This is a genomic window from Flavobacterium sp. LC2016-13, assembly GCF_009707955.1.
GTDB lineage: Bacteria > Bacteroidota > Bacteroidia > Flavobacteriales > Flavobacteriaceae > Flavobacterium.
In genome coordinates this window covers 230,686-288,356 of sequence record NZ_WMDQ01000005.1, presented here as the reverse complement: position 1 = coordinate 288,356, position 57,671 = coordinate 230,686, and the positions used below count along the sequence as shown (strand labels likewise).

The 57,671-nt window shown below is 32.4% G+C and carries 56 protein-coding genes (2 of these 56 only partly in view); 27 read left to right on the top strand and 29 right to left on the bottom strand.

The features are described 5' to 3' along the window. Window positions 1-893, bottom strand: partial view of a ferredoxin--NADP reductase gene (locus tag GKZ86_RS12940; RefSeq protein WP_154783526.1) — the 5' portion only. It extends 160 nt beyond the left edge of the window; the window shows 893 of its 1,053 coding nt (coding positions 1-893); the start codon lies at window positions 891-893; its stop codon lies off the left edge, out of view. A 128-nt stretch (window positions 894-1,021) separates the two neighbouring features. On the opposite strand from GKZ86_RS12940, the gene GKZ86_RS12935 reads away from it, so the two are divergent. From GKZ86_RS12935 to GKZ86_RS12820, 24 genes are all read left to right on the top strand, one after another. After that, window positions 1,022-2,482, top strand: coding sequence for a DUF5687 family protein (locus tag GKZ86_RS12935; protein WP_154783525.1), 1,461 nt, complete (start codon window positions 1,022-1,024; stop codon window positions 2,480-2,482). Between the two features lie 56 nt (window positions 2,483-2,538). Beyond that, window positions 2,539-3,234 carry an ABC transporter ATP-binding protein gene (locus GKZ86_RS12930; RefSeq protein ID WP_154783524.1) on the top strand — a complete coding sequence of 232 codons (696 nt, stop codon included), beginning with the start codon at window positions 2,539-2,541 and terminating at the stop codon, window positions 3,232-3,234. A 90-nt stretch (window positions 3,235-3,324) separates the two neighbouring features. Then, entirely contained in the window at window positions 3,325-5,940 is a 2,616-nt protein-coding gene (locus GKZ86_RS12925) for a tetratricopeptide repeat protein (RefSeq protein ID WP_154783523.1), read from the top strand. A gap of 4 nt (window positions 5,941-5,944) precedes the next feature. Further along, entirely contained in the window at window positions 5,945-6,358 is a 414-nt protein-coding gene (locus GKZ86_RS12920; protein WP_154783522.1) for a polymer-forming cytoskeletal protein, read from the top strand. After that, window positions 6,324-6,545: an AtpZ/AtpI family protein gene (locus GKZ86_RS12915; protein ID WP_154783521.1), complete on the top strand. Its 222-nt coding sequence runs from the start codon at window positions 6,324-6,326 to the stop codon at window positions 6,543-6,545. The genes GKZ86_RS12920 and GKZ86_RS12915 overlap by 35 nt, the downstream gene beginning before the upstream one ends. A gap of 516 nt (window positions 6,546-7,061) precedes the next feature. Further along, entirely contained in the window at window positions 7,062-8,234 is a 1,173-nt protein-coding gene (atpB, locus tag GKZ86_RS12910; RefSeq protein ID WP_154783520.1) for a F0F1 ATP synthase subunit A, read from the top strand. 40 nt (window positions 8,235-8,274) lie between these two features. Beyond that, complete coding sequence (gene atpE, locus GKZ86_RS12905; protein WP_026708812.1) at window positions 8,275-8,475, top strand: ATP synthase F0 subunit C; 201 nt, start codon at window positions 8,275-8,277, stop codon at window positions 8,473-8,475. Window positions 8,476-8,557: 82 nt separating this feature from the next. Next, window positions 8,558-9,049: a F0F1 ATP synthase subunit B gene (locus GKZ86_RS12900; protein WP_059115497.1), complete on the top strand. Its 492-nt coding sequence runs from the start codon at window positions 8,558-8,560 to the stop codon at window positions 9,047-9,049. A 4-nt stretch (window positions 9,050-9,053) separates the two neighbouring features. Beyond that, a complete protein-coding gene (gene atpH, locus GKZ86_RS12895) occupies window positions 9,054-9,587 on the top strand; it encodes an ATP synthase F1 subunit delta (RefSeq protein WP_154783519.1) in 534 nt (177 codons plus the stop codon). 39 nt (window positions 9,588-9,626) lie between these two features. Further along, a complete protein-coding gene (gene atpA, locus GKZ86_RS12890; RefSeq protein ID WP_154783518.1) occupies window positions 9,627-11,204 on the top strand; it encodes a F0F1 ATP synthase subunit alpha in 1,578 nt (525 codons plus the stop codon). A gap of 88 nt (window positions 11,205-11,292) precedes the next feature. Next, on the top strand, window positions 11,293-12,153 hold the full coding sequence (gene atpG, locus GKZ86_RS12885) for an ATP synthase F1 subunit gamma (RefSeq protein WP_154783517.1): 861 nt from the start codon (window positions 11,293-11,295) through the stop codon (window positions 12,151-12,153). Between the two features lie 1,217 nt (window positions 12,154-13,370). Next, window positions 13,371-13,817: a GNAT family N-acetyltransferase gene (locus GKZ86_RS12880; RefSeq protein WP_154783516.1), complete on the top strand. Its 447-nt coding sequence runs from the start codon at window positions 13,371-13,373 to the stop codon at window positions 13,815-13,817. Between the two features lie 129 nt (window positions 13,818-13,946). Next, window positions 13,947-14,624, top strand: a complete 678-nt coding sequence (locus GKZ86_RS12875) for a hypothetical protein (RefSeq protein WP_154783515.1) — start codon at window positions 13,947-13,949, stop codon at window positions 14,622-14,624. Between the two features lies 1 nt (window position 14,625). After that, on the top strand, window positions 14,626-15,747 hold the full coding sequence (locus tag GKZ86_RS12870; protein WP_154783514.1) for a hypothetical protein: 1,122 nt from the start codon (window positions 14,626-14,628) through the stop codon (window positions 15,745-15,747). Between the two features lie 27 nt (window positions 15,748-15,774). After that, on the top strand, window positions 15,775-17,589 hold the full coding sequence (locus GKZ86_RS12865; protein WP_154783513.1) for an OmpA family protein: 1,815 nt from the start codon (window positions 15,775-15,777) through the stop codon (window positions 17,587-17,589). Between the two features lie 49 nt (window positions 17,590-17,638). Next, a complete protein-coding gene (locus GKZ86_RS12860; protein ID WP_154783512.1) occupies window positions 17,639-18,409 on the top strand; it encodes an ABC transporter permease in 771 nt (256 codons plus the stop codon). Between the two features lie 2 nt (window positions 18,410-18,411). Beyond that, a complete protein-coding gene (locus GKZ86_RS12855; protein ID WP_154783511.1) occupies window positions 18,412-19,242 on the top strand; it encodes an ATP-binding cassette domain-containing protein in 831 nt (276 codons plus the stop codon). An 8-nt stretch (window positions 19,243-19,250) separates the two neighbouring features. Next, window positions 19,251-20,780, top strand: a complete 1,530-nt coding sequence (locus tag GKZ86_RS12850; protein ID WP_154783510.1) for an AAA family ATPase — start codon at window positions 19,251-19,253, stop codon at window positions 20,778-20,780. 92 nt (window positions 20,781-20,872) lie between these two features. Continuing rightward, window positions 20,873-22,333, top strand: coding sequence for a lipopolysaccharide biosynthesis protein (locus GKZ86_RS12845; RefSeq protein WP_154783509.1), 1,461 nt, complete (start codon window positions 20,873-20,875; stop codon window positions 22,331-22,333). Window positions 22,334-22,384: 51 nt separating this feature from the next. Next, window positions 22,385-22,819, top strand: coding sequence for a dUTP diphosphatase (gene dut / locus GKZ86_RS12840; RefSeq protein WP_154783508.1), 435 nt, complete (start codon window positions 22,385-22,387; stop codon window positions 22,817-22,819). Window positions 22,820-22,971: 152 nt separating this feature from the next. After that, window positions 22,972-23,988, top strand: a complete 1,017-nt coding sequence (locus GKZ86_RS12835) for a sugar phosphate nucleotidyltransferase (protein ID WP_154783507.1) — start codon at window positions 22,972-22,974, stop codon at window positions 23,986-23,988. Between the two features lie 21 nt (window positions 23,989-24,009). After that, on the top strand, window positions 24,010-25,359 hold the full coding sequence (locus tag GKZ86_RS12830; protein ID WP_154783594.1) for a lipopolysaccharide assembly protein LapB: 1,350 nt from the start codon (window positions 24,010-24,012) through the stop codon (window positions 25,357-25,359). 13 nt (window positions 25,360-25,372) lie between these two features. Then, entirely contained in the window at window positions 25,373-26,152 is a 780-nt protein-coding gene (locus GKZ86_RS12825; RefSeq protein WP_154783506.1) for a DUF4292 domain-containing protein, read from the top strand. Between the two features lie 24 nt (window positions 26,153-26,176). Continuing rightward, window positions 26,177-27,430: a murein hydrolase activator EnvC gene (locus GKZ86_RS12820; protein WP_154783505.1), complete on the top strand. Its 1,254-nt coding sequence runs from the start codon at window positions 26,177-26,179 to the stop codon at window positions 27,428-27,430. Window positions 27,431-27,476: 46 nt separating this feature from the next. Here GKZ86_RS12820 and GKZ86_RS12815 read toward each other — a convergent pair whose 3' ends face one another. Continuing rightward, entirely contained in the window at window positions 27,477-27,896 is a 420-nt protein-coding gene (locus GKZ86_RS12815; RefSeq protein WP_154783504.1) for a CBS domain-containing protein, read from the bottom strand. Between the two features lie 218 nt (window positions 27,897-28,114). Here GKZ86_RS12815 and rbfA point away from each other — a divergent pair, with 218 nt between their 5' ends. The 3 genes from rbfA (at window position 28,115) to GKZ86_RS12800 (ending at window position 31,303) form a co-directional block, all read left to right on the top strand. Beyond that, window positions 28,115-28,507 (top strand): 30S ribosome-binding factor RbfA, encoded by a 393-nt coding sequence (rbfA, locus tag GKZ86_RS12810; RefSeq protein WP_059115515.1) that lies wholly within the window; start codon window positions 28,115-28,117, stop codon window positions 28,505-28,507. Window position 28,508: 1 nt separating this feature from the next. Continuing rightward, window positions 28,509-29,708, top strand: a complete 1,200-nt coding sequence (locus GKZ86_RS12805) for an FtsX-like permease family protein (protein ID WP_154783503.1) — start codon at window positions 28,509-28,511, stop codon at window positions 29,706-29,708. A gap of 167 nt (window positions 29,709-29,875) precedes the next feature. Next, window positions 29,876-31,303: an MATE family efflux transporter gene (locus GKZ86_RS12800; protein ID WP_154783502.1), complete on the top strand. Its 1,428-nt coding sequence runs from the start codon at window positions 29,876-29,878 to the stop codon at window positions 31,301-31,303. Window positions 31,304-31,375: 72 nt separating this feature from the next. Here the strand turns inward: GKZ86_RS12800 and dusB are convergent, their stop codons facing one another. The 27 genes from dusB to GKZ86_RS12665 form a co-directional block, all read right to left on the bottom strand. After that, window positions 31,376-32,368, bottom strand: coding sequence for a tRNA dihydrouridine synthase DusB (gene dusB, locus GKZ86_RS12795; RefSeq protein ID WP_154783501.1), 993 nt, complete (start codon window positions 32,366-32,368; stop codon window positions 31,376-31,378). A gap of 152 nt (window positions 32,369-32,520) precedes the next feature. Beyond that, window positions 32,521-33,819 carry a phenylacetate--CoA ligase family protein gene (locus GKZ86_RS12790; protein ID WP_154783500.1) on the bottom strand — a complete coding sequence of 433 codons (1,299 nt, stop codon included), beginning with the start codon at window positions 33,817-33,819 and terminating at the stop codon, window positions 32,521-32,523. Beyond that, window positions 33,816-35,483, bottom strand: coding sequence for a C45 family peptidase (locus tag GKZ86_RS12785; RefSeq protein WP_154783499.1), 1,668 nt, complete (start codon window positions 35,481-35,483; stop codon window positions 33,816-33,818). Before GKZ86_RS12785 ends, GKZ86_RS12790 begins: the two co-directional genes overlap by 4 nt. An 8-nt stretch (window positions 35,484-35,491) precedes the next feature. Next, entirely contained in the window at window positions 35,492-37,009 is a 1,518-nt protein-coding gene (locus tag GKZ86_RS12780) for an NAD(P)/FAD-dependent oxidoreductase (protein ID WP_154783498.1), read from the bottom strand. Continuing rightward, window positions 37,010-40,690 (bottom strand): 1-acyl-sn-glycerol-3-phosphate acyltransferase, encoded by a 3,681-nt coding sequence (locus GKZ86_RS12775; RefSeq protein ID WP_154783497.1) that lies wholly within the window; start codon window positions 40,688-40,690, stop codon window positions 37,010-37,012. 159 nt (window positions 40,691-40,849) lie between these two features. Beyond that, window positions 40,850-42,037 carry a DUF2062 domain-containing protein gene (locus tag GKZ86_RS12770; RefSeq protein ID WP_154783496.1) on the bottom strand — a complete coding sequence of 396 codons (1,188 nt, stop codon included), beginning with the start codon at window positions 42,035-42,037 and terminating at the stop codon, window positions 40,850-40,852. Between the two features lie 19 nt (window positions 42,038-42,056). Next, window positions 42,057-42,542, bottom strand: a complete 486-nt coding sequence (locus tag GKZ86_RS12765; RefSeq protein WP_154783495.1) for a hypothetical protein — start codon at window positions 42,540-42,542, stop codon at window positions 42,057-42,059. A gap of 2 nt (window positions 42,543-42,544) precedes the next feature. Next, window positions 42,545-42,916 (bottom strand): 3-hydroxyacyl-ACP dehydratase, encoded by a 372-nt coding sequence (locus tag GKZ86_RS12760; RefSeq protein ID WP_154783494.1) that lies wholly within the window; start codon window positions 42,914-42,916, stop codon window positions 42,545-42,547. 6 nt (window positions 42,917-42,922) lie between these two features. Further along, window positions 42,923-43,534 (bottom strand): outer membrane beta-barrel protein, encoded by a 612-nt coding sequence (locus tag GKZ86_RS12755; protein ID WP_154783493.1) that lies wholly within the window; start codon window positions 43,532-43,534, stop codon window positions 42,923-42,925. Window positions 43,535-43,564: 30 nt separating this feature from the next. Next, complete coding sequence (locus tag GKZ86_RS12750) at window positions 43,565-44,200, bottom strand: hypothetical protein (RefSeq protein WP_154783492.1); 636 nt, start codon at window positions 44,198-44,200, stop codon at window positions 43,565-43,567. Then, window positions 44,166-44,801, bottom strand: a complete 636-nt coding sequence (locus GKZ86_RS12745) for an outer membrane lipoprotein carrier protein LolA (RefSeq protein WP_154783491.1) — start codon at window positions 44,799-44,801, stop codon at window positions 44,166-44,168. Before GKZ86_RS12745 ends, GKZ86_RS12750 begins: the two co-directional genes overlap by 35 nt. Next, window positions 44,791-45,495: a polysaccharide deacetylase family protein gene (locus GKZ86_RS12740; protein WP_228526524.1), complete on the bottom strand. Its 705-nt coding sequence runs from the start codon at window positions 45,493-45,495 to the stop codon at window positions 44,791-44,793. The genes GKZ86_RS12745 and GKZ86_RS12740 overlap by 11 nt, the downstream gene beginning before the upstream one ends. Window positions 45,496-45,563: 68 nt before the next feature. Further along, window positions 45,564-46,622: a beta-ketoacyl synthase N-terminal-like domain-containing protein gene (locus GKZ86_RS12735; protein ID WP_154783489.1), complete on the bottom strand. Its 1,059-nt coding sequence runs from the start codon at window positions 46,620-46,622 to the stop codon at window positions 45,564-45,566. After that, a complete protein-coding gene (locus tag GKZ86_RS12730; protein WP_154783488.1) occupies window positions 46,619-47,821 on the bottom strand; it encodes a beta-ketoacyl-[acyl-carrier-protein] synthase family protein in 1,203 nt (400 codons plus the stop codon). Before GKZ86_RS12730 ends, GKZ86_RS12735 begins: the two co-directional genes overlap by 4 nt. 104 nt (window positions 47,822-47,925) lie before the next feature. Next, window positions 47,926-48,183, bottom strand: a complete 258-nt coding sequence (locus GKZ86_RS12725) for a phosphopantetheine-binding protein (protein WP_059115533.1) — start codon at window positions 48,181-48,183, stop codon at window positions 47,926-47,928. 2 nt (window positions 48,184-48,185) lie between these two features. Beyond that, entirely contained in the window at window positions 48,186-48,803 is a 618-nt protein-coding gene (locus tag GKZ86_RS12720; RefSeq protein WP_154783487.1) for a 3-oxoacyl-ACP synthase, read from the bottom strand. 103 nt (window positions 48,804-48,906) lie between these two features. Beyond that, window positions 48,907-50,052 carry a beta-ketoacyl synthase gene (locus tag GKZ86_RS12715; RefSeq protein ID WP_154783486.1) on the bottom strand — a complete coding sequence of 382 codons (1,146 nt, stop codon included), beginning with the start codon at window positions 50,050-50,052 and terminating at the stop codon, window positions 48,907-48,909. Between the two features lie 114 nt (window positions 50,053-50,166). Continuing rightward, window positions 50,167-50,616, bottom strand: coding sequence for a thioesterase family protein (locus GKZ86_RS12710; RefSeq protein WP_154783485.1), 450 nt, complete (start codon window positions 50,614-50,616; stop codon window positions 50,167-50,169). Beyond that, window positions 50,591-51,874: an ABC transporter permease gene (locus GKZ86_RS12705; RefSeq protein WP_194632433.1), complete on the bottom strand. Its 1,284-nt coding sequence runs from the start codon at window positions 51,872-51,874 to the stop codon at window positions 50,591-50,593. Before GKZ86_RS12705 ends, GKZ86_RS12710 begins: the two co-directional genes overlap by 26 nt. Further along, window positions 51,864-52,562, bottom strand: a complete 699-nt coding sequence (locus tag GKZ86_RS12700; protein ID WP_194632441.1) for an ABC transporter ATP-binding protein — start codon at window positions 52,560-52,562, stop codon at window positions 51,864-51,866. Before GKZ86_RS12700 ends, GKZ86_RS12705 begins: the two co-directional genes overlap by 11 nt. A 62-nt stretch (window positions 52,563-52,624) precedes the next feature. Then, window positions 52,625-53,623 carry a BtrH N-terminal domain-containing protein gene (locus GKZ86_RS12695; RefSeq protein WP_154783483.1) on the bottom strand — a complete coding sequence of 333 codons (999 nt, stop codon included), beginning with the start codon at window positions 53,621-53,623 and terminating at the stop codon, window positions 52,625-52,627. Further along, complete coding sequence (locus tag GKZ86_RS12690; RefSeq protein WP_154783482.1) at window positions 53,623-54,027, bottom strand: hypothetical protein; 405 nt, start codon at window positions 54,025-54,027, stop codon at window positions 53,623-53,625. Before GKZ86_RS12690 ends, GKZ86_RS12695 begins: the two co-directional genes overlap by 1 nt. A gap of 24 nt (window positions 54,028-54,051) precedes the next feature. Then, window positions 54,052-54,516, bottom strand: coding sequence for an ABC transporter permease (locus GKZ86_RS12685; RefSeq protein ID WP_154783481.1), 465 nt, complete (start codon window positions 54,514-54,516; stop codon window positions 54,052-54,054). Between the two features lie 7 nt (window positions 54,517-54,523). Then, window positions 54,524-54,955 (bottom strand): hypothetical protein, encoded by a 432-nt coding sequence (locus GKZ86_RS12680; RefSeq protein ID WP_154783480.1) that lies wholly within the window; start codon window positions 54,953-54,955, stop codon window positions 54,524-54,526. Next, window positions 54,955-56,088 carry a beta-ketoacyl-ACP synthase III gene (locus tag GKZ86_RS12675; RefSeq protein WP_154783479.1) on the bottom strand — a complete coding sequence of 378 codons (1,134 nt, stop codon included), beginning with the start codon at window positions 56,086-56,088 and terminating at the stop codon, window positions 54,955-54,957. Before GKZ86_RS12675 ends, GKZ86_RS12680 begins: the two co-directional genes overlap by 1 nt. 18 nt (window positions 56,089-56,106) lie before the next feature. Then, the gene (locus tag GKZ86_RS12670) at window positions 56,107-57,009 is read right to left on the bottom strand and encodes a dialkylrecorsinol condensing enzyme DarA (RefSeq protein ID WP_154783478.1); all 903 of its coding nucleotides are present in this window, start codon (window positions 57,007-57,009) and stop codon (window positions 56,107-56,109) included. 48 nt (window positions 57,010-57,057) lie between these two features. Continuing rightward, on the bottom strand, window positions 57,058-57,671 hold the 3' portion of the coding sequence (locus GKZ86_RS12665) for an NAD(P)/FAD-dependent oxidoreductase (RefSeq protein ID WP_154783477.1). Its footprint extends 1,027 nt past the window's final position; the window shows 614 of its 1,641 coding nt (coding positions 1,028-1,641); its start codon lies beyond the right edge, outside the window — the gene reads right to left on this strand; its stop codon occupies window positions 57,058-57,060.

Below are 57,671 nucleotides of genomic sequence, written 5' to 3'. Positions count from 1 at the left end.
CCCTGACAAGAATACGGAGCGTCAATTCCTTGTTTTAGCGCTGCATCAAGAATAGTTTGTTTTTGAGACATTTCGAAAGAAACTTCATCATCATCAACCAAAACCGTGATTTTTGTATGTCCTTCTAGTGAAGTTTTAATTTCATGTTCCTGAGATGAAGAAGTAAAAAGCTCAAACTTAATAGCAGATTCTTTTACATTTTTCTCCTTCAAAATTCCGGAAACAGTATTGATCATTTCTTCCGGTCCGCACAAATAAAATTTATCAAACTGTAATTCTTTGTGTTTGTTATTCAACACAAAATTCACTGCTGATTTTTCGATTCTGCCAAACAAAGCATTTTCAGCTTTAGCCTGACTATATACATAATGCACGAAAAAACGACCTACATATTGCAATTGCAAATCGTGTAGTTCCTGATGAAAAATAGTTGCCTCAGGAGTTCTGTTTCCGTAAACCAATACAAATGAACTTTTTGGTTCCCCTTTTAAAACAGATTTTATAATAGAAAGAACAGGAGTAATCCCGCTTCCGGCAACAAAAGCAGCATAATTTCTTTGTCTTTCAGCCTCAGGCTCAAAAGTAAATTTCCCTTCCGGTTGTCCTACTTCAAGAACATCTCCCGCTTTTAATTTTGTATTAGCAAACTGAGAAAAAAGTCCGTTTTTTACCGCTTTTACCGCAATTCGTAATTCACCACTTTCCGGTGCTGAACAAATCGAATAGGCACGACGAATTTCTTGATTATCAAGTGTTAACTTTAAATTGATGTATTGTCCAGCTATAAATTTATAATCTGATTTTAGTTCTTCAGGAACATTAAAAAGAACAGAAACGGCATCGGCAGTTTCGCGTTTTACCTCTTTAATTATAAGTTTTAAAAATGAAGGCATGATTGTATATTTTATGCAAAAGTAGCAAACGGAGATTAAATGACAGGCACTAAAATATTATTTTTAACTTTTTTTGTAACGTTTTCTTACATTTGATCTCTTACTACAAAACTAAAAACCAAACAACCATGATTAAAAAGTTTATTTATCTTGAATGGAAAGCCTTTACCAGATCTGCATCATTTGGTGCAAATCTCGCTATGAAAATTTTAATAGGTTTTGTAATGATCTATTTTTCTGTACTTTTTATAGGAGCTGGAGTTGGCGCATTTTACATATTAAGAAAATTGAATCTTGAACCTTTAGTTACTATCAACAAATTTTTAATCTATTATTTTTTGTTTGATTTAGTTGTTCGATTATTGATGCAGGCAATTCCGGTACTAAATATTAAACCTTTATTGGTGCTTCCTTTTAAAAAACCAACCATAGTTCATTTCTCCTTAGGAAAAACCGCTTTATCCTTTTTCAATTGGGTTCATGCTCTTTTCTTTCTGCCTTTTTCGATTGTATTGGCAATAGAAGGATATGATATTGTGGGAATCATTTTTTGGCTTTTGGCAATTTTTTCAATAATCTACATCAACAATTTTTTAAATATTATTCTAAGTAATATCGACAAATTATTTGTTGCGTTTATTGTATTAGCGATTGCTTTGGGTGCAGCACAATATTACAAGGTATTTGATATTACAATTTATACAACTCCGTTTTTTCAGGGATTTTATGAGGCAAAAGGACTGTTTTTAATTCCCGTTTTGGTGTTATTGGGATTGTATCAATTTACATTTAAGTATTTCAAAAACAATCTTTTTTTAGATGCCGGACTTTCTAAAAAAGAAGATATTGCTACAACCGAAAATCTTTCCTGGCTGAATCAATTTGGAACTTTAGGAACCTTTCTTAAAAATGATATCAAACTAATCAGAAGAAACAAGAGATCGAAAACGACTATAGTTATGAGTGTTTTCTTTTTGTTTTACGGATTCATCTTTTTTGGAAATACAAGTCAACCTGCAGTAATGCATATTTTTGCGGGAATATTTGTTTCCGGCGGATTTCTATTTGTCTTTGGTCAGTTTGTACCAAGTTGGGATAGTTCATATTACCAATTAATGATGACACAAAATATTCCGTATCGAGGCTATATTACTTCAAAATGGTGGTTGATTGTTATTGCTACTATTATCTCAACAATAATTGCATCGTTTTATCTTTTTTTTGGATGGAAAATTTACCTAACCATTGTTGTTGGCGCAATTTATAATATTGGAGTAAACTCACACTTAGTACTTTTAGGCGGAGCATTTACAAAAACACCAATCGATTTAAGTTCTGCAAGCGGAGCTTTTGGAGACAAAAAAGCTTTTAATGTAAGCGCGATGTTATTAACGCTTCCAAAAATATTATTGCCACTGGCATTATACGGAATTGGACTTTATTTAGGAAATAAAACACTTGGATTACTTTTAGTCGCCGGAGCCGGAGTCTTGGGATTCATATTTAGAAATGCTGTTTTTTCATTAATTGAAAAAAGATATAAAGTCGAAAAATACAGTACAATAAGTGCTTACAAACAGAAAAATTAAACCACACAGAGAAACCAAATTAACGATTAACCAAATCAACAATTAAACGTATAAAAATGATACAAGTAAATCAGCTTTCAAAAATATATAACGGAACTACAGTTTTAAATATCAATACCCTTGAAATTCCAAAAGGGCAAAGTTTCGGATTGGTGGGGAATAACGGAGCAGGAAAAACAACTTTTTTCAGTTTGCTTTTAGATTTGATTCAGCCTTCGACAGGAAATATTACAAGCAATAATATTCAGGTAAACACAAATGAAAACTGGAAATCTTTTACAGGTTCTTTTTTAGATGAAAGTTTTCTGATTGGATATTTAACTCCGGAAGAATATTTTTATTTTATTGGAGATTTGCGCCATCAGAACAAAGCAGATATTGATGCTTTATTAGCACAACATGAAGAATTTTTTAATGGTGAAATTTTGAACAACAAAAAATATTTACGCGATTTATCTAAAGGAAATCAGAAGAAAGTGGGAATTATTGCCACACTTATCGGCAATCCGGAAGTGGTTATTTTAGATGAACCTTTTGCCAATTTAGATCCGACAACAGTTAGCCGATTAAAAAAAATCATAAAAGAGTTAGCCCAAAATCCAAATGTTACAGTACTGGTTTCCAGTCATGATTTGCAACATACTGTAGAAGTTTGCGATCGAATTGTAGCGCTTAATAAAGGTGAAATTGTAAAAGATATTGAAACATCAGAAGAAACCTTACAAGAACTTGAATCTTTTTTTGCGGTTTAAGTTTTAGTTATTACAAAAAAGAAGCGTATTTTTACGCGTCATTATACTAAAAATCATTTTTAGAAGTTAAATGATTTAAACTCTTTTCTATTGAAAAAGACTACAATTAAATATGGTTTTGCTCTGGTGTTTTTATTCCTTTTGATAGCTTGTTCTACCAAAAAAAACACTTTTTTATCGAGAAATTCTCATGCTTTAAGTACAAAATATAATATTTTGTACAACGGCGGCATTGGCTTAGATAAAGGTTTACAATCTATCAAAGCTAATGATCAGGACAATTTCTGGAAGCTGCTTCCTATTGAAAAAATGCAGTTTGATGAAAGTTTTCCTGACGATAATAAAACCAAAAATGCGGATTTTGAAAAAGCTGAAACGAAAGCAACAAAAGCGATTCAGAAGCACTCAATGAATATTGGCGGAAGAGAAAAAAACTACCAAATTGATGAAGCTTATTTAATGCTTGGAAAAGCCAGATACTACGATCAGCGATTTATTCCGGCATTAGAAGCATTCAATTATATTCTATATAAATACCCAAACAGCAGTAATATATACACCGCAAAAATCTGGCGCGAAAAAACAAATATGCGTTTAGGAAATGATGGTATTGTGGTTAAAAATATCAATTTACTTTTAAGGAAAACCGACTTAAATAAGCAAACATTTTCAAATGCTAATGCTTTGTTGGCTGAAGCTTTTTTAAATTTAGAGGAAAGAGACAGTGCAGTAGCAAAGCTTAGAATTGCTGAAGAATTTTCCAGAATAAATGAGGACAAAGCCCGATACCGTTTTATTCTTGGGCAGATGTATCAGGAAGTTGGAAAAAAAGACAGTGCAACCTATTTTTACGATGGTGTAATTCACATGAATCGTAAAGCTGACAGAAAATATATGATGCATGCTTATGCTAAAAAAGCACAAATGTATGATTATGAAAATGGAAATGACACTATATTTTTAAAGACGTATAATAAGCTAGTTAAAGACCGTGAAAACAGACCTTATTATGATGTTCTTTTATATGAAATAGGTGTTTTTTATGATAAAAAGAAACAACAGGATAATGCATTAACATTCTATAATAAATCATTAGCCAGAAAATCTAAAGACAATTATTTAGTAGCTTCTACCTATAGAAATATTGGTGACATGTATTTTAAAAATACAGATTATACAATGGCTGCAAAATATTACGATAGTACATTGGTAAAATTAGATCCAAAAACCAGAGAGTTTGCTCTTATCGAAAAAAACCGAAAAAATCTTGACGACGTTATAAAATACGAAGCAATTGCAAAACGTAATGATAGTATCATTAAAGTAAAAGGTTTACCAGATCCTGATAGAAAAACGTATTTTGAAACTTATATTGCAGAGCTGAAAAAGAAAGATGAAGCCAAACGTATTTTAGAAGAAAAGCAAAAGGAAAAACTGGCGAACATAGAACGCAATACAAATTCAGACAATGGTCCAACTGCTGTAAATCCTAATTCATTAGGAAAGCCAGGCGATCCGGTAGCAGGCGGAATTGTTCCTCCAAGCGGAAATAGTTCAGCAAGTACTTTTTATTTTTACAATCCAACAACAGTTGCTTACGGAAAACTGCAATTCAAAAAAATGTGGGGCAACAGAGCTTTAGTTGGAAACTGGAGATTGGCCGGAGTAAAATCTGCTAATAATGCCGCGTTAAATGATACCATAAATAATAATAAAGATGATGCCAATGTCTTAAAAGATTCTATTGTTGTAGAAAAATACACAACAGAATTTTACGAGAAACAACTTCCAACAACACAAGTTGCAATGGATAGTATTGGTAAAGAACGCAACTTTGCTTATTATCAATTAGGCTTAATTTATAAAGAAAAATTTAAAGAATACAATTTAGCAAGTGATAAGCTGGAACAGTTATTAAAAAACAATCCGGAAGAAAAATTCGTTTTACCGGCAATGTATAACTTGTATAAAATTTATCAAATTACAAATCCGGCTAAAGCCGAAGTTGTAAAAGCAAATATTCTGGGAACATATCCAAATTCAAGATATGCCCAAATATTAAATAATACGAATGAAGCTGATGTAGCATCACCGGACAAAGAATATCAAAAATGGTTTAAATTGTATCAGGAAGAACAATTTGATGTTGTCTTAAATAATATCGATAATTTGATCAACCAATATTCAGGAGAAGAAATTGTTTCTAAATATGAATTATTGAAAGCAAATACTTTAGGAAAAGTAGAAGGCTTGAGTGCCTATAAAAAAGGTCTTGAAGCAGTTGCAGATAATTATCCAAATACGGAAGAAGGAAAAAATGCACGTGAAATTCTGGAGAAACAAGTACCAGGTTTAGAAAAACTTGATTTTACAACAGTTGACAGTAAGAGCTGGAAAATTATTTACCCGATTCCTCATGACGATGCGAAATCAGCAAAGGTTATAGAAGAATCAATCAAGAAATTTTTAGCTGTAGAGAATTATCAAAGACTTAAAACTTCTTTAGACAAGTATAATAAAACCCAAAGTTTTGTTGTTATACATGGTGTACAATCAGAAGCTTATGCAAATGATGTTGCGGGTGTTTTAAAAGAGGATAAAAGATTTAAAATCTCACAACCTGCAATTATTATTTCAAGCGACAATTATAAAGTTGTTCAAATCAAAAAAAATCTTGAAGTTTACATAGCCCCCAAAACTCCATAATACCATGTTTGATAAAGTAAAAAAAAACGGAACAGAACTTTTAGGAAAAACCAATAGAATTGTAGAAGGAACCTCAATTATTGGCGATATAGTTTCTAAAGCAGATTTTAGATTAGATGGTGAATTAATAGGTAACTTTACTTCGCAAGGAAAATTAGTCATTGGAGCATCCGGTGTTATAAAAGGAGAAATTATTTGTAATAATGCTGATATTGAAGGAATTTTTCAAGGAAAAATAAAAGTACTGGAAGTCCTTAATATAAAAGCATCTGCTCATATTCATGGAGAAGTTGCCGTTGGAAAACTATCTATTGAACCGGGTGCCGAATTTACGGCTACTTGTACTATGTTAACAAATACTAATAATGAAGTAACAATAAAAGATGGAAAAGGAGCCGAACCAAAACTCAAAGAGTAAGTGGTTAGTTTTTATGAATATACCAATTCAAATGGGGATCATAATTTTTTTGTTCTCCTATTTGGGTGTATGGTTAGATGAGAAATATTCTAATGGAGGTTCACTCTGGACAATAATTCTATCTTTGTTCTCTGTTTTTTTAGCACTTTACAATGTTATTCGACAAGTTAAAAATTTAAATAAATAATGAATAGAGTTGTAGATTTTCTAAAGTATTTTGTCCCTTTTTCAGTTATATTATTTCTTGCACAATATTTCGCAATGCAATCCCTGTCAGGAAAATTTAATTTTCTTTATTCTGTTTGGAGTATTTATGCATTTAATATTATTGCTACTTTTCTGGTCTATCTTTTTTTAATTTTTGTAAACAATAATTTTTCGACCTATACAGGATTTGCCTTTCTTGGAGCAAGCCTTTTTAGGATGATGGCCGCTATCATTTTTTTAATTCCTTTAATAAAATCCGATGCTAAAGATCCGATAATAGATCTTAGTACGTTTTTTATCCCTTATTTTTTATTTTTGCTTTTCGAAGTTTATTTTACAATTCGACTACTTAACAAGCGATAATTATCTCATTATTAGTTAAATTGCTGTTTTAAAATAGAAACGCTAAAAATTATATCGATATATTTTCGATTTTCAATTTAATATGTACCTTTGCAAAAAATTTTTGGAACCTAAATTAGAAACAGTTTTAATAATGATAATTTCAAATAAACCAGTCCAGTACTTATTAGTTACTTTATTAGCACTTACTTCGTCGGTAAATTTCGCTTCAACTCCTGTTGACAGTATTTCTGTTAAACATGAAAATGTTGAATTAGCAGAAGGAAGTCATGCAGCAAGTGGTCATGGAGAAACTGTAGGTCACGAAATAGAAAAAGAGTTCAACGCTAGTGAATTGATAAATTCTCACATTGGCGATTCTCACGATTTTCATATTGCTGACTGGGATGGTCACCCTATTTCTTTTAGTCTTCCTATTATTTTATGGACAAACAACGGATTGGAAATTTTCTCTTCTGAAAAATTTCATCACGATAATACAGGTGAGCATGTAGTTGATGCTAACGGTCAAAAATTAGTTCGTTATAAAGAAATAATTTTTTACGCTGACAAATTTGAAGAAATGACAGCAGATCAAAGAGACAATGGAGCTTTTGCTTTTGATGCAAGACCTTTAGATTTCTCTATTACTAAAAATGTTTTTTCAATGTTAATGTCTGCGATCATTTTATTCTTCTTATTTTTTGCAGTAGCAAGATCATATAAGAAAAATGCAAATGCACCAAAAGGATTGGCTGGATTTTTAGAGCCACTTGTTACATTTGTTAGAGACGAAATCGCTGTTCCAAATATAGGTACAAAAAAGGCAGGTAAATATATGCCATACCTTTTGACAATATTTTTCTTCATCTGGATTAATAACCTTATCGGATTAATTCCATTCTTCCCATTCAGTTCAAACTTGACAGGAAATATCTACTTTACATTCGTAATGGCATTTATTACTTTCATCGTTACAACTTTAAGCGGAAACAAATCATACTGGGGACATATTTTTAATACACCGGGAGTTCCTGTGTGGTTAGCTCCAATTATGATTCCTGTAGAAATTATCGGAATGTTGACTAAACCATTTGCATTAATGATTCGTTTATTCGCAAACATTACTGCTGGTCACATTATCATTTTGAGTTTAGTTTCTTTAATTTTCATTTTCAAAAGTATTGCAGTTGGTCCTGTTGCAGGAGCATTTGTATTATTCATGAGTGTTTTAGAAATGTTGGTTGCTGCTTTGCAAGCGTATGTGTTTACTTTGCTATCGGCATTATTTATTGGTCAGGCTGTTGAAGAGCACGATCATCATTAATTAGAGTTTTATTAATTATTAACTATATAAATTTATTATTATGGTATTAGCTGGAATCGGAGCTGGATTAGCTGTAATTGGTGCAGGTCTTGGTATTGGAAAAATTGGTGGTTCTGCAATGGACGCTATTGCTCGTCAACCAGAAGCTGCTGGAAAAATCCAGACTGCTATGATTATTGCTGCTGCACTTATTGAAGGGGTTGCTCTTTTCGCAGTAGTTGTTGCGTTAATCGCACAATAATTAAAATCTAAAACTTCCTGCAGCGGTTGGCTTCAGGAAGTTTTTTAAAAAAACGATAAACAATTTTTAAATATATAATGTTATGCAATTAACTTCACCAGAAAGTTTAATTTTTTGGACAACAATTATCTTTATTGTTTTCTTCATTCTTTTGGCAAAATTTGCCTGGAAACCAATTTTGGGTGCTGTAAAAAGCCGTGAGGAATCTATTAACAATGCTTTGGCATCTGCAGAAGCAGCGCGTTTAGAAATGCAAAACTTAACTGCTGATAATGAGCGTATCCTTAAAGAAGCTCGTGCAGAACGTGATGCTATGTTGAAAGAAGCACGTGAAATGAAAGAGCAAATCATTGCTGATTCAAAACACGAAGCACAAGAGCAAGGTCAAAAATTAATTGAGCAAGCTAAAGCGGCAATCGAAAGTGAAAAAAATGCAGCTATGGCTGAATTGAAATTACAAGTTTCAACTTTATCATTGAGCATTGCTGAAAAATTATTGAAAGATGAATTATCTAACAAAGAATCTCAAACTAAATTAGTAGAGAAAATGTTAGGTGACGTAAAGTTAAACTAAGACTATGGCAAGTACAAGAGCAGCAATTCGTTATGCAAAAGCAATTCTGGACTTAGCAAACTCTAAAGGTGTTGCGGAGTCTGTCAATAATGACATGAAATTGATTGCTTCAACAATTGATACTAATGCAGAATTGAGTACCTTTATTCAGAACCAAACTACAAAAGTTGAGGTTAAGGAAAGTGCTCTTTTAGAAGTTTTTGCAAATGTAAATGGTGTAACTAAAGGTTTATTTCATTTATTATTTGAAAACAAAAGATTTGAAATTCTAGGTGCGATTGCAATAGGATACAATAAATTATTTGATGAAAGTAATGGCCTTGAAGTAGCAAAAGTTACTACTGCTATTCCTATGGATGCTGCATTAGAAGCTAAAGTTTTAGCTAAAATTGCAACTTTGTCAGATAAAAAAATAACAATAGAAAATATCGTAGATCCATCAATTATCGGAGGATTTATTTTAAGAATAGGTGATCAACAATACAATGCTTCTGTTGCAAACAGATTACAGGTATTAAAAAGAGAGTTAAGTAATTAGTTTTATTACACATAAAAGTGTCTAAATTATAAATTTAAGATGGCGGAAATCAAACCTGCTGAAATTTCAGCAATATTAAGAAAGCAAGTAGAAGGTTTTGAATCTGGTGCTACGCTAGAGGAAGTAGGAACAGTACTTCAAGTTGGAGATGGTATTGCTCGTGTTTACGGGCTATCTAATGTACAATACGGAGAGTTAGTAGAATTTGATAACGGTATGGAAGGTATCGTATTAAACCTTGAAGAGGATAATGTTGGTGTGGTACTTTTAGGACCATCTACAGGAATTCAGGAAGGATCTACTGCAAAAAGAACACAACGTATTGCTTCTCTTAAAGTAGGTGAGCAAATGGTAGGACGTGTAGTTAACACTCTTGGTTTTCCAATTGATGGAAAAGGACCAATTGGTGGAGAATTATATGAAATGCCTTTAGAAAGAAAAGCACCTGGTGTTATCTTCCGTCAACCAGTAACTGAACCATTACAAACAGGTATTAAAGCTGTTGATGCTATGATCCCAGTAGGTCGTGGACAACGTGAGCTTGTAATTGGTGACCGTCAAACTGGTAAATCAAGTGTTTGTATTGACACAATCTTAAATCAAAAAGAATTCTACGATGCAGGAAAACCTGTATTTTGTATATATGTTGCAATTGGGCAAAAAGCTTCAACTGTAGCAGGAATTGCTAAAATGTTAGAAGAAAAAGGCGCAATGGCTTATACAATTATTGTAGCAGCTAATGCTTCTGATCCAGCTCCAATGCAAGTTTATGCTCCTTTCGCAGGTGCTGCAATTGGAGAATATTTTAGAGATTCAGGTCGTCCTGCACTTATTGTGTATGATGATTTATCTAAACAAGCTGTTGCTTACCGTGAGGTTTCTCTTTTATTAAGAAGACCACCGGGACGTGAGGCATATCCTGGAGACGTTTTCTACTTACACTCTCGTTTATTAGAGCGTGCTTGTAAAGTAATTGCTGATAACGGAATTGCTAAAAACATGAACGATTTACCAGATTCTATCAAGTCTATCGTAAAAGGTGGTGGTTCATTAACTGCATTGCCAATTATCGAAACTCAGGCTGGTGACGTTTCTGCATATATTCCAACAAACGTAATTTCGATTACAGATGGTCAGATTTTCCTTGATGGAGATTTGTTCAACTCTGGAGTTCGTCCTGCTATTAACGTAGGTATCTCTGTATCTCGTGTTGGAGGTAATGCTCAGATTAAATCAATGAAAAAAGTTTCTGGAACTTTAAAATTAGACCAGGCTCAATTCCGTGAATTAGAAGCTTTCGCTAAATTTGGTTCTGACTTGGATTCAGTTACTTTAAACGTAATTGAAAAAGGAAAAAGAAACGTTGAGATCTTGAAACAAGGTTTGAATGATCCATATCCTGTTGAAAATCAAGTTGCTATTATTTACGCTGGTTCTAAAAACTTATTAAGAAACGTTCCTGTAAATAAAGTAAAAGAATTCGAAGCTGATTTCTTAGCTTACTTAAACAGCAAACATAAAGATACGCTTAATGCGTTGAAAGCTGGTAAGTTAGATGATAACATTACAGATGTTATTGAAAAAGCGGCAAAAGAAATTTCAGCAAAATATATCTAATAAAGTATTAAGTATTTGGTGTTAAGTAATAAGGTTTTATCTTAGACTTAATGCCAAATATTTAAATATTATATACTTACAAAAACAAATGGCAAATTTAAAGGAAATCCGTAATAGAATTACTTCCGTTTCATCGACGATGCAAATTACATCGGCTATGAAAATGGTTTCTGCTGCAAAGCTTAAGAAAGCACAAGATGCAATCACTGCAATGCGCCCTTATGCCGAGAAATTAACGGAGTTGCTACAAAATCTTTCTGCTACACTTGAAGGTGAAGTTGGAGGAGATTACACAACACAACGTGAAGTAAAAAAAGTATTACTTGTAGCTATAACTTCTAATAGAGGATTATGTGGTGCATTTAATTCAAATGTAATTAAAGAGATTAAAAACCGTACTGATTTTTATGCAGGTAAACAAGTTGACGTTTTTGCAATTGGTAAAAAAGGAAACGACGTTTTAAGTAAAACGCATAAAGTTCACGGTCATCATAATGCAATTTTTGATCATTTGACTTTTGATAATGTTGCAGGAATTGCAGATAATTTGATTGAAAAATTTCTTTCAGGAGAATATGACAGAATTGAATTGATTTATAATCAGTTTAAAAATGCTGCTACTCAAATTGTACAAACTGAGCAATTTTTACCATTAGCTCCAATTAAATCTGATGTACCGGTTTCTGGTGCAGATTATATTTTTGAGCCTTCAAAAGAAGAAATTGTTTTGACTTTGATTCCTAAGTCATTAAAAACACAATTATACAAAGGTATTCGTGATTCATTTGCTTCAGAACACGGAGCGCGTATGACAGCAATGCACAAAGCAACTGACAACGCAACTGAATTAAGAAACCAATTGAAATTGACTTATAATAAGGCACGTCAGGCAGCTATTACAAACGAGATCCTTGAGATCGTTGGTGGAGCAGAAGCTTTGAACGGATAATTTTTATAGTTAAAATATAAAAAAGAGCCAGCAATTATTTGCTGGCTCTTTTTGTATATATAGTATTTTCAGTTTTGTTTAAATAAAAAATTATAAAACGGTGATTCTCAATTAATCAAAAATGAGAATCAATACCATTTTATAAATCTATAGGCAGATTTACGTCTCCGCAATGCTTTGTCTTTCATGGGAACAAACTAGCTTTATCAGTCCCAATGCTCTGTTTTTTTAAGGGTTACATTTCAGCAGAATCAATCCCTTTGCTTTGTCTTTTATGGGAACAAACTAGCTTTATTAGTCCCAATGCTCTGTTTTTTTTAAGGGTTACAAATCAGCTGTTATCAAATCCCTACATAGCAAATCTACTACTACAATGGCTTCAAAATATTATATCATTTTTAAAATTTATTATACATTTTACACATAGAGTATTAAAAACTAATATTTAGTGATTTTTATTTATTAAAAAACAGAACAAAAAAAGAGCCAACAATAATTGCTGGCTCTTTATAGTATAATAGTATTTAGTTTTATTTTAAATGTGATGATTATAAAATGGTGATTCCCAATTTGATCATAAACCGAGAATCAGTTCCATTTTATAAATCTAAAGCAGATATTTCTCTGCAGTGCTTTGTCTTTCGTGGGAACAAACTAGCTTTATTAATCCCAATGCTCTGTTTTTTTGAGGGTTACATTTCAGCAGAATCACTCCCTTGCGCTTTGTCTTTTATGGGAACAAACTAGCTTTATCAGTCCCAATGCTCTGTTTTTTTGAGGGTTACATTTCAGCAGAATCACTCCCTTGTGCTTTGTCTTTTATGGGAACAAACAAGCTTTATTAATCCCAGTGCTTCCTTTTTTATAAGGGTTGTATTTAGCTTTCTCAATCCCTGTGAAGCAAATTTAAGAAGACACTGCTAAAAAAATGTTACATAATTTTCGGAAACAATTTATATATTTCACATGTTTTATATATTTCAACACTATTTAAATTGTAAAACTTCTTAAAATCAAAAGATTAACTCAAGTGATGTAGATAATCTGAGACTATAATGTGTATGTTTTAATCCATGAAAGAAATTAAGTAATATAATGTCATTGCGTTAGGAGAAATTTTAATAATATCAGTTTAAGGTTTATTTGATTTAACAACACTTTCTGTTCTCAATAAGTTGTTATTTTTTGATTAATTTTGATAACTATCTTACAATATCATGGAACTAGAAATACGAGAACTTACTACAATAAAAGAAATGTTGGTGCAAATTGAAACCATGAGATTTCTTTATCCGAACCTTTCTATTGAGAAATATGAAAATTATCTTTCTCAAATGGTACCACATAACTATATTCAGATTGGTGTTTTTGAAAATGATCTTTGTTTGGGAATTACCGGTTGTTGGTCAGCAACTAAACTATGGACGGGTAAATATCTTGAGATTGACAATTTTGTCGTTAACCCAGATGTGCGTTCTAAAGGAATTGGTAAATTACTAACAGATTATATCGAACAAAAAGCCATAGATGCGGATTGCAGCAGTATTGTTTTAGATGCTTTTACGGGAAATTTTGCTGCACATCGTTTTTATTATAATCAAGGTTACGGCCCAAAGGGATTTCATTTCGTTAAGATTTTAGACGAGAAGAAACTAACTTTATAATATAATGATTATCTGCTAATTATAAAAGGTTATATTTATATTTTTTAAAATTAGTAACTTTTTAACGTTTTGTGCGTATAATATTTAACAACCAAAAAGGTATTAAAAAAATCAGATCAACAAAAAGCAATGGCAAAAGAAAGTTTTAATTGGAAGAGTCTTTTTATAAATGAAGAGGCTAATAAACAAGAAAATACGGGTTCAGCTCAACAACCTTCGGCACCTGTTGTACCAACTCCTGACAACAAATTTCCTAATCAAGTTACAGAATCATTTCCAACTAATTCTTTGACAAACCCTTTTTTAAACGAAATTTTTGAAGTTTATGATAAAGGTTTTGAATCATTGAATGAATCAGGTTTTGATTTTTTTGAATTGTACAAGTCTGTTATAGCTGTTGGAGTTACAAATCCGCAGAGTTATCAGATGGCTTTTACAATGGGAAAATCAATAAAGTCTGATTTAACTAAAGAATTTCTTTTGCAAAAAGGAAGTTTTTATATCGCTGAAATCGAAAAAGTCTATGCTAAATACGATACTATTGGAAAAACTAAAAAAGCAGATTTAGACAATAGTATTACTAAGGAGAAATATAACTTGTCTAAAAGTATTTCTGATTTAGAAGCAAAAATTTTAGAACTTCAAAAAGAACTGGAATCTAAAAAAATCGAACTTCAGAAAATTGATCCTGTTAATATGGAACAGCTTTCAGAAATTCAATTAAAAATGGAAGCTAACAATTTAGCAAAACAAAAAATCTTAACCTCAATCAATACTGTAATAACAGGAATCAATCAATATTTGTAAAATGGATAAATTCGCACAAGAAAAAAGTACACTTTTAACATTACCAATTTTAAAACATTTTGACGAATCAAAAGGAGAAATTGCTTTAAAATCCGGCGCTCTTAAAAAAGGTGAAAAGTCTTTGTTTTTGGCTTTGGCACTTGGATTACTTGGAGTTGGAGGATATTTGATCTGGACTTATATAATCCCGCCATTATTTACAATGCTGGGTCAGGCAATAGCATTATCTGCGACAGGTGTCTTTTTGGTTTTTTTGGTTATGATGGCTCCCGTTATAATGAAAGCGCTTCGTTTTGCAACAAAAAATTTGCACAAAGCTTTAATTCAAAGCAATCCTTTTAATGAATTGGAAGAGCAAAAGCAAAAAATGATTAAAAACCGTGAAGTTTTTAAGAACACAAAAGCAAAGCTGAAAGGTCTTAAAAATGAAATGGAAATTGAAGCAAATAAATCTGAAAAAGAAGCAAAAGCTTTTCAGGAAGATGTTTTGAGCTTACAACGTCAGTCCGAAAAATTGAAATCGGCAATGGATGAAATGGTGAAGCAAAATGGAGTTGCAGCAAAAGATACAGATGAATATGTTGCCCTTCAAAGTGAATTAGCAAGAAAACTAAGTGACTCGCAAAGAGTTTCTACACAATACGAACAAAGCAAAAGTTTTATCCAAAAATATGGTGTTCGTGCCAATGTTTTAGGTAAAATGGATAGAAAATTAACTTTGGCAGGAACGGCAATCGATATTAAAATTGCTGATTTTGATGTAACGGTTAAGATGCTTCAAAAAGAATATGAATTTGCCAAAAATGCAAAAGAAGCAACAGAAAGTGCTAAAAGTGCCATGTTGTTTACAAAAGACTGGGAACTAGAATATGCTTTAGAAGTTGTAACATCTACAATTGCACAAGATATTGCTAAAACATCTGAAAACTTAATTGACATTGATGCCTTAACGTCTAAATATTCAGTAGACAACGACGAGCTTTATTCAAGATTAGATTCGTTGGCAGATGAAATTAAAACAGGTGATAATACAATTCCGGATTCAACGAAGTACACAAGTCCAAATTATAAAATGACCAAAGAAGATAAATTATCTGGCGGAGGTTTTGGAGATATTTTTTAATACAATCAATTAAATTTTAAAAATAAAATGGGAAAAATTTTAAGAACAGAAAAGTTAACAACGTTTTCTGAGTTAATAATTGTTATTGCAGCAATTGGAATAATTTTAGCTGGAGTTTATTATATTTCTCCGGGAATTAAAACCGCAGTTTCAAAACAATTAGACGGTATTGAGCTTAATCAAACAGATGTTAATAACGTTACCAATGCGGCAAAAATTCCACTTCCGTCAAAAGAAATATCTACTGAAGTAGCAAACAAACCATTAGTAAGAATTGGTGCTTATGCATGGAATGCGCAGTCTGGAATTATTGTTTCTAATGGTGGTCCAAAAACAACAAAAGGATCATTGATGGAAAAAAACGGAGTTAATCTTGAAATTATCCGTCAGGACTGGCTTTCAGAATTGCGTAACATGCAAATGAAATTTATCGAAGAATTTGATAAAGGCGAAGCTTTCCCATCTTCAAGCAAAAGTGTTTTTGCAGTTATTATTATGGGAGATGGCGCGCCATTTTACATTAGTTCTGTTCAAAAATCACTTGACGAAAAATACGGAAAAGATAAATACCACTTACAGGTAATGGGAGCAGTAGGTATGAGTTATGGTGAAGATAAATTAATCGGGCCACCAAGCTGGAAATCTGATCCAAAATCGATGAAAGGTTCTGTTATCTCTGCCGTTCTTGGAGATGGTGACTGGGTAACAACTGTAAACTATTGTTTTGCAAACGGATTAAAAGTAAATCCTGACCCAACAACGTATGATGCTGATGCAGTAAATATTTATCCATCTGAAAATGATGATTATATTAAATCAGCAGAAGAATTAATTAAATCTCAAACAACAGGATGGACTGTTACTTTGAAAGAAGTTGTAGACGGAAAATTAACTGGAAAATCTGTTAACAGAAAAATCGATGGTTGTGCAACCTGGACACCTGGTGATAAAACAGTTTTTGATAAATTGACAGGTTTTGTTGATATCGTTTCTACAAAAGAATTCAACAACCAAATGCCAACTACTATTATTGGAGTGAAAGAATGGGCAGTTAAAAATCCGGATATCGTTTCTAATATTTTGAAATCGGCATTGACGGCTTCAAACCAAATGAAAAATTACGAAGACTGGAAAGTAAGAGCTTCAGAAGCAGTTGCTGAAACATATAAACTAGAAACTCCTGAATATTGGTATAAAATGTTTAAAGGACAACAAGGAACAAAAGCAGGTTTAACTTATAACATGGGAGGTTCTAAAGTATTTAATTATGCTGATGCAATGCAATATTATGGTTTATCTGATGGAGTTAACAGATACAAATCAGTTTACAATCAGGTTTCTGGATATTTGACAGAGTTGAATCCGTTTGGATTTAATGAAAATGTTGGGGCAGTAGTTCCTTACGATCAGGCAGTAAACTTATACTTCCTGAAAAACATTAATGATATCGAATCGACTTCTGCAGATAAAGCAGATTATAGTAATGAGGCAAAAGAGGTTGTAGCTTCTGGAGAATGGAAAATTAACTTTAATACAGGAAGTGCTGATATTTCAAATTCATCAAGTAAAGAAGTTGAAAAAATTTATAACCTTTTAGTTCAGGCAGAAAATACAAAATTAACTGTTGTTGGACATACTGATAATGTTGGAAATCCAGATTCTAATTTAGCGTTGTCAAAAAGCAGAGCTCAGGCAGTTGTAAATTACCTGCAACAAAAAGGAATTCCTGCAAACCGTTTTCAATTGGTTGACGGAAAAGGTCAAAACAACCCAATTGCAGATAACAATACTGCTTCAGGAAAAGCACTGAACAGACGTGTTGTTATTACTTTCTTGAAATAATTCTTAAAATAATTAAGGGCTGTCTTTTGGATAGCCCTTTACTATAAATATGAAAAAATATTTTACGCCTTTTGAAAAAATATCGAAATCCCAAAAAACTATTATATTAATAAGTTGGTTGGTTCTTTTGATCATTATTTGGTTTGTAACCACATCTGGAGAAAAACATCTTTTCCCATCTCCAAATCAGGTTTTAACAGGTTTTAAAGAACTTTACAAAGAAGGTTTGGTAGTGCACATTTTCAATTCGTTGCAATTGTGTTTTATCTCGATCATTTTAGCAACAATAATTTCGTTGTTTTTTGCCTACGCCTGGTCAATTCCGGTATTAAAATCAATTTCAGAATTTGTAACTAAATTTCGATTTTTGCCTTTTACAGGTTTATCATTTTATATCACAATGGTCATTCACGAAGCAAGAACAATGCAGGTTTGGATTTTAGTTATTTTCTTAACCACATTCTTAACGACTTCATTAATAGCAGTGATTAAAGACATTCCGCAGGAAGAATTTGATCATGCTAAAATGCTGAAATGTAATAGATGGGAAGTGCTTTGGCAAGTAATAATTTTAGGAAGATTAGATTATGTAATTGATGTAATCAGACAAAATCTTGCTATAACCTGGATGATGCTCGTAACAGTAGAATCTATTGTGGTGGCTTCTGGAGGATTGGGGTTTTTGATCAAAAACTCAGATAAATTCATGAACACAGGACGAATTATTGCACTTCAAATAATCATTCTATTAATAGGGCTTGGTTTAGATGCAGGAATTAATTTCCTGAGAAAAGCAATATTCAGATATTCAAAAATATAATTATGGCACACGAATATAAAGAGACACTTTTATACGTAGAAAATCTTAGTGTTGCGTATGATGATACTGTTATTATAAAAGATATAAATCTTATAGAAAAAGATGTTGTTAGAGAAGGTGTAAATTGTACAGGACAAGTAGTGGCTTTTGTTGGAAGATCAGGAAGAGGAAAATCTACTTTTTTTAAAGCATTGACCGGATTAGTTCCTTCAAATTCTGGAAAGATTTTAATTAGAGATTTTCAAAATGCAGAACCAAACGCAGCAAAACCTGTAAACGAAGGCGACATTGGTTTCGTAGATCAAAAGTATACTTTGTTCAGACATAAAACCGTAACGCAGGCTTTGAAATTTTCTTTAAGAAAAACAAAACTTTCGAATACAGAAAAGGACGAGAAAATAAAAACATATCTGAAAGAATGGGGACTGGATAATTGTGCAGACAAATATCCTAACGAACTTTCCGGAGGACAAAGACAAAGAACAGCTATTATCGAACAATTGTTTTCATCTGATCAATTTATTGTTTTAGATGAGCCTTTTTCAGGATTGGATGTAGGAAATATTGAAGAAGTAAAAAAATCTTTTGAGTTGCTTGGTAATTCTTCAGAGTTTAATACGGTCATTTTTTCTACACATGATATTGAATTAGCGATTGAGTTAGCACAAACAATTTATGTTATTGGACACCCAACCGTTAACGGAAAAAAACAAAACTACGGAACAATTGTAGCGAAATACGATCTTAGAGAAATGGGATTATCGTGGAAAGATTATTGTGACGATCATCAAAAATTATCAAAAGAGATTATTCATCAAATGATGATTTCTTAAATAAAAATATGTCAAAAAAGAGCCATCCAATATCGCTTATAGAAGAATCTTTTTTGTCTCTGAAAAGATATTTAGAGACAAACATAAAAACTAATGAAGCCGTTTTTACGGCTTCATTTATTAAAGATCTGCAAAAAGAAACCACAAGTATTCTTGAAATTTGCAGTGCCTTAAACCAAGATTCAGATTTTATTCAAAAATTAAATGAAGGCGTTATTTCAACATCCTCAAAAGGATTGTTGTCTAAAGCCGAACATTTTTTTCTTTCAGATATTATTGATTTGTATGAAAGAGAAGCAGCGAATAAAAATGAAAAAGCACAATTTGTTCTGGCATATTATTATGATGCTTTGCGTAACGCACACTTTGCAAATGAAAACTCAGCAAGCGAATTAAACCAATTGGTTTTTACAGATGAATTTAAAAATCATCTTATAAAAATTCAAAAAGAAAACAAATTACAATCTTCAAATCAAAAGGCAAATAAGCATTTGTTGCCCCAATTATTGTTTGAACAAAAACATAATAAGCTTGAAGAAATTTTAAACAAATATCAAAATTTCATTCAATTTGCATTTGATAAAAAGTTTGAAAACACAAAAGTGCTTGCTAATTTTTTAGACTTGGATTTAAATAAATCAAACGATAAAAAAGAATTAGAGAATCTTCCGGAAGAAGATACGCTTGAAAAAGTTTTGGAAGAATTAAATCTTTTAGTAGGTCTTGCCGAAGTAAAAAGAGATGTTGCAGAACTTATTAATTTATTAGAGATACAAAAAAAGAGATCGAAACAAGGACTCAAAAATGTGGAGATTACATTACACACCGTTTTTCTTGGCGCCCCAGGAACCGGTAAAACATCAGTCGCCAGACTTTTAAGCAGGATTTTTAAACATTTAGGTTTTTTGTCTAAAGGCCAAATGTATGAAACAGATCGCGAAGGATTGGTTGCAGGTTATGTAGGACAAACAGCAACCAAAGTAAATACCGCAGTAGAATCTAGTATTGGCGGCGTTTTATTTATTGATGAAGCGTATGCACTTACACAAAACTTATCCGGAAATGATTATGGTGCCGAAGCCGTAAATACATTGCTGAAAAGAATGGAAGATCACCGTGATGATTTGGCTGTCGTAGTTGCCGGATATACAGAACCAATGAAAATGTTTATAGAATCAAACCCTGGATTGCGCTCTCGTTTTAATCGATTTTTTCATTTTAAACATTTTACGCCGACAGAATTATTTCAGATTTTCGAATCATTTTGCGCTAAATCTGATTTTATAGTTTCAGAAGAAGCAAAAGAAAAACTCGTTGATACTTTTGAATTATTGTATGCCGAAAAAGACGAAAGTTTTGGTAATGCGAGAGTTGTAAGAAACTTGTTTGAAAAATGCGTTCAGAATCAGGCAAACAGAATCGTGAAACTTAAAAAAATTAGCAATAAGGTTTTAAAAACATTCACCGAAGAAGATATTCCCGAACCAAAAGAAACACAAAAAAGTGTTAGTTTCACTGCGACAGACGAAAACGCATAAAGGTTATATTATACTTAATACGTAAACAAATTGCGTAATTATCTCAGAGAATTGGTTATTTTTGTTTTTACAAATTTTATTACATAATTATTTTGGGATTATATAAAAATCTATTCAAACAAACGGCTATTTACGGACTTGCTACGGTTTTACCGCGCATGTTGAGTTTTCTATTAGTACGATTGTATACCGGTATTTTACCAACTGCAGAATATGGCGAGGTTTCGATCGTTTTATCGTGGATGGTTTTCTTTAATGTTGTACTTTCTTACGGAATGGAAACGGCTTTTTTTAGATTTTACAGTGCCGAAGAAGACAAGAAAAATGTAATTGCAACATCTACAATTTCTATATTTTGGTCATCAATTGGGTTTTTATTTGCCGCGTTAATTTTTAGAAACACATTGGCGAATTGGGCAGAAGTTGATGCACAATATATCACCTATTCTGTTTGGATTTTAGTTTTAGATGCCCTGGTTTTAGTACCGTTTTCTAAACTTAGAGCAAACCAGAGACCAATGGTTTATGCAGCAATAAAAATTGGAAATGTGGTGATTAACATGTTACTGAATTTCTTCTTTTTAATATACTTACCAAAACTTGCAGCCGCAAATCCTAACTCTGTTTGGGACAATTTATACGTCGAAAATTTCCAGATTGCCTATATTTTCATTGCAAATCTGTTGGCGAGTTTAGCCACTTTTGTTGTGCTTTCGCCGAATTACCTTTCGCTTGGCAGAAAATTTGATCCTGTTCTTTGGAAAAAAATGATGAAATACGGTTTACCAATTTTGGTTGCCGGACTTGCATTTGCTGTTAACGAACATTTTGATAAAATTCTTTTAGGATATTTATTGCCAGAAAATTTAGCGAAGTCAGAAGTTGGAGCGTATTCAGCTTGTTATAAACTTGGCTTATTTATGGTTTTGTTCGCAACAGCTTTTAGATTAGGAATCGAGCCTTTCTTTTTTAGTCATGCCAATAACGAAAATGCCCCACAAACCTATGCCGTAATTACAAAATATTTTGTGATTTTTGGTTCGTTGATTTTATTGGGAGTAATTGTTTTTGCAGACTTTTTAAAATATCTTTTATTAGACAATAAATCATATTGGGAAGCGATGAAAGTGGTGCCGTTAATTATTCTGGCAAATTTCTTTTTAGGAATTTACAACAACCTATCAGTTTGGTATAAACTCACAGATAAAACAAAAATCGGAGCTTATATTTCTATTGTTGGAGCAATTGTAACTCTGGTTTTAAATTATTTTTTAATACCAAAATACAGTTATTACGGTTCAGCAATTGCGACTATTTCTGCCTACGGAAGTATGATGTTAATCTCTTATATTTTAGGAAATAAATATTACCCGATACCTTATGATATGAATAAAATTGGAGCTTATTTAGGAATTTCAATTCTGTTTTCGGCAATTTCTTTTTACGGATTCAGAGAGAAATATTATGTTGGAATTCCGTTACTTTTAATCTTCATTTATTTTATTTATCACAACGAAAAAAGCACCATCAAAGGAATTATAAATAGAAAGTAATATTAAGTTTTTCTACACTTCAACTATACTTTTTAATCTTTACAAATAATAATGAAAATACAAATAATCAATAAATCTCAACACGCATTACCTAATTACGAAACAATTGCTTCGGCAGGAATGGATTTACGTGCCAACTTAACAGAATCAATAACACTGAAACCATTAGAAAGAACGATTGTAAAAACCGGTCTTTTTATCGAATTACCAATTGGTTACGAAGCACAAGTAAGACCAAGAAGTGGTTTGGCAGCAAAAAAAGGAGTTACCGTTTTAAATTCACCGGGAACTGTTGATGCTGATTACAGAGGAGAAATTGGTGTAATTCTGGTAAATTTATCAAACGAAGAATTTGTTGTAGAAAATGGAGAAAGAATTGCACAATTGATTATTGCCAAACATGAAAGAGCTGAATGGATTGAAGTTGCAGAACTTTCTGAAACATCAAGAGGCGAAGGCGGTTTTGGAAGCACAGGAGTGAAATAGTTTTCAGTCTCACTTTAAAAATAAGTCAATTTTGAAAAGAAATTGGTGTGATCTTTGCGAATCCCGAAGCTTCAGGATTGCAAACGTTACACTATAATAATTTGAACTAACCAAACTGAAGATTTTAAATCTTCCCATAAAATTAATATATAATGAAAATAATCGTTCCAATGGCAGGTCGAGGATCAAGACTTAGACCACATACACTAACTGTTCCAAAACCATTAATTCCAGTTGCAGGAAAATCGATTGTACATCGTTTAGTTGAAGACATTGCCAAAATATTAAAAGAACCTATCGAAGAAGTTGCATTTATACTTGGAGACCCGGCTTTTTTTGGAGATGATCTTGTAGCAAGTTTAGAAGAATTAGCAAAAGGTTTAGGAGCAAAAGCATCTATTTATCGTCAGGATTTGCCTTTAGGAACCGGGCACGCCATCATGTGTGCAAAAGAATCTTTATCAGGTCCTGCAGTAATTGCTTATGCAGATACTTTAATCAGAGCAGATTTTGAATTAGATCCTGCTGCAGATGCCGTAATTTGGGTAAAACAAGTTGATCAGCCGGAAGCATTTGGTGTAGTAAAATTAAATGCTAATAATGAAATTACAGAATTGGTCGAAAAACCAAAAGAATTTGTAAGCGATTTAGCCGTTATCGGAATATACTATTTTAAGGAAGTTGGCGATTTGAAAAAAGAACTTCAAGGCGTTTTGGACAATAACATTCAAAACGGTGGAGAATATCAAATTAATGACGGAATTAAAGCAATGATGGCTAACGGTAAAGTTTTTAAAACCGGAAGCGTTGATGAATGGATGGATTGTGGTAACAAAGATGTGACCGTAGAAACAAATACTAGAATGCTTGGATTTTTGCATAATGATGGAGAACATTTAGTTGATTATGATGTAAAATTAGAAAACTCAACCATTATTCCACCTTGTTATATTGGCGAAAATGTAGTGTTGAAAAATGCAACCGTTGGTCCAAATGTTTCTTTAGGAAAAGGATGTCACGTTATCGACAGTTCAATCAAAAATAGTTTAGTTCAAACTTATTCTCAAATAAAAAACGCTAACTTAGACAATGCAATGATTGGAAACCACGTTAGTTATGACGGTAAGTTTACCAGTATTAGCATTGGTGATTATTCTGTTTTAGAATAATAAACAGAAATTGTGTAAATGATGAAAATAAAAGTTTTAGTAATTTTATTTATCGCTTTGCTTGGCAGCGTACATTCGATATCAGCTCAGACTGAACCCGAAGATATTGCTATGGCAACAGATGAATATCAAGACTCTTTTTACGAATCATTGAAACAAAAAGGAATTGAGAATTATGATAAGGCCATTGTATCTTTAGAAAAATGTATCAAACTAAAACCTAATGATGCCGTAGCTTATTTTGAGTTGGGAAAAAATTATTTGGCATTAAAAAAATATGCAGATGCTCAAAGTTCATTTGAAAAAGCAACACAATTAGATTCTAAAAATAAATGGTATTGGTTAGGGATTTACGATGTAAGTTACGAAACCAAAAATTATCCTTTGGCAATAGAAATCATCCAAAAAATTATTCCGTTTGATGAAGAATATAAAGATGATTTGATTTCGTTGTATATGATTACAAATCAATTCGACAAAGCGCTTTTGACCATTAATGAAATGAATGATAAATTTGGAAAATCTCAGGATCGAGAGCGATATAAACAACAAATTTTGTCTCAGGGAAATCATCAGAATACAGAAGTCGCGAATTTGATTGACCAGATTAAAAAGAATCCAAAAGTAGAATCTAATTATATAGATCTGATTTCATTATACACAAAAAATGACGAAACAGAAAAAGCTTTAGATGTTGCGAAACAATTAGCAAAAGAAGTTCCAACTTCTGAATGGGTTCAGGTAAGTTTGTTTAAAGGATATTTAGATGCAAATCAGGCAGACAAAGCCATTAGTTCGATGAATGTAATTTTGTCAAGTTCAAAAATTGATTCAAAAATAAAACATCGTACACTAAATGAATTCTTGATTTATGTGAATAAAAATCCGCAATACGCTCCGGATTTAGAAAAAGCGGTTGCTTATTTTGACAACGATACCAATGTGAATGTTGCCAAAGAAGTAGGGAAATTTTATCACAGTAAAAATCAATTTGAAAATGCAATTAAGTATTACGAAAAAGATTTAAAAACGAATTCAGATACAGATCGCGAAACCAATTTGCTTTTGCTTGAAGCTTATACACAAGTAAAACAATTTGAGCCAATGACAAAAAGAGCCTTAAATATGATTGAAGTTTATCCGAGTCAGCCGCAATTTTATTATTATGCAGGATTAGGAAGCAATCAATTACAACAATTTAAGAATGCAAAAACCGTTTTAGAAATGGGATTAGATTATGTAGTTGATGATGTAAAACTTGAAGCAAATTTTAATATTCAGTTAGGAGAAGCGTATAATGGGTTGGGAGATGCCAAGAAAAAAGAAGAATATTTTTTGAAGGCAAATGAATTATTAAAAAAGAAAAAGTAAAGAGAAAATTCAGATGAAAAAATATATAACAATACTATTAGTATCAGTATTTATGATTTCTTGTAAATCAAAAGCTGTTGCTGTACAAAACAACACTCCTGCGGAAGTCGTCGCTAAAAAAGACACCAAAGCTATAGACAAACATTACGATAACAAATTAGATTTTAAAACATTATATATAAAATCAAGTGCGAGATATGTTGATGAAAAACAAAGTCAGAATGTCTCAGCCGAAATTAAAATCGAAAAAGACAAACAGATTTTAATAAGCGTTCGTTTTATAGGAATTACAATGGCAAAAGCATTGATTACGCCAACAACAGTAAACTATTACGAAAAAATAAACAGCACTTATTACGAAGGCGATTTTACCAGTTTAAGCGAATGGCTTGGTACAGAACTTGATTACAGTAAAGTACAAAATTTATTGGTGGGAGAAGCTTTAGACGATTTAAGAAAAGGAAAATATACACAAACAATAGTTGAAAATCTTATTCGTCTGGAAGATCAAAAAGACACAAATTTGAAGAAATCCTTCTTTTTAGACGGTGAAAAATATTTGCTTCAAAAAGAGCAAATTACTCAGCCAGCAGAAAACATAATGTTGCAAATCAGCTATTCTGATAATAAGATTTTTGATCAGGGAACACTTCCAACAAGTATTGAAATCAATGCCATTCAACCAAAAGGAAAAACGGATATTAATTTGAATTACAATAATATTTCGTTTAATGAAGAACTTTCTTTTCCATATAGTGTACCAAGTGGTTATAAGAAAGTTATAATTAAGTAAATTTGCAAATAGAAAAATAGAAACATGCCGAAATTTCTCCTTAGCCTAATTTTTATATGTGCCACCACTTTTACATGGGCACAAGATTCGCAGCAAGAAAAACTTGAACAGCGAAAAGCTCAGATTCAGCAGGAAATTAGAGACAACGAAAAAATGTTGCAAACTGTAAAGAAAAAAGAAAAATCAGCAGTTAATGTGTTTTTAATTCAGGCCAATAAAATTAAGCTGAAAGAAAAGCTAATCAACACAACAGCAAAGCAGGAAAAAATCTTAAACAACGATATGTATATTAACCAACTTAAGGTTAATAAACTAAAAAGAGAATTAGCAGTTCTAAAAGAAGATTATGCTAAGATGATTTTAAAATCGTATAAAAGCCGTTCAGAGCAAAGCAGAGCAATGTTTATTTTGTCTTCTGAAAGCTTTTTGCAAGCTTATAAAAGAGCTCAATATTTAAAACAATATACGAATTTCAGAAAAAACCAAGGATTAGAAATTCAGGGTAAAACAACAGAACTCGTAGATTATAATGCAAAATTGGACGGCCAAAGAAAAGTTAAGAAGAAAATTATTGCCGAAAACGAAAAAGAAAAACAAAGCTTAGAAATTGAAAAGAAAGAACAACAAAAGCTTGTTAATGAGATTAAAAGAGATAAAAATAAAATTATTGCCGACACAAGAAGCAAGCAGCAGGAAGCAAAAAGAATTGACAGACAAATTGACCGTTTAATTCGTGAAGCAATTGCTGAAGCCAACAGAAAAGCAGCCGCAGAAAAAGCAAAAGAGAATCCGGGATCTACAGCATCGACTGCGCCGGTATCATCATCTAAAATTGCTTTAACACCGGAAGGTAAAGTTTTAGCTGCCGATTTTAAAGCCAACAGAGGAAAATTGCCTTGGCCGGTAGAAAAAGGATTTATTTCGTTAGGTTATGGAGATCAGCCGCACCCGCTTTACCCATCATTAACCGTGCACAATTCAGGAGTTGAAATTACTACGGAACAAGGAGCAACAGCACGCGCCGTATTTGAAGGAGAAGTTTCGAGTGTAATGGTTTTATCGCCAATCAACAGAGCCGTAATGATTCAGCATGGAGATTATTTTACCGTATATCAAAACCTAAGTCAGGTATTTGTAAGTAAAGGCGATAAAGTAAATATCAAACAAAGTATCGGAAAAGTAAGAACCAGCGGAGATACCGGAAAAACAATTATTAAGTTTTTGATTCTTCAAAATACATCAAACAATAATCCGGAAGGATGGTTGCAAAACAGATAAATAAAAAGGGAGCTAATTAGCTCCCTTTTTTTATGGTTTATTTTTGTTAATCGTATTGCTCTAAAAAATACTTTACAACATCTGTTGTTGTTACGATTCCCTTAAGAACACCATTATCAACGACAGGCAAAGCATGAAAGTCTTCTTTTACAAAAAGTTCAGCCAAATCTCTTATAATAGTTTCAGACGACACAGTTTTGGGTTTTGAGGTCATAACCTGCGAAATAGTAAGCATGTCCAGAATTGCTTCATCTGCACCTTCTTGTCCTTCAAACAAAGCTCCAAAAGTTAATCTGTTGATATCCGTTCTGCTTATGATACCAACAACTTCATTACTTTTCATAATAGGAATGTGTCGAATAGCATTTTTTTTCAACTTTTCTACTACATCTTTCAGGTTGTCATTATCATTTGCAGTAATTACACTTTTTGTCATTATATGACTGATTGGTTCTCGCTTTTTCATAATTGATATAGTTTTAAATTCATATCAAATATGTAAAATAAACCCTATAAAAATTATGATTTTAATCATGTTAAAAAACGATAGATAGTTGTATTTTTTTTAAATTTAATTAAAAAAAGAAATAAGATTTGAACCAGAAATAGACAAGAATTTAAAAATCATTCTATTGTTCATTTGAAATTGTATCGATTGAAATTTAAAAATAGTATTTTTGCACTATGGAAACAAATAGACAGAAAAAAATAGGCGGTGTCATCCAAAAAGATTTGGTTGATATTTTGCAAGGTGAAGTGAGAAAAAATGGAATTAATAATTTGGTAATTTCAGTATCCAAAGTTAGTGTCACATCAGATTTATCTGTGGCAACAGTATATTTAAGTATTTTTCCTCAGGATAAAGCCAAAGAAACCTTAGAAGGTATAAAATCTAATTCGACTTTAATTAAGCACGATTTATCGCAACGTGTGCGTTTGCAATTACGTCGCGTACCAAACCTGGTATTTTTTATTGATGACTCATTAGATTACATCGAAAAAATTGACAATGCTTTATCTAACAGAGAGAACCCAATCGAAAATCGTGATCTTTTAGAAAAAAGAAGAAAGTCATAAATTGAATTTCCCACTTTACATAGCCAAACGTTATATTTTTAGCAGAAGTAAAAACAATGCTATTAATATTATTAATTACATTGCCAGCATGGGAATCATTGTTGGTACAATGGCTTTGTTTGTGGTTTTATCTGTTTTTAGCGGATTAAAAGTATTCAGTCTTTCGTTTACAAATGAAATAGATCCTGATTTAAAAATTACAAATACATTAGGCAAATCATTTTTGATTACGCCAGATCAGGAAAATCAAATTAAACATATTGACGGCGTTGCTTCCTATACCAAAATTATTGAAGAGCGAGTTTTGTTTTTGTTTAAAGACAAACAACAAGTTACGTACTTAAAAGGTGTAGACAAAAATTATCCTGTTGTAAACAATATCAAAAAAAAACTATTTAACGGGCAATGGCTTAAACCGGATACGTATCAGGTAGTTATTGGTTACGGAATTTCGCAGGATTTCTCATTGGGAATTCTGGATTTCGAAAATCCGTTGCAAATATTTGCACCAAAACCGGGAAAAGGTGCTTTTGAAAATCCGGAAGAAGCATTCAATAAAACAGACGTTTTACCGGTTGGAATTTATTCAATCAGTGAAGATTTAGATTCTAAATATGTATTTGCTGATTTAGGTTTAGCACAAGAACTCTTGATGTATAAACCAAATCAGATTTCCGGAATTGAATTTCATTTAAAAGAAAATGCCGATGAAAATGCTATAAAATCGCAACTTCAAAGTATTTTCAAAAATAAAATTGCTTTAAAGAACAGAGCACAGCTTAACGAGTCTTTGTATAAAATGCTTAATACAGAGAATATCGTCGTTTACCTGATTTTTACTTTAGTAATAATCGTAGCCCTTTTTAATTTGGTCGGAGCCTTGATTATGATGATTTTAGAAAAGAAAGGAAACTTAAAAACCCTTTTTAATCTTGGAACAGAAATCAATACGATCCGAAAAATATTTTTGCTTCAAGGCACTTTATTAAGTCTTTTTGGAGGGATAATTGGTCTTATTCTGGGTATTATTTTAGTATTGCTTCAACAAAAATATGAACTCATAATGATAACGCCAACTTTGGCATATCCCGTTGTTTTTACAGCAGAAAACGTATTTATTGTTTTGGGAACGATTGTTACGCTTGGCTTTGTGGCGTCTCTAATTGCCAGCAGCCGAGTAAGTAAAAAGTTATTAGATTAATATTTTTCCGTCAAAAATATTACTTATATTTATCCTCTTAAAAATCTACAGCATATGATTGTTTCTGCCTAATCCTATTTTATTTTTTGAATAATTAGGATACCTACGTTTTTTTTGAGTTCAGAATTTGAATCTGGACTAATTTTATCATTTATCCTAAACATATCATGACAGAAACAACAATACAGAAAAGTTTATTTTCTAAAATTTATACCACATTAAAACAAGCCATCAAAGGAGATGAATCTTTTGATTATACAGCCGGAAGCATCAAAAAAGCAGTTATTCTATTAGCCATTCCGATGGTTTTAGAAATGATCATGGAATCTGTTTTTGCCTTGGTTGATTTATATTTCGTAGGACATTTGAAAGAAAGTAGTTTTGCCATTCAAACCGTTGGTTTAACCGAATCTGTGCTTACCATTATATATTCTTTAGCTATCGGAATGAGCATGGCGGCAACAGCCGTTGTGGCAAGACGTATTGGAGAAAAAGACCCAACTGCTGCTGCAAAAGCAGGAATGCAGGCTATTATTATTGCATTTGCCGTAAACAGCGTCATGAGCATTTTTGGAGTTATATATGCCAAAGATATTCTTTTGCTTATGGGAGCATCTGCAGACGCAGCGGAACATGGTTATCATTTTACTCAAATCATGATTGGCTCAAGTTTGTGTATCATGCTTTTATTTTTGATTAACGGAATATTTCGCGGAGCAGGAAACGCAGCGATAGCCATGAAAAGTCTTTGGCTGGCCAATATTTGTAATATTATTTTATGTCCAATTCTAATTAATGGTTTAGGACCAATTCCTGCTTTTGGATTAACAGGAGCCGCTTTAGCAACAACTTTAGGAAGAAGTTTTGGTGTGTTGTATCAAGTCTATCATTTGTTTGCAGGAAATGGAGCTTTGAAAATTAAGATAGCTTATTTTGCTCCTGATTTTGAACAAATAAAAGCATTAGTAAAAATTGCCGCTCCGGGAATTTTGCAATTTGTAATTGCATCCTGCAGCTGGATTTTTCTGGCGCAATTAGTAGCAACAACCGGAGGCGATCATGGTTCTGCGGGTTATCAGACTGCATTGAGAGTTATGATGTTTTTCATACTTCCAGCCTGGGGATTAAGTAATGCAGCCGCAACTTTAGTGGGTCAAAACTTAGGTGCAAAACAAATTGAGCGAGCAGAAAAATCAGTTTATACAACAGCAAAATATAATGTTATTTTCATGGCTTCGATCATGATTATTACGTTAGTTTTTGGAAAACCTATTATCTCATTTTTTATAGATGACAAAATAGTAATAGCAATTGCAGTTGAAGCTTTGCAGATTATGAGTGTCGGATTTATCTTTTACGGAATTGGAATGGTTTTAATAAATACATTCAATGGAGCAGGAGACACCTGGACACCAACCGGAATTAATTTCTTCGGATTTTGGCTGTTCCAAATTCCGTTAGCGTATGTATTGGCAAAACATTTTAATATGGGACCAAAAGGAGTTTTTATTGCAGTTCCGGTTGCTGAAACAGCGATAACTCTGGCGGGAATTTTCTTTTATAAAAGAGGAAAATGGAAACGTATTCAAGTATAATTTATAACGAAAAAGACCTTCAATTTTGAAGGTCTTTTTCGTTTTATAAAACTTTGAAAAAATCATGCTATTTTAAACAAATTCATATCCTGCATAAACCTGTTCGATTTCCTTCATAATAGCGAATAAATTTTCAGGTTCATCAGTTGTAACTAATTTTTGTTTGTATTCTTTAAAAGAATGAATTCCCTTGAAATAATTAGTATAATGACGACGCATTTCAACAATTCCTAAACGTTCGCCTTTCCATTCCATTGACCACATTAAATGATTTCTGGCAGCTTCTACACGATCAGTAACAGTTGGAGCAGGCAAATGCTCACCCGTTTTAAAATAATGCTTTATTTCGTTAAAAATCCACGGATAACCAATCGCGGCACGACCAATCATGATTCCGTCAATACCGTATTCGTTTTTATATTTTAATGCTTTTTCCGGACTGTCGATATCGCCATTTCCAAAAATAGGCATTGTAATTCTAGGGTTATTTTTTACACGTGCAATATGCGACCAATCAGCGTGGCCTTTATACATTTGCGCACGGGTTCTGGCGTGAATAGTTAAAGCCTGAACACCAATATCCTGAAGCCTTTCGGCAACTTCATCAATATTAATAGAACTTTCATCCCAGCCCAAACGAGTTTTTACCGTTACCGGTAAATCTGTACTTCTGATAACCGCTTTTGTCAAACGAACCATCAAATCAACATCTTTCAAAACTCCTGCACCGGCACCTTTACAAACTACTTTTTTAACCGGACATCCAAAATTAATGTCAACCAAATCAGGTTTTACTGTAGAAACAATTTTAGACGAAAGCGCCATTGCTTCTTCATCTCCACCAAAAATCTGAATTCCAACCGGACGTTCGTAATCAAAAATATCCAGCTTCATACGGCTTTTGATAGCATCACGAATTAATCCTTCCGAAGAAATAAATTCAGAATACATCATGTCAGCGCCATGCGTTTTGCATAATCTGCGAAACGGCGGATCGCTCACATCTTCCATCGGAGCAAGTAATAAAGGAAATTCGGGTAATTCTATGTTGCCAATCTTGACCATCTTCATAATTTTTTGCAAAATTACAACATTTAGTTTGATTTGCAGCAAAACATTCAAGAAGCTGAAAATAAACCATATAAGTTCATTTAAAAGATTTTGCCAAACAGCAATCTAATTAAATGAACTTATATTACTTATATGGTGAAAAAACTTTATACGGTAGTCTTTCGATAATCAAAAAACCGAATTGGTTTTCGGCTCATCGGATTAAAAACCAGAGGATTTAAAACTTCTTTTGGAGCAAATTCAATCTTTGGAGTAACTCTTAATTTGGCTCTAAAGTGGTCTTTTATTTCCTGCAAAAATTCAGGCGTTTGATTTTTTGCAGCAATTTTTATCAGGATTTCATCCGTTCCCAAATCGTTTGTAGAAATCTCAATAATATGATTTTCGATATTATCAAAATCAGTCAAAACATCATTCATCGCAGGCGGATAAAGTGTTGTTCCTTTATATTTAATCATTTGTTTTTTACGTCCAACAACCGGACCAACACGCACTGTATTTCTTCCGCAAGCACATGGCTCACTTTGCAATTGTACAATGTCGCCTGTTTTAAAACGTAATAAAGGCATGGCTTCAATACCTAAAGTAGTAAAAGTCAATTCGCCCGTTTCACCATTTTTAACCGGATTATTATTTTCATCTAAAACTTCAATAATAATCAATTCCGGATGATGATGACCACCAATTCCGTGTTCACATTCTGTAAAAGCAGTGCTCATTTCAGTAGAAGCATAAGTCGAAAACAACTTAATATTCCATTTTTCTGTGATTTTTTTAGATAAAGTATTCATCGAAAAATCCTGATTTCTCAAAGATTCTCCAATACAAATTGCACCTTTTATGCTTGAATTATTATAATCGATTCCGTGAATTTCGGCATATTCAATTAATTTCAATAAAAAAGAAGGAACCGTAATTACATAAGACGGCTGGTATTTTAAAATAGAATCCCATTGCAATTCCGGAATTCCGGCGCCAACACGAATAACACCAACTTTTAATTTTCTTAATCCCAGAAAATAAGCCAAACCAGCCATAAATTTTCTGTCAATTGTCGTCATTAATTGTACAACATCACCTTCTGCAATTCCGGCGCAGGCAAAAGAAATAGCTTCATTATAAGCCAGTCGGTCTAAATCAGAATCCGTTAAACCAAAAGTAACCGGATCACCCAAAGTTCCAGAAGTAGAAGCGTAGTCGATAATTTTATGTTGCGGAACACAAACAAAATCATCATTATATTGTTGTAAATCTTCCTTTGTAGTTACAGGTAAATGCTGTAAATCTTCCAGCGTTTTAATTTTAGAAATATCGATATTTTGTCCTGCAAAAAGTCTTTTATAAAAAGGAGAATTTTCGCTGATATAAGTTAAAAGCTCTGCTAATTTTTGCTCTTGAAAAATTTTAATTTCTTCTAAAGAATTTTTTTCTATTAATGGAATCATTTTAATTTTCTTTTGATTTTTTTTAAATATTTTTCAATTTGTGCTTTTTCAGGAGCCGTGGTAATTTCTTTGGTCAATGCTTTTTCAAAATTAACCTTTGCTGACTGCCAATTTTTTGTGCGATAAAAGTACAACCCTGCTTTGTAATACACAACCCAATAATTGGAGTTTAAAGACTGATATTGTGCAATAAATTCCGGGCTGATATTTTCTTCGTTTTTCAGATATGAATCTATTTTGCGATCTTCAATTCTGAATTTTTGATAATTACGATAAGCTTCAGTTTCTAAAAAAGAATCTTTAGCAATATTCAAATTTTCCTGTTCAAACGAAACGACAGCGCCAGGTTTTCTTTCTTTAAAAATAGAATCCAAATTATAACAAACAAATTCGCCCAATTGATAAGGATTTGCCGAAACCCAAACCAGCTTTTCTTTCGGTTTGAAAATCACGCCATGATGCGCCATTAATTGATTCAACGCTTTTTCGTTTCCATAACCTAGCGGATTATCATGTAAACCTTCTTTATTTCGAAGAATTTCTGAAGCAACTTTAGGGTTTATTTTCGGGCTTTCCGTAAAAAGTTCCTTCATTCTTTCAAAGCGATATTTAGAATGGCTATTGGCAATTTGAGACTGATTTCGGTCGTCATTTTTTAAACCTTCACTCTGAAAATGATTTGAACATATTAGTTGATTGGAATTTGGAACATCGTAAACGTCCATTTTTTTAGGCGAAACCTCAATCAAAACAGCTTTGTTATCATTGGCACTTCCCACCATAATCGATTCAGAAACGAAAACTTCATTTTTTCTTGCGATTGCAATGGCTTCATCAATATTTTTAGCATGTTGTAAAATATCCCGCGTTACAATCGAAATTGGTGCTTTTGCAATTAACGGAATTTTCGATTTTGATGCATTAATCGTTACCGTTAAACCTTGCTGATTCATTCCTGAAACAGCGCCAACCATTCCGGGCCAGCTAACCATCATAAACGGATAACCTTCTTTTGGATTTATAAAAGCAACTACTTTATTTTCTGCGAAAGCATCACTCACGTAAAAATCAAAATTTCGACCAAGAATTAAATTCCCGTCTTCAGATTTTTCGCCCCAGGCCGCAAAAGACGAACAGCCAACCAAAGCCAAATCCTGCAAAGCGTGACCAATATCATGTGCACCGTGTAAATATAAACTGCGTAAATATTGAGGCGCTATATTATTTAGATTATCTGAAGTGTATTTCGAAATGCCATAAATTTCTGCCTGATATTCGTTAGGAACATGCAAATACAATTTTCTATTGTACCATTTTAGAAAACTACGAAGTAATTGCTGTTCAAATTTTGAAGGAATAATATCTTCAATTCTGGAGAAAAATATTTTTTCCTGTTTCTTTAAAAGAGAATCGGATAATGCACCTGTATTTAAACCAATTTCAAACGGATCGCCCTCAACATATAATTCCCAAAGTCCTTGTTTGTTTTTTAAAAACGAATTTTTTCCTGAAGTAAAAACAGAATCAGATTGTTTTGTTACAACAGGTTTTGTAGTATTATAAGTTGAAATATCAGGTAAATGATGCATTGATTTTGAGGTTCCGCAGGAACTCAATACCAATAAAAAAACGATACAAAAAAGGCGTATACTTTGATTTCTCATAGCGTTACTTATTCAGCGGCTTCAATAATTTTATTTACTAAATAGTCTTTTCCAACAATTTCAGAACACGTTACAACAGCTCCAATAGTTACTCCCAAAACACCGTGCATATTAATACTTTGTCCCGTAAGATAAAGATTGTCTAATTTGGTTTTTGACGGAATAAATGTTTTCATTGGGTTTGTCGCATCTTTTACATAACCGTACATATTACCGTTTGTACCACCAATATAATCTCTGTAAGAAAGCGGTGTCGATGTATGAATCGATTTTATACAATCTTTGATTCCCGGAAATTTCAATTCGATTTCGTGTAAAAACTTTTCGACTTTTCTCGCCTTAAATTGTTCGTAGCTTTCTCCACGATCATTTTCTTCGGCGGTTGTGTTAAAAGTATTTACCCACGGCGCAACATCATCATAATTCATGTAAGTTATAAAAGTCATTCCTTCAGCCCATTCTTCCTGTTTTTTCGAAGCGTTCATCGAGGCCATAAATGCTTTTGGCCATGAATCTTCATCATATTCGTAACAAGTCCAGATCTCGGTACTTTTTTTGAAATGATAAAAATTATGGTTGATGTATTTAAATGTTTCCGGCTTAAAAACGATATATAAACTAAAGGCAGAAATAACACCTTCAAGACTTTGAATACGGCTAAAAAATGATTTTCTAAAGTGTTCTTCACCTACCATTTTCAAGGTAGTTTTCGGTTCAATATTAGAAACAAAATAAGAACCCGATACATGCGTTCCGTCTTTCATTTCTACCGAAGTTACTTTGTTGTCTTCGACATTAAATTTGGTAACTTCTTTATATTTATAAAACTCGCCACCGTGTTTTTTAAGCTGTTTTAAAAGCTGTTTTGTAATCTGGCTTCCGCCATTTATACAACGCCACGAACTTTGAATGTATGAATTGACAGAAAGTGCATGAACGTAAAAAGGCGATTTATCAGGAATTCCCGCATACAAAAAATTAGAACCGGCAAGAACCGCTTTTAGTTTATCATTTGTGGTAAAATTTTCGATTGTTTCTTTTGCGTTAAGAGAAAGAATTTCATGATCATATTGCCCATCTGCCTGCAAATTATAAAGCGGAAATGAGTCGCAGATTTCTCTGACTTTATCACAATAATTTTCGATATTTTCTTTTTCATCAGGAAAAAAATTTCCTAATTGTTTAACAAAATTATCGTAACCCTGCGCATGAGGATATTCGTTTTCATCATCTTCAAAAGTGATAATATCGAAACCATCTTCGTCCATTTTTTTTAAATTTAAATGATCGATAATCCCCAAATATTTAAAATATTTATACAGATTTTCTCCTTCACTTAAACCACCGATATAATGAATTCCCGTGTCAAAAATGGTTTTATCGCGCACAAAAGTTTGTAGGTTTCCACCGTATTGATTGTTTTTTTCGAGTACGCAAACGCTATATCCTTCTTTAGCCAGAATAATCGATGAGACTAATCCACCTAAACCGCTGCCCACAATCACTACATCATACTGCTCTTTCATTTAGTTTTTCTTTAATACAATTATGGAGTTTTCTTCCAAAATAGAATCAAAACCAAAGTTAATCAATGTGTCTTTTAAACCTGAATTATCGATTAAAATAATACAAGAAGTTAGAGAGACAACTTTCTCTAAATCATTTTTATAGTTTTCATCTGAAATTATAACAGCATCATATTGATTTTCCAATGCCGATTCAAAATTTTCAAGATAAGTAATTTTTCTTTTTCTAACGATATAATTCGTTTTCGCAACATCTAGCTGTTCTTTGTCTTTATTATAAGCATAGACTTTTCGTTGTGGTTCCTGCAAAGTTAACAACAAATCCAGTTGTCCGTAATCATTCGATAAATGCAATATTTTGGCTTTCGCCGAAAGATGCCTGTTAAGACGATGATACGTTTCCAGATTTTTTTCTAAATTACTTTTTACACTATGTATGATTTCAATTTCTTTATAATCATAACTATGAATAAGCATTTTTTTGAAGTAAGCCGGACCTTCAAATTCCTGACGAATTTTATCGAATTCCTGTTTAAAAAATGTGCTTAATTGTTTCGTTCTTTCGGTATAATTTTTTCCGAAAGAAAGATTATCAGGCGTAATTCTTTCTAAAATTGAAATAGTAACATGACTGTGATGAATGACAAAATCACCTTTTGGAATTGCTTCTGAAGCGCCATGAATTACAACCGGAACAATATCTAAATTAAATTCTTCGGCAAGATAAAAAGCACCTTTATGAAAACGTTTAATCTGATTACTTTCCGAGCGGGTTCCTTCAGGAAAAACCATCAACGAATATCCTTCTTCTACTTTTTTACGCAAATGTTCAACACCGCCTTCCAGTCCTTCAGAAACAGGATAAAAACCTGCTTTTCTTACTGTTCCGCCAAAAATAGGAGAATTATAAACCCAGTCGCTTACTAAAAAGATAATTTTCGGACTCAACATTCCCATTGCCAAAATATCAATAAACGAAGTATGGTTGGCAATAATAACGGCTGGTTTTTCGAAAGTTTCATGATGCTTATTAATAACTTTTTTATGCAAAAACGGATTTGAATATAGTACCGAATTCATAAATTTTGAAATCGCATAACGAAATGCTTTCATTTTCTTTTTCTCATTAATCGGAATAAGCGGCATAATCGTCATGCTGAAAAGCGACATTAAAATTCCACCAAATCCGTAATAGAAAAACGAAATTATACCGTGAATGAAGCTTCGTAAAGCAAATGGAGGATTTCCTTTTTTCGAACGGTTCGATATAAATAATTTAAAGAGAATCGGATAAAAAATAAACGTAATAATCAACGCTGCAAAAACTCCAATTAATGAAACCAATGAAATAGATCGCAAAGCAGGATGTTGCGCAAAAATCATTGCGCCAATTCCTAAAATAGTTGTAATTACTGCAAGGATAATCGAAGTTCTGTAAATCGCAATTTCGTTAACTCCTGTAGTATATTCTTTTTGAAGTGCACTCGTCATAAAAATACTAAAATCGACACCGTGACCAAAAATCAAAGTACAAACGATCATACTAAAAATATTCATCTGAATGCCGAAAATGCCCATGATTCCAGCCGTTACAATTCCGGTTAAGGCAATCGGAATACAACTTACAATAACCAATTCGATTCTTCTGAAAAAGAAAAACAGAATCAGAATAACAGCAATAAATGAATAATTTACAAGAGAATTAAAATCAGTTTTTAACGTGCTAAAAAACGTTTCATTCATTTGCTGACGATCAATCGCGATAAGATTATTTTTGGCTGCAGCCGATTTTACAAAAACATCACGCTGTTTAGGCGTCACTTTTACTAAAGTCGAAATCGTGAAAAAACCATTTTTTTGCGTTACAAATTCATGCAATTGCAAAGCCTGAATTTTTAAATAATCTTCTGCTGAAATTGGTTTAAAATTAAAATCTAAGTGATCAAAAAATAAAGAATAAGTTGATGGTTTAAAACCTAGTTTTGAACCTTCGGTAATTAATCCGGATTTTAAAAGTTGCTTTTTATTGGCATCCCAAAACGAATTCCATTTTGCAATTTTTTGTTCTTGTTCTTTTTGCGAAAGCATGATTCCGCCAACCGAACTAAAATTCACAATTTTATCCTGATCTTTTTCCTTCGATAAAGAAGCAAAAAGCTGGCTGTTGTTTTGCAAAACTTCCTCCATACTGTTTCCGTAGGAAGCAAGATAAATAGTTTTTGAAGTTAAACTTGTGCTTTCTTCCAGATCCTTTTCGGCAGCTTTGATATCTTTTGGAACAAAATTCAATTGCGACAAATCGTTATTAAAACCAACATTGTTATAAGTAAAACAACAAATAATGGTAATAAGAACACAAAAACCAATCAGGAATTTATTATTATGAAATGAAAAATGAGCCAGTTTATCTATGACATTTTTCTTGTGATCAAAATTATTTTCTGATGGTTTGTACAAATGCGGTACAATTAAAAGAGAGAAAAATGCAGAAGCCATAACAATTACTGCAGCAAAAATTCCAAGGTCATTTAAGGCATCCGATTTTACAAAAAGTAAACATAAAAAGGCAACGGCAGTAGTTGAACTACTCATAATTACCGGCATTGTAATATCTTTATACAACGTTTTTACATCGCTGTTATGTTTGTAATGCGTAAGAATGTGTATGGAATAATCGATTGTGATTCCTAATAAAATAGAACCAATTCCGAGTGAAATCGCTGATATTTGTTCTTTTACAAAATATAAAAAAGCAACGGCAAATAAAGCTCCGAAAACAGTTGGAAGAAAAATAATAAACGGAATTAATACTTTTCTGTAAAATAAAATCAAAATCAACATTAGCGTAATCATCGCTATCGTTGTTGTTAAAATAATATCACTTTTAATTTGCTTTGCATTGGCAACAGCAATTAATGCAGAACCAAAATAACTTACCGTAGTTTTGTTTTTAAACTGTTTGTTTAAATTATCCTGAATCGATTTTAGTTTATCTGCAAAAACGGTGTTTTTCTCGGTTTCACTCGACGGAAGATTTGAAGTAATAAAAAGCAATAATTTCTTCTTGTCTTTTGTCATTACAAAACCATTGTCGAGCGTAAAATCGTCGCCAATATTAAGTTGTTGTAATTTTTTTAAAGCAATAAAAGAAATCCCAAGCGGATCCTGCAAAATAAAATCCTTCGTTATAAATCCTGATGGAGAAATAATCGATTTATAATTGCCCTGAACGGTTGCCGCAATACTATCTTGTTGTAGTTTATTCTGAATTGCAGTATAATCTTTTTGCTCTAAAAAAAGAGGCAGATTATTGTATACAAAATCTATAGTTTCCTGAATATTTTCTTCGTCAACTTTTCCCTGAATTCCGGTAATATAAGGTTTGCATGATTTGGCAACGCTGTCTGAAAAAACGGTTGCCATTTGCTTTAAATCTTCATCAGTTCCGTTTTTATCGAGTTTAAAAATAACGGTAATTTTATCAGCAAAATTAAGCTGTTTAAGCACTTTTGCAGTAACATCAGACTTGTCGTTTGTTGGAATAAGTTTGGTAATATCTTCCTCAAATTTAATTTTAGAGGCAAAAAATCCAAAAGCGAAAAGCATCAGAATTGCCAAAAATACCGATAATGATTTCCTTCGATTTACAAATAAATGGATAGCGTAGAAATAGTGATGCATAATTATTTATTATTGTTTTTTGCTACAGATTAAAAAGGATTAAATTGATTTTAAAGTCTGTGTTAGTTCGCCACGAATTTCACGAATTTTCACGAATTAATTTGTGCTAATTTGTGGCAAAAAATCTGTTTAAATCATTTTATAATCTGTGGCTAAACTTTACTTAATATTTGTTTTGTTTTTAGCACTAAAAGCGGTTAAAAGTAAATAACTTAAAAGACCAAAAGTCAGCGCCGAAACGGTTGCTAAAGTAAGACTTCCAACGATATATTGTGTTGCATTTTTCTGAATATCGTCAAGTGTTATTGATTTATCTAAAAGCAACGGAACTTCATTCGAAACAAAAAAACTTCCCATCTTTAAAGAGCCGTAAATAACAAACGGAATAAACGGTGGAAAACTAACATTTGAAGCCATATAAGCAATGACTTTATTGAGTTTAAAAACGGTAGCAAAAAACAAAAGCAAAACGGTTTGAAATCCCCAAAAAGGAGAAATTCCGATAAAAATACCTAATGCAATCGCCGCTGATTTTTTGAAATTAGAGTCGCCGCTTTCTAAAATATCTTCTAAAAAGAATTTTTTAAAGCCTTTTTTTTTTGCTTTTCGAAAAAAGTCTCTGGGTTTAATATACAGTAATGTGTTCAGAACCAAAACAGTATTTAAGATGCTGATTCTGGTAAAATCCTTAAACGGACGAAAATGCGAAACACGTTCTGCAGGATCGTATAAAATTTGAATTGGAATATTTTTTACAATAATTCCTTTCCAGGCAGATCTTACAATTACTTCAATTTCGAATTCAAATTTATTGGTATAAAATTGTTTCGGAAGTAATTGTAACGGATAGGATCTAAAACCTGATTGTGTATCTTCGAGTTTAATTCCGGTTTCAAACCAAAACCAAAAATTAGAAAACTTATTCCCAAAACTGCTTTTCTTCGGCACATTTTCCGTAGTCATATTTCTACTTCCAATCAATAAAGAATTTGGTTCTTTTTGAATTTCAGCAATAAAATTCGGAATATCAGAAGCAAAATGCTGCCCATCTGAATCTATCGTAATAGCGTATTCGAAATTCATTTCGATTGCTTTTCGAAATCCGTTTCTTAGCGCCATTCCTTTTCCGGAATTTTTAGCATGATGAATCTGGGTTAACTGCGAATATTGTTTTAAAATTTCGCTCGTTTCATCAGTCGATCCATCATTAACAATAATAATATCTGACGTGAAATCTAAAATAGAATCCAGCACTTTTTTTAGCGTTTTGTGATTATTGTACGTGGGCACAATAACACAAAAATGCGTAGTTTTTAATAGCTCTTGCTGAGATAAAGTAGGTTTCATTAAGGGGTATTTTCTTTTCCTACTTCACAAATTGTTTCTCTTTATCAGGGAAACTTTTAGATTGCAAAACAAAGTCTTTAAGATACTCTTTTAAAGCTCCTGTTTGTTCTGCGTAATGTGTTGTAATGAATTTTTTATCTTCTTTAATATTTTTCTTGTAACCTGTAATTCCAGGAACATCTTCCTGAATACTCAATCGAATCATTCTGATTTCGATATTGTTTGGTTCACTTTTTAAAGTGGCTTCAAGAAGTTTTGCGCCTTCTTTAAAACGCGAAATTTTACTTCCTAAAATACTTTCAAACTTAGAATCTAATAAAATTGAAGCCGCTTTATAAGCCACTAAAATTTTCTCATCGTTGTTTGATACGCCTGAAAGTTTTTCTGTAAATTCTTTAGCATTTGTTTCTGATTTTGCAACATCAGTATACATTTTTCTAATGGTCGCCAAATCCGGAGTTCCGGCAAAATTAACCCATAATAGTAGTGTTAATAATAGTTTCATAATTATAGCTTTTTGTAAACATTGCTTAATTTTAAAGCAACCGTTTCGTTAAAATAAGTTGTGTTCTTCACTTTAACCAAATCGTCTTCTGTAGTTACAATATCTAATTCTAATCGTAATTCAGGAGTCGCTTCCGGATTAATAAGCGCCATAAATTTTACGTTTGTAAGAGTTTGAATCATTAACGTTGCCCCAGTAATTTTTTCACTAAGTTCTTTAATAATCTGTATCATGCAAACGCCGGGCATTATTGGATTTCCCGGAAAATGGCCTTTGAAAACGTCGTGTTTTTCATTGACCAAAATTGTAATAATATATTTAGTGTCGTTTATTTTTTCTTCCGACAGAATTTTATAAAAATCTTTTAAAACCATGTTTTTTTATTTACCAAAGGCATATGAAACACCCAATTGAAAACCAATATTTGTATTATAATCATCAAGCCAATAATCGTTACTGCCGTTATTTCCGTAATAGTCGCTATCAATAACATCGACGATGCCTTTTTTAACACGTGCTTCAATTGTTAATCCTGTTGATGGTATTTTATAACCAATACCGGCTACAAAAGCAAGATCAATATCAGACTTTTCAGAAAGTAAATTATCACTTGTTCTAAAATCTATAGTTGGACCAACCTGCACCTGAAAACCGCCCGGAAAAGTAAATTTATTGATGATCGCAATCGAAACATAATCAATTTTTAAATCTCTGTATCCAACAATCGTTTCACCGTTGTTTTCATCATAACCCATAAAAGTTTTAACATGATTAGAACCTTGTTTGGTATATGTAATTTCAGGTTGTAAGGTGTAAATCTTAGTTAATTTGATTTCACCGAAACCACCAATGTAAAAATCAGTTTTATAATCAGAACGTGTATTCGAGAATGTAAAAAAAGAAGCTCCGGCTCTTAAACCCGGTTTAAATGTTACCTGAGCATTCATTGAACTTATAAACAAAAGAAAAGCAATTGCAATTAGTTTTTTCATGTATTTGGTTTTTGATTAGTGTTGAATTTTCTATTCTGGTTTAAAATAATTTAACTCAATTTTTAATTTTATATTTTGATGAATAATCTCAATTTTTTCCGCAAAAATATTATTTTCTGAATGAAATGTCAGCGTAAATTTTTCTTTTGTTTTAGATGAATGAATGACTTTCTCTAATTTACGATCTTTTTTTGATATAAAAAGGTAATTAGCGAATTTTCCGTCTGCAGATTTGTAAATATTATCTGATTCATTTTCAAATTGCTCCTGAATCGCATAATCATTCTTAAGGAGTAAGCGAAAATCTTCTCGTAAAGTATTCACCAAAATTTTGCGATCTAACTCTGATACAATCGAATTTACTTTAAAATCTTTTTCAGAAATTTCAAAATCTAACAATTTGTTACCAAACTCAGTCGTAAAAACAACACGATGCGTAGTGTCATTAATTTTCTTGGCGATAAAAATTCCCGTAAGTTCATTTCCGTAAACCGAAATGTTGGTTTTATAAACATAATCAATCTTAGAATCCTTAAAATAAGGAACTTCTACAGTTGTTTTGTCTAATGTTTTAGGAGTATAATTTTTTGTGACCGAGCCACAAGAAACTAAAATAATTGCAAGAAAACAATTAATTAGTAAATACTGAATCGTCGATTTTTGCATTGATCACTTTGTTTTTAAGTACAATTCGGGTATAATCTTCAGATGATTCCAACAATTTTACTTGTTCAACCGTTGCTTCATCTTTATCAAAAGTCAATTCGATTTGTTTAATGTATTTTTTTAAAGTCGCATCTTTCGGAATAAACTTCGCAATATTCTGACCTTTCAATTTAAAATAAGTAATTGTAAATTCTTTATCGTCAAACATATTTCCGCTTACGCTGCTAACGATTAATTTATTGATGCGCCCAAAAATTTTGCTGTTTCCAATATCAACAGCGCTTTTTTTACCTTCATCATTAATCAGGATTTTTCCGTTTTTAAAAACAATACTATAATTGTATGGTTTTTTATATTGCCATTGCAATAGGTTCGGTTCTTTAAAAATCATTTTTCCCGAAGTTTCAATGTCTTTAGATAAAAAATCTAAATGTTTGTATTGAACAAAATCAGTACTTAAGGTTTTAATTTTTTTGGATACCACATTTACATCTTCCTTAAACGAAGCAATTTCTGCCGTCGTCATTTTTTGTTCTTGTGCAAACAAGTAAGAGTTACAAATGTTTAGTACTACAAGTAGAATATATATTTTAGTTTTCATAAGCTTTAAGATTCAAAAGTTCTTCTGTCGAAATCACGTTATAATTATTTTGCTGTAAAAATTGCAAAAACTGTTCCAATACCAAAACAGAGTGTGAAGCCGTATCGTGCAAAAGTACAATTCCGCCGGGAGAAACACGCTTAATAATTCTATTGAAAATTAAATTTTGATTTTTTGTTCCTCCGTCCAATGATCGAATATTCCATCCAATAACTTTATGTTTCGTTATTTTTAAGGCTCTTCGAATTGAAGGTGTTGTTACGCCATAAGGCGGTCTGAAGAAGTTTATTTTTTTTGAAGTATACTTTTCTAAAAGCGTATCGGTTTTTTGAATTTCTTCGGATATTTTTTTAGCATTATAAAAATCAAAAAAAGGAGAATGAGAGTACGAATGATTTCCAACCAAATGTCCTTCGTCTACAATTTGCTGCATGATTTCCGGATGTGCTTCAATGTTTTTTCCGATACAAAAAAAAGTTGCTTTTGTGTCGTATTTTTTAAGCAGCGCCAAAACTTCTAAAGTATAAATGCCTGGACCATCATCAAAAGTAATGGCTATTTTTTTTTCTGTTTCTGATGGATTACTACAGAAAGCTTTTACGTGATAATTTAGCGATATTAAGGACGAACCAACAAGATTAAACAAAAACCAAACGAAAACAATAAGAACAAACCACCAAAAATTTATTGCCATATTCAGCTTCAGAAGAAGCAGTAAAAGCAATAAAAAAATAAAAAATAGTGAGATGTTTTTGTGCGTTATCATTTTGAGATTAACGTAAAACTATGATTTTTTCCGTTTAACTGATTGTACAATAATATCGTTTTGTAAGCTGGCTTTTCAACCGAATTTACTTTTATAATTTCTGGAATTTCTTGTGTTTTTAATACTTTGGCAGCCATCCATAATGCAAAAGCTGATGCGGTATCATATTCACCACTTAAATGTTTATAATATAAAACAGGCGTTTGAGCAAAAGCTTTTTCGGCAAGATTTTTATAATAAACTTCAAAATCTACATTACCGTCAAATCCTAAAACCAAAGCATCAATATCTGAAACTTCTAATTGATTTGCTTTTAAAAACGATATTACTTCATTCTCAATTTCATTTTCTTGCAACGTATTTACAATTGCAATATCCAGAACTTCTGCATAAGTATTGTTTGTTCGTTTATTTTCTAAAACAAAAAAACTTGCTCCTTCACCATAAACGGCACCACTTGTAGCAGAATCTAAAAGATTATAAGGCTGTTGATTATCTGATTTTATACGACCAGACAATTTAAAAAGTGCAGTAGTATAATCACCATTTTCATCAACGCCACCAATTAATACTGATTGTGCTTCGCTTTCTTCAATTTGCATTTTAGCATCTAAAAGTGCAGACTCAAAAGAAACAGCTCCGTTTACATACGTAAAATTATAACCTTTGCATTGTTGTAACAAAGCAATTTGAGCACCAACTGTATTATGTGTTGATTGAATAAACGAAGTTGGCGTTAAAAACTGTTCATTGTTGTCCAAAATATTGGTCAGGAATTTTTCAGAATCTTCAATACATCCCAATCCCGTTCCTGTAATAATAGCATCAACAAGCTCAACTTGTGCATCTTTCATAGCAATTGCCGAAGCAACAATTCCGTTTTTTACACCTTTTGCCATTCTTCTGCTGGCAGCCGGCGAAATATAATCTTTGTAAACCGGAGATACTATTTTAAGAACATTCTCGTCGTGATTGTGTACAGCTTCTTCTAAAAAAACAGTATCAAATGTTTTTTGAGTCGAAATACAACCTATTCCATTTATATATGTTTTCATTCGCTTTTAGAAAATATAAGAGTTGAACAATTTCCTCCAAACCCAAAAGAGTTCGATAAAACGTGTTCAATATTTTTGTTTTTGATAGCAGTTTGTGGCGTCAAATTAAATTCTTCCATTGGCATTTCGAAATTCAAATTTGGGTAAACCACATTATTCTGAATTGCCAAAACACTGTAAACAGCTTCAATTGCCGCCGCCGCTGCTAAAGTGTGACCTGTATAAGGTTTAGTTGAACTAAAATCCGGAACTTTTTCGTTTTCATAAATGCGAAGTATAGCTCTTCCTTCAGATAAATCATTGTTTGGAGTTGCTGTTCCGTGCACGTTGATATAATCGATTTGAGAAGGTTTTATTTGCGCAACTTCAAAAGCTTTTTTCATAGCCAAATAAGCGCCATCGCCATTTTCTGATGATGCGGTTTGGTGAAAGGCATCATTTGCATTTCCATAACCAGAAACCCTCGCTAAAACTTTTTTGTTTTGTTTTTTTACAACTTCATCAGATTCTAAAACCAAATAAGCCGCAGCTTCACCTAAGTTTAATCCTTTACGGTTATTGTCAAAAGGTTTGTTGTATTCATCAGATAAAATCATCAAAGTCTTAAATCCGTTAATGGTGAATTTTGCCAAAGCATCAGTTCCGCCAACAATAACGCGATCTAGTTTTCCTGTTTTTATCAAACGTGCGCCCAACATAATTGAGTTTGCTGCAGATGAACAAGCCGTACTAATAGTAGTAACAAGACCTTTTAAACCTAATTCTTCGGCAATTTTATCAGCAACATCGCCGCCATCATGACAAGTAATGTATTTGACAAGTTCTGGATGTTTAAAATAATCGTAATAATGCTTCTCCGTCATATCCATTCCGCCCACGCTTGTGGCCGAAATAAGTCCGGTTCTGAATTCGTTTATCGAAGTTATCCCTGCATTTTTAACCGCTTGTTTGGCTGCAAAAGTACCAATCATAGCCGTTCTCGAAAAATTATTATCAGCAGGAAGTTCCAATTCGCTGATCAGATCATCATTGGTTTTTTTAATTTCTCCTACCTTATTAATATCTGCGTGAACAGTCGATAAATTTTCGACACGAGTTATAGCAACTTTATTTTCAATCAACGAAATATAATTTTCTTCGACTGAATTTCCAATCGCAGAGATAATTCCCATTCCGGTTATAGCAACACCTTTTGTCATTGTAGATTTTAGATTTTTAGATTTTTGGATTATTTAGATTGTCGGACTTTTTCTTCTTGTCTAAGAAGTCTAAAAATCTAACAATCTAAGTAGTCTAAAAAAATCTATTTCGTTCTATTAGCGCTAATGTAAGCAGCCATACTTTCGATAGATTGAAAAATGGTTTTTCCTTCTTTTGGATCAACCAATTTAATACCGTAATCTTTATCTAAAATCACGATCAATTCTAATGCATCAATTGAGTCTAAACCTAAACCGTCTCCAAATAAAGGATCAGTATCAGCAATATCATCAATTGCAATATCTTCAAGATTTAGAGTAGTAATGATTTTGTTTTTTAATTCTTCTTTTAATGCTTCCATGATTATTTATTATATAATGTATTGATAGTTTCGTTTTTATATTTTGTATTTTCTTCTTTACTAATAGTGCAAAGAAACGCTTTGTAATTGTCATTAAAAAATTCAACCCATCCGCAAAGCACAATATCTGCTTTATTAGAATCCAGAAGAATATTTGAATAATTCGACATAAATTCAGGATTGAAGGCCTCAAATATAAAGAAAGAATTTTCACTTTTCAGCTGATGGCGTATACTTATTTCGCCCAAACATATATTTGGCAACGTATAAACGAATACCGCGGGACTTGGGAAGTAGTTTTCTTTGTCTGAAATCGATTCCTGATATTTAACATCGGTATCTAAACTCGACGATTTGTTGGCCAAAACCAAAGCAATATTGTTTTCTTTTTCTGTTGAAGTTATTGGACTCAAAAGCAATTCTGAACCTAAAAAAGCCAATTTGCTCAAAGCATCCATTTTAAAAAACTTCGGATATTGCATTTCAAAATTACGATACGCTTGTTTCGAAAAATCAGCAAAATCGGTTGGTTCAATTTTGAATACAGAAGTTCCGTTCAAAACAATTTCGTTGTTTTCGATTTTGATGTAATCGTGTATATAGGTTTTATTTTGAGTCATTATTTTATTTTAACACTAATTCCACAAATTAGCACAGATTGTTTTGGGGTTAAATTTCACAAATTGAAATAAATTAATTCGTGAAAATTAGTGCAATTCGTGTTTAATTATTTTTCACTTTCTCAAAAATCACTGCCGTATTACAACCTCCAAATCCGGAAGCTGTTTTCAGGAAAAACTCAATTTTCTTTGCTTCGTTTTTCTCAATAATATTAATTGGTTCGCTTACGCCGATTTCGTCAAAACCTTTCGATTCAAAAAGCATATTTTGATTCGCTGATTCAATTGCGATTACGGTTTCTAATAATCCCGAAGCGCCTAATGTATGACCGTAAAATCCTTTTAAACTATTTATAGGAACATTTTGCAAACCTAAACGATTTAATGCAATGGCTTCCATTTCGTCGTTAAACGGAGTTGCAGTTCCGTGTGCTGAAATATAATCGAGTTTTTCGATACCAATTTGAGCTTCTTTCAAAGCATTTTGTATACTTCTAAATAAACCTTCACCAGTTCTTGAAGGACCCGAAATATGATTCGCATCGTTTATAGAACTATCTCCAATAACTTTTATTTTAGCGTTTTTTGCTTCCGCCGAAACTAAAACTGCTGCCGTTGCTTCGCCTAAACTTACACCGGTTCTGTTTTTAGAATAGGGTTTACAAGGCAAATCGCTCATCGCCTGAAAAGTATTAAAACCAGACAAAACAAATTCTGAAACTTCGTCGCCTGCAATAACAAAAACATTGTCGTACAATTCAGACTGAATCATTCTTTTAGCAATTGAAACAGCTAAAATTCCCGAAACACAAGCATTAGATATTACGATTGGCTGTGTTTTAAATCCGAAGAAATTAGAAACATTTTTTGCTAAAACATCTAAATGTGCGTTATTAAAACTTTCCTCCGAGTCATTTTTTAATGCCGTAACATTTCCTTTTGTAGTCGAAAGAATAAAAGCAGTTTTTGAGTTTAATTCAACTTTCGAATTTTTGATAATCGGCTCTAAAGCCAAAATCATCATTTTTTCTAATCTCGAATATTGAGTTTCCGTGCTTATTTTTTCAAAAGCACTTTCTATTTTTTCAGTATTAATAACAGAACCATAAAACGGAATTGGCATTAAAGTAGCATCCTGATGCAGCTGAATACCAGAATCTCCACGTACAATAGCATCGATGTTCGATTGAACATCAAAACCTAAAGGCGTGATACAATTCGTTTCTGTGATATATATTGCTCTTGTCATTTTGTGATTTTCAATTTCCTGCAAGGTTTTTAAAACCTTGTAGGTATAGATTAAATAGTACTTTAAAATTTTACACCTGTAAGGTTTTGAAAACCTTGCAGGAGTTGAAGTGGATTATTTTATCAATCCCACTTTACGTTTCCATTCTTCATAAAAAGGAGGATTCGTAAGCATCAAATTTCCATCTTTATCTAAAAATACCTGAACGGTTTCGCCAGTACATGCTACTTCGCCCTGGGCATCAATTATTTTAAAACGATAAATCATTTTTGCGGCCGGAGTATCAACTACCGTTGTTTCAATTGTTACAACATCGCCGTAACGCAAAGATAGTTTATGTTCGCATTTTGATTTTACAATTGGCGTTGTATAGCCCGTATTTCCAATATCCAAATAAGTAAGTCCGTGTTCGCGTCCAAAAGCTTCTCGTCCATCCTCGAAATAGGTAATATAATTGCCATGCCAAACGATTCCCAACGGATCAGTTTCGTTAAAACGAATTCTGATTTCATGAGAAACGGTTAGTGAAGTTGCTTCGTTATACTGTTCTTTTCTTTTTGTCATAAAATAATGCAATGGATGTTGTGATAATAAAAAACAAAAACAGTAAACTTATTTTTGGTATGATTTCCAGGAAAGATATGTTGCGTAATAAAACATCATAAAAAGCTTCTAAAGCCCAATTCATTGGTGATGATTTGGCAACGATTTGCATGATTTTTGGCATTGCAAAAACAGGAACCCAAACACCGCCAATTGCAGCTAAAATGATAACACTTGTTGCACCAAAAGGAGCCGATTGTTCTTGTGTACTTGCAACAGTTCCAAGTAAAATTCCGAAACCAATAGCTGCAAATCCTGAAAATAAAGCCACAATACTCATTAAAAATAAATGTCCTTCGATATTTAAGGAAGGCAAACCAATATGGGGAAATAAAAATACTGCCACGGCAACCATCATATAAAACTGGATCATACAAATGGCTGAGTACGTAATTGTTTTTCCTATAATCACAATAAGATTAGAAGACGGATTGGTTCTTAAACGAACAAATGTTCCTTGTGTTTTTTCTTTTACGATATTAATAGACAACGGAATTACAATAAAAAATATTGCAAAAAGTGTCCAGGCAGGAACGTTGTGCTGCACTGAATTTGGTCGGACTTCTTTGTTGTTTATGGTTGGAATTATTTCTTTGAAAGAGATGAAACTTTTTTGCTCGAAATCAGCATTTCCTTCGCCCAATTGATTTTGAAAAGTCTTGTAAATTGATTTTGATTCGATTTGAGAAATCATTTTATCAATCGAACTCATTACCGCATTTTTAAAACTCAACTGAACGGCCGGGTCAAAATAAAGTTTTACTTCTTTTTCTTTGATTATTTTCGGAGTTTTGGGTTTGGCAACAGTATCTGTTAAACCCATATTGCTCAAAATGTTGTCTACATTCTGATCAATTTTTGCTTGTAAATCGACGCTTAATTTTGAAGGAATTACAATTGCGAGTTTATATTTTCCTTTGTAAACGGCTTCTTTAGCAATTTCTTCTGTAATTGGCTGATTGTCGATTTGCGTTACAACGGTAAACAAACTGCTTTTTTCAAGATTTTCAAAAACAGTTTTAGAAACGTCGCCTTTATCATTATCGATTAATAAAATCTCTATTTTAGAATCGCTTACGGTTTTAAAAGTACTGTCTTGTATCAATGTTACGGTGATAACAAGTACCAACGGCATGACAAACAATATGATTAAACCACCTAAATCCCGTCTTAACAACAAGAATTCTTTTACTACAGACATCCAAATTTTATAGCTCATCTCTAAAGTCTTTACCGGTTAATGAAATAAAAACTTCTTCAAGATTTCTTGCGTTATCAGTAGAAGAAATTAAGCTTGACGGCGTTCCTTGCGCATAAATTTTGCCTCGGTCTAAAATGGCAATATTGGTGCAAAAATCTTCGGCTTCAGCCAAATGATGTGACGTATAAATAATGGTTGTTCCGTTTTGGTTTAATAATTTTAAATAATCTATAATTGCATTTTTAGACTGAACATCAACACCAACGGTTGGTTCATCTAAAAATAAAACTTTTGGATTGTGCAGAATTCCGGCAATCAAATTTACTCTTCGTTTCATTCCGCCCGAAAATGTTTCGATACGTTTGTCAGCGAATTTTAATAATCCTAAAAGGTCTAAAGTTTCGATTACTTTATCTTTTAAATCTGAACCTTTCAAGCCATACATACTTCCAAAATATTGCAAATTTTCTCTGGCCGTCAAAGTAGGATACAATGCATATTCCTGAGGAACAACGCCAATGATTTTTTTTATTTGTGAAGAATGATCGGTGTAGTTTAAATCATCAATTGTAAAATGTCCTGAAGTTGGTTTTACCAATCCGCAAAGCATAGAAATTAAAGTGGTTTTTCCGGCACCGTTTGGACCTAATAAACCAAAAATATTGCCTTCATTTATATGTAACGAGACTTCGTTCAAAGAATACATTTCTGCATTTTTGTACTTTTTCGAAAGGGATTCTATTTTAATTATGGAATTCAAGATATTTTTTAGCTAATTGCTTTTTTTAGTTTTTTGAAAAAGATTTCTTCTCTATTGGCAATACTCAAAAGTTCGTCGGCAATAGTATTATAAGCATCTTCTTTTGCGCTTCTGTTTTTGTAAATACGGGATGCTTCAACAGCAAAATCACGCCATGAATCGCCAATTTGAGTCATTTCTTTTGAAAGTACTTTTAGCTCTTCATTACCTAAAATAACCGAAGCTTCTTGTAAAAAAGCAGCATATATAAAACGGAAACCTCCGCCTCCGGTTCCTATTTCTTCCTGCATACGAACCATTTGGGCCAAATAATGATTGGCTTTTTTAGTACCGTGCTTTACAGGCCATTTTCTGATTTGTTTGGATACAAATTTAATTCCGCGTACACCAACAATTGGCATTGGTGCTAACATATCGCGGCAGGTATTTTTTATTCCTTTGATGATGGCACTTTTTAAATCTACCGTTTCAGGAATATTTATCGGGTAATACATTTGTCCTCTTGGTGCAAAAGCGCCTTTGGCAAAACGTACTTTATCTAATTCGTCGTGTGTTAAAGTTGTAACGGTTTCCATTACAGGATCGCTTACTAAATAATCTGTTTCGGTTTTTCCGTAAACAACTAAATTGTGAGCATTAAAATGAAAGCGATATTCATCAGGAAAATAACTTAAATGATAAACACCAACTTGTAATCCGGTTGGAATATTATTTTTTAAATTTTCATCTAAAGCTTTGTTTGCATTAACTGTAGAGGAGAATTTTTGTCTTTTTATTTTTAAATTTAAACGACTTGCCAGTTTATTAAAAATTTGCCCAGGCAAAGTTCTATAGCTAATCGCTGGTGCGTGATTTACTTTTATAAATGGTAAATACACGAAAAAAAGTCCAGAACCAATACCAAAAACCATTGGCTCGCTAATGTTGAGACCGTTGTTTTTTAACAAATTCGAAGCTACTCCGTTTTCGCAGTGAGCAGATTGATGATGTGTAAAATTAGTTTGCATTAGTCTGATTTAATATTTTTTAATTCTTGTACCGATATCTCAAAAGCATCGGCATATTTTTGTAAAGTTTTATCGTTTAATTTTGCAAAAACATTAGGTTTAAAATGTCTTTTTACGCGCCATTTCCAAAGTCCAACATAACTGGCAAGAATGGTAATATCCATTTTGTTAACTTCCATATAATAACAAATCGGACTTGATTCACCGGTTTCAACCTGCAATTTTGCTTCGGCAATGCGCTCTTTTATATCATCGATAGAATTAGAAAGTGCAATTGTTTTTGGCTCCCAACCAGAACTTAAAGTTGTAGTGTAATCACCATTTTCATCGGTGGCATACAGTAATTCTTTTAGATTGTTTTTGGTTAAATTACCTTTGTCTTGTGGTACTTTTTCTTTTTCCATGACCGTTTTTATTTTCGATTGAAATTATGAGATAACCGAAATTGTTTTTTGAATAAACAAATTGATTTCACATTCTAAAAGTAATTTGTCACCAAGTGAGCTTTCGCAGCTCATGGTACATAAAGTATAATCTTCGCCGGCAAATTTCGAAACCAAGTTTGCTTTGGTTGTAATTGTATCTCCAACTTTTGGTAACGAATGTATTTTTACATTTTTTAAAGCACTGATAAAACCAATAACATTTACGTTGTCATTTTCGGCTCCGTCTTCGTCAACAAAATATTTTTTACCAACAATAGAAGAACAGGTTTGTGCTGTATTTTCTATTAAACCGGCTTCTATAAAAGTACCTTTGTCAACAAAAACATTGTCTTCTTTTATTAAAAATGTGGTTGCTACAAAGTTGGCATCCAAATCTAATATCAAATCCACCATAAGCAAAGGAGCTCGGTGTGGAAGGTAATTTTGTATGTCAACGTTAGTCTCCAATACTTATTTATTTGGCTAAAACAGTTTTCATTTGTCCCGTAGCAATTTCTTCATTATTTAAAGTCGTTACTATATTCACTAAAGTGATTCCGGCAAATTCCTGTAAAATAGTTACCGTTGATTGAATCGTATCGTTAATTTCAGGTAATCTTTTAATTTCAATTTCTTTGATAGAGCCAATATATCCGGTTGGAGCTGTTTCTTTTCTTAAAAAAAACTCATAACCGGTATGCAACGCGACTGATTGCGCCATGTGTTCGATTAATCCGGCTTCTAAAAAAGTATTATTATCGAAAAAAATATTGTCGCTTTGTATTTGTAAACCTGAAACTAATGAAGTTTCGGTAAACGAATACATTTTATCTACCATTACAAAAGGAAACTTTTGTGGTAATAAATTTTCGACTGCATTTTTTTCTAAAAGTAAAGTTCTCTCCATTAACAAACGGTTAAATAAGCATAAGCAAAAGAAAATCTTCCACTTTCAGGTACAGATAAAAGAATACGGTCTCCTTTTTTAAGGTTTCCGGAATTCATCAATTCTTCTAAAGCTAAATAAATAGAGGCAGAACCTACGTTTCCTACTCTTGAAAGATTCATGAACCATTTTTCATCAGCCATTCCAACTCCTTTTTCACTTAATCCTTTTTTAAGTCCTTCAACAAAAAAGTTAGAAGAAACGTGAGGAATGAAATAATCGATTTGATCTGGAGAAATATTATTTTTATCCATGGCGTCTTTCATACTGTCAGCTCCTTTAGAAAGTATAAATTCATCTAATAATTTCACATCTTGTTTGATAGAAAAAACAGATTGATTTAACAATTCTTCAGGTTCGTAATCGCTCCATGATTTAATTTCGCCATTCTCTAATTTATCTCCACCGGCATACATACAAGTCTCTAATTCAAATGCGTATGAAAAAGCTTCCATCCATTCGATTTTTAAAGAAATGCCTTCGCCCGGTTCATTTTGTAATAGTAATGCACCAGCACCATCAGATAACATCCAACGTAAAAAATCTTTTTTGAAAGCAATAATAGGTTGCTCTTCAAGGCTTTTTAAATTGCTTACTTCCTGGCTGTATTTTTTTGCTATTAACCATGTCGAAACTTTTTCAGATCCTGTACAAATAGCATTTTTAGAGTTTCCTGATCTTACAGAAAGAAAACCAAATTTCAATGAATTCATTCCGGCGCAACAAACCCCGGTCGAAGAATTTAATTCTACCGATTTATTTTTAAGCAAACCATGAACCATTGCGGCATGAGATGGAAGGAAAATATCTGGTGTTGAAGTTCCGCATGAAAGGACTTCGACATCCTGAGCGGTAAATTTCTCATCAAATAATTGTTCTATCGCATTGCGAGTTAACTCAGCATTGCTGTGTGTACTTTTTCCTGCTTTGTCTACAGCGTAATGGCGACTTAAAATTTTATTATTGCGCAAAATAATACGTCTTGCTTTAGAAGCGGTATCATTAATAAGACCTAAATAACTTTCCATTTCATCATTTGAAACAGCTTCGTTTGGCAAAAATTTTGCGGCTCTGGTAATATATACTTCAAACATAATTCTACTTTCGTCTTCTTAAACTCCTTTATAATATTGAGTTTCTTTTTTTATCGTATTTAATTTAATGGGGTAGGTAATAAGGTGCAATATATACACTATTGGTGAGATTAACCATATCGCAAGGAATAAATAAACATTAAATAGTTTAAGCAGCAGTTTTCTGTTATTTTTATTTTTATAGATAAGGTTTGACCATTTATTGAAAATTTTATTCGCTGTTTTGTCAACAGTTACTAAATACGGACTGATTTTTACCGCATCAATTGCCAGCAATTTTGGCTGTAAATTGCTTAAATTGTTCTGTTGAAATTCTGAAAGCATTACTTTTCCAAACTTTTCAGATTCCTGAATGTCTTTGTCTGAAACTCCCGGTAAAGGGAAAATTCCAAGATACTTTTTCTTAACACCGGAAAACATCCATTCAACAATTGTAATAACACTTATTAAATTTCCTACACGATCTACTAAAGCTACATTTCCTACCAATTGTGCATTGGCTTCTTTTAGTAAACTTTTAATTTTTTCCTGCGCCATAATCCACATATTACGAGAACCGCTAATGGTAATAACAGGCGTATTATTTAGAATTTTTTTGGCTTCGTCACTTTTTAAAAATGAATTTACAGGGATAGATGGTGATAAATACCAAACTTGATAATGAAAAAGAACCAGGTCAAATTTTGTATTGAGAACTTCATCTGATACAGGTTTTAATGCTGTTGGAATTTGTAAAAAAGATTCCGGAAAAGCATCAAAAAAAGAGCTTTTATCCCAAGGAAAAGGGAAAGGCTTCTCTAATTGTATTTCATGAAAAGTTACATTTATTTCATCTGAATTCAGGAAGGGCTTTGCAATATTGCGTGCAATTTCTCCTAGCTGTCCAGACTGAGAATAGTAGATTACAAGAACATTTTTCATTTTGGTTTGTTGATTTGGTGTGGAAAGCGCAAAAATAAGTATTTTTTTTTAAACGAATTTCCTTATTTTATCTGTTCGTTTTGTATGAACCCAATCCGGCCATGTAGACGCATCTTCGGCATCATAAATTCGAATTTTTTGATTCTCATCTTCTATCAATAAATCATCGGCTGTGCAACCCAAAATTGTTGCAGCTGCTGCAAGTCCTGAATGTGTTGCACCTGTAACTCCGTGAGATAATGTGCAAGCTCCGCAAAGAAACAGGTTTTCGATCTCTGTTTTATTTTTATATGAAAAAGGACCAACCTGATTTAATGTTTTCTCTGTTCCGTAAACATTTCCTTTTGTCGAATTAATATAAAATTCGTTTGTTTTTGGAGTTCCTAATTCTGCCTGAATAATGTGCTGTTTTGCATTCGGAATTATTTTCTCCACATTATTCATCAGTTTATCGACTATTTTTTCTTTAAACTTTTTATACTCTTCGTTGTGATAATCTTCTAAACCATTAAAATCACTCAATTGATCATAGTTTACGTAAGTCACAATTTCGAAATTATGGTATCTTCCGTTAAAACTTGCCGGATCTTTAAGCGTTGTACAACTAATAAAAACGGCAGGAAATGAATCTCCGGTTGCAATAGTATCGCTCATTAAATGTT

Excerpts from the sequence above, each read along its gene's own strand:
- GKZ86_RS12935 (WP_154783525.1), top strand. The coding sequence starts at position 1,022 with ATGATTAAAAAGTTTATTTATCTTGAATGGAAAGCCTTTACCAGATCT.
- GKZ86_RS12930 (WP_154783524.1), top strand. The coding sequence starts at position 2,539 with ATGATACAAGTAAATCAGCTTTCAAAAATATATAACGGAACTACAGTT.
- GKZ86_RS12920 (WP_154783522.1), top strand. The coding sequence starts at position 5,945 with ATGTTTGATAAAGTAAAAAAAAACGGAACAGAACTTTTAGGAAAAACC.
- GKZ86_RS12915 (WP_154783521.1), top strand. The coding sequence starts at position 6,324 with ATGGAAAAGGAGCCGAACCAAAACTCAAAGAGTAAGTGGTTAGTTTTT.
- atpB (WP_154783520.1), top strand. The coding sequence starts at position 7,062 with ATGATAATTTCAAATAAACCAGTCCAGTACTTATTAGTTACTTTATTA.
- atpE (WP_026708812.1), top strand. The coding sequence starts at position 8,275 with ATGGTATTAGCTGGAATCGGAGCTGGATTAGCTGTAATTGGTGCAGGT.
- GKZ86_RS12900 (WP_059115497.1), top strand. The coding sequence starts at position 8,558 with ATGCAATTAACTTCACCAGAAAGTTTAATTTTTTGGACAACAATTATC.
- atpH (WP_154783519.1), top strand. The coding sequence starts at position 9,054 with ATGGCAAGTACAAGAGCAGCAATTCGTTATGCAAAAGCAATTCTGGAC.
- atpA (WP_154783518.1), top strand. The coding sequence starts at position 9,627 with ATGGCGGAAATCAAACCTGCTGAAATTTCAGCAATATTAAGAAAGCAA.
- atpG (WP_154783517.1), top strand. The coding sequence starts at position 11,293 with ATGGCAAATTTAAAGGAAATCCGTAATAGAATTACTTCCGTTTCATCG.
- GKZ86_RS12880 (WP_154783516.1), top strand. The coding sequence starts at position 13,371 with ATGGAACTAGAAATACGAGAACTTACTACAATAAAAGAAATGTTGGTG.
- GKZ86_RS12875 (WP_154783515.1), top strand. The coding sequence starts at position 13,947 with ATGGCAAAAGAAAGTTTTAATTGGAAGAGTCTTTTTATAAATGAAGAG.
- GKZ86_RS12870 (WP_154783514.1), top strand. The coding sequence starts at position 14,626 with ATGGATAAATTCGCACAAGAAAAAAGTACACTTTTAACATTACCAATT.
- GKZ86_RS12865 (WP_154783513.1), top strand. The coding sequence starts at position 15,775 with ATGGGAAAAATTTTAAGAACAGAAAAGTTAACAACGTTTTCTGAGTTA.
- GKZ86_RS12860 (WP_154783512.1), top strand. The coding sequence starts at position 17,639 with ATGAAAAAATATTTTACGCCTTTTGAAAAAATATCGAAATCCCAAAAA.
- GKZ86_RS12855 (WP_154783511.1), top strand. The coding sequence starts at position 18,412 with ATGGCACACGAATATAAAGAGACACTTTTATACGTAGAAAATCTTAGT.
- GKZ86_RS12850 (WP_154783510.1), top strand. The coding sequence starts at position 19,251 with ATGTCAAAAAAGAGCCATCCAATATCGCTTATAGAAGAATCTTTTTTG.
- dut (WP_154783508.1), top strand. The coding sequence starts at position 22,385 with ATGAAAATACAAATAATCAATAAATCTCAACACGCATTACCTAATTAC.
- GKZ86_RS12835 (WP_154783507.1), top strand. The coding sequence starts at position 22,972 with ATGAAAATAATCGTTCCAATGGCAGGTCGAGGATCAAGACTTAGACCA.
- GKZ86_RS12830 (WP_154783594.1), top strand. The coding sequence starts at position 24,010 with ATGAAAATAAAAGTTTTAGTAATTTTATTTATCGCTTTGCTTGGCAGC.
- GKZ86_RS12825 (WP_154783506.1), top strand. The coding sequence starts at position 25,373 with ATGAAAAAATATATAACAATACTATTAGTATCAGTATTTATGATTTCT.
- GKZ86_RS12820 (WP_154783505.1), top strand. The coding sequence starts at position 26,177 with ATGCCGAAATTTCTCCTTAGCCTAATTTTTATATGTGCCACCACTTTT.
- GKZ86_RS12815 (WP_154783504.1), bottom strand. The coding sequence starts at position 27,896 with ATGAAAAAGCGAGAACCAATCAGTCATATAATGACAAAAAGTGTAATT.
- rbfA (WP_059115515.1), top strand. The coding sequence starts at position 28,115 with ATGGAAACAAATAGACAGAAAAAAATAGGCGGTGTCATCCAAAAAGAT.
- GKZ86_RS12800 (WP_154783502.1), top strand. The coding sequence starts at position 29,876 with ATGACAGAAACAACAATACAGAAAAGTTTATTTTCTAAAATTTATACC.
- dusB (WP_154783501.1), bottom strand. The coding sequence starts at position 32,368 with ATGGTCAAGATTGGCAACATAGAATTACCCGAATTTCCTTTATTACTT.
- GKZ86_RS12790 (WP_154783500.1), bottom strand. The coding sequence starts at position 33,819 with ATGATTCCATTAATAGAAAAAAATTCTTTAGAAGAAATTAAAATTTTT.
- GKZ86_RS12785 (WP_154783499.1), bottom strand. The coding sequence starts at position 35,483 with ATGAGAAATCAAAGTATACGCCTTTTTTGTATCGTTTTTTTATTGGTA.
- GKZ86_RS12780 (WP_154783498.1), bottom strand. The coding sequence starts at position 37,009 with ATGAAAGAGCAGTATGATGTAGTGATTGTGGGCAGCGGTTTAGGTGGA.
- GKZ86_RS12775 (WP_154783497.1), bottom strand. The coding sequence starts at position 40,690 with ATGCATCACTATTTCTACGCTATCCATTTATTTGTAAATCGAAGGAAA.
- GKZ86_RS12770 (WP_154783496.1), bottom strand. The coding sequence starts at position 42,037 with ATGAAACCTACTTTATCTCAGCAAGAGCTATTAAAAACTACGCATTTT.
- GKZ86_RS12765 (WP_154783495.1), bottom strand. The coding sequence starts at position 42,542 with ATGAAACTATTATTAACACTACTATTATGGGTTAATTTTGCCGGAACT.
- GKZ86_RS12760 (WP_154783494.1), bottom strand. The coding sequence starts at position 42,916 with ATGGTTTTAAAAGATTTTTATAAAATTCTGTCGGAAGAAAAAATAAAC.
- GKZ86_RS12755 (WP_154783493.1), bottom strand. The coding sequence starts at position 43,534 with ATGAAAAAACTAATTGCAATTGCTTTTCTTTTGTTTATAAGTTCAATG.
- GKZ86_RS12750 (WP_154783492.1), bottom strand. The coding sequence starts at position 44,200 with ATGCAAAAATCGACGATTCAGTATTTACTAATTAATTGTTTTCTTGCA.
- GKZ86_RS12745 (WP_154783491.1), bottom strand. The coding sequence starts at position 44,801 with ATGAAAACTAAAATATATATTCTACTTGTAGTACTAAACATTTGTAAC.
- GKZ86_RS12740 (WP_228526524.1), bottom strand. The coding sequence starts at position 45,495 with ATGGCAATAAATTTTTGGTGGTTTGTTCTTATTGTTTTCGTTTGGTTT.
- GKZ86_RS12735 (WP_154783489.1), bottom strand. The coding sequence starts at position 46,622 with ATGAAAACATATATAAATGGAATAGGTTGTATTTCGACTCAAAAAACA.
- GKZ86_RS12730 (WP_154783488.1), bottom strand. The coding sequence starts at position 47,821 with ATGACAAAAGGTGTTGCTATAACCGGAATGGGAATTATCTCTGCGATT.
- GKZ86_RS12725 (WP_059115533.1), bottom strand. The coding sequence starts at position 48,183 with ATGGAAGCATTAAAAGAAGAATTAAAAAACAAAATCATTACTACTCTA.
- GKZ86_RS12720 (WP_154783487.1), bottom strand. The coding sequence starts at position 48,803 with ATGACTCAAAATAAAACCTATATACACGATTACATCAAAATCGAAAAC.
- GKZ86_RS12715 (WP_154783486.1), bottom strand. The coding sequence starts at position 50,052 with ATGACAAGAGCAATATATATCACAGAAACGAATTGTATCACGCCTTTA.
- GKZ86_RS12710 (WP_154783485.1), bottom strand. The coding sequence starts at position 50,616 with ATGACAAAAAGAAAAGAACAGTATAACGAAGCAACTTCACTAACCGTT.
- GKZ86_RS12705 (WP_194632433.1), bottom strand. The coding sequence starts at position 51,874 with ATGAGCTATAAAATTTGGATGTCTGTAGTAAAAGAATTCTTGTTGTTA.
- GKZ86_RS12700 (WP_194632441.1), bottom strand. The coding sequence starts at position 52,562 with ATGTATTCTTTGAACGAAGTCTCGTTACATATAAATGAAGGCAATATT.
- GKZ86_RS12695 (WP_154783483.1), bottom strand. The coding sequence starts at position 53,623 with ATGCAAACTAATTTTACACATCATCAATCTGCTCACTGCGAAAACGGA.
- GKZ86_RS12690 (WP_154783482.1), bottom strand. The coding sequence starts at position 54,027 with ATGGAAAAAGAAAAAGTACCACAAGACAAAGGTAATTTAACCAAAAAC.
- GKZ86_RS12680 (WP_154783480.1), bottom strand. The coding sequence starts at position 54,955 with ATGGAGAGAACTTTACTTTTAGAAAAAAATGCAGTCGAAAATTTATTA.
- GKZ86_RS12675 (WP_154783479.1), bottom strand. The coding sequence starts at position 56,088 with ATGTTTGAAGTATATATTACCAGAGCCGCAAAATTTTTGCCAAACGAA.
- GKZ86_RS12670 (WP_154783478.1), bottom strand. The coding sequence starts at position 57,009 with ATGAAAAATGTTCTTGTAATCTACTATTCTCAGTCTGGACAGCTAGGA.